Origin of the sequence: Roseateles flavus (assembly GCF_039872765.1) — a bacterium.
Lineage (GTDB): Bacteria > Pseudomonadota > Gammaproteobacteria > Burkholderiales > Burkholderiaceae_C > Roseateles_B > Roseateles_B flavus.
Window position 1 is genome coordinate 1 of sequence record NZ_JBDPZC010000001.1, and the last position, 53,317, is coordinate 53,317.

Below are 53,317 nucleotides of genomic sequence, written 5' to 3' on the forward strand. Positions count from 1 at the left end.
ACGGACGCCATCCACCCGGGCCGCGCCAGCAGGCCCTCAGGCACGACGGCCGAGGATCCGGCTTTGCCGGTCCAGCCCCCGCTGCATGCGTCCGGGCCGCGCCACCCGCCAACGGACGCCATCCACCCGGGCCGCGCCAGCAGGCCCTCAGGCACGACGGCCGAGGATCCGGCTTTGCCGGTCCAGCCCCCGCTGCATGCGTCCGGGCCGCGCCACCCGCCAACGGACGCCATCCACCCGGGCCGCGCCAGCAGGCCCTCAGGCACGACGGCCGAGGATCCGGCTTTGCCGGTCCAGCCCCCGCTGCATGCGTCCGGGCCGCGCCACCCGCCAACGGACGCCATCCACCCGGGCCGCGCCAGCAGGCCCTCAGGCACGACGGCCGAGGATCCGGCTTTGCCGGTCCAGCCCCCGCTGCATGCGTCCGGGCCGCGCCACCCGCCAACGGACGCCATCTGAGCGGGCCGCGCCAGCAGGCCCTCAGGCACGACGGCCGAGGATCCGGCTTTGCCGGTCCTACGGCCGTGCCCCCTCGAGGGGGCCGGCGAAGCCGGTAGGGGGGGAGCCATTCATCCTCCGATGTAGTGCATCTCGATCCGCCGCTGCCCGCTCCCCGGCTCGGCCGCCAGCTCGGAGCGCAGCTCGGAATAGCGGTCCGCCCGCCGGTTCCACAGGGCGGCCAGGGTGGCGGCCAGGGTATCGTCGTCCAGGGCGGCATGGCCGCGCTCGCCGCGCAGCAGGGCGCGCAGGTCGTGGCCGCCGCTGGCGAAGAGGCAGGTGTAGAGCTGGCCCTCGGTGGACAGGCGCGCCCGGTTGCAGTCTCCGCAGAAGGCCTGAGTGACGCTGGAGATCAGGCCGATCTCGCCCGAGCCATCGGCATAGCCCCAGCGCTCGGCGGTCTCGCCCGGCGCACTGGCCGAGAGCGGCCGCATCTCCCAATGCTCGCGCAGCCGCGCCAGCACCTGGGCCGAGGGCAGGACCTCGTCCATGCGCCAGCCATTGCTGGCGCCCACGTCCATGTACTCGATGAAGCGCAGGACCACGCCCGTGCCCTTGAAGTGCCGGGCCAGCGGGATGATCTGGTCCTCGTTGGTGCCGCGCTTGACCACCATGTTCACCTTGATGGGCCCGAGGCCCACCGCCTGCGCGGCCTCGATGCCCGCCAGCACCTCGCCGACCGGGAAGCCGACATCGTTCATGCGCTGGAAGATGGTGTCATCCAGTGCATCCAGGCTCACCGTGACGCGCTGCAGGCCGGCGTCCTTCAGCGCCCGGGCCTTGCGGGCCAGCAGGGAGCCGTTGGTCGTCAGCGTCAGGTCCAGGGGCCGGCCCTGCGGCGTGCGCAGCGGCGCCAGCAGCTCGACCAGGCGCTCCACATGCTTGCGCAGCAGGGGCTCGCCCCCGGTCAGCCGCAGCTTCTGCACCCCCAGCTTCACGAAGACGCCGGCCAGCCGGGTGATCTCCTCGAAGCTCAGCAACTCCCCGTGCGAGAGGAAGGGGTGGTAGTGGTCGAAGACCTCCTTGGGCATGCAGTAGCTGCAGCGGAAGTTGCAGCGGTCCGTCACCGAGATGCGCAGGTCGCGCAAGGGGCGCCCGCGGGCGTCCAGCAGGGCCGTCCCTGGCTCGGGCAGGGCGATCCCGGCCGGCCGGGGCGGCACCGGGGAGCGCTGGCGCTGGTCCAGCAGGGGGATCACGCGTTCGGACATGGCGCCCATTGTGCCGCGCGCTGCCGGCGGTCGCCGCCGCAAGGGCATCGGGCTTGAGCAAGGTCAAGACCCGGTCCGGCAAGAGTCCGTGAAGCCGCCGCCGGGCGACAGTGGCGACGGTGACAAATCACGGAATGCCCGGGCTTGGCCCGGCCCGTCAGCTTTGCGTGGGCCAGGGCCCGATCATGGGGCCATGAGCGCGCATGACCCGTCATCGTCCCGCCGCCAGTGCCTCCAGGCCCTGCTGGCAGCGGGCACACTGGCGGCGCCGGCCTGGGCCGCGACCTCACCCCTGGGCCTGGACCAGCTGCAGGGCTACGCGAACCCGCTGCCGCCCTTGAGCTTCGAGGAGGGCGGACGGGTCCAGGGCCTCTTCGCCGATCTTTTCCGGGAGATGGCCGCCCAGCTGGGCCTGCCGGCCTCGGTCGAGATCCAGCCCTTCTTGCGCCTGCAGCAGTCGGCCATGCTGGGGCCGGGCATGGTGGCCTTCCCCCTGGTGCGCCTGCCCGAGCGCGAGGAGATGTACCTGTGGATCGGCCCCGTGCTGCGGCGCCGGGTGATGCTCTACCGCCTGGCCCAGCGCAGCGAGCTGGAGTTCCAGGGCTGGTCCCGCCTGGGCAAGGCCCAGGTGGTGGTCAACAAGGGCACGGCCACGCACCGCAAGCTGCTGGAGGACTTCCATGTGCCGCCGGCCCAGTTGCAGGTGTCGGCCAATTACACGACGGCCCTGCGCATGCTGGTGGCCGGGCGCGCCGAGTACCTGGCCATGAATGAGCTGGCCGCGGCCTGGGCCGCCCGCCAGCTGGGCCTGCCCAGCGACCTCCTGCGGCCCGTCCAGGAGCTGGACGGCGAGGGCGCCTACTGGTTCGGCGTGGTGCCCGCCGCCCGGGCGCTGGCCCAGCAGCTGCAGGAGGCCCTGGAGCAGCTGCGCCGTCAGGGGCGGGTGGACGCGCTGCGGCGGCAGTACGGCGTCTGAGGCGCGGCGGGCTCAGGGCGTCCGGCGGGCGTCCGCCAGCGCGCGGTCCAGGGCCTGGGCCAGCCAGTCCATGAACACCCGCACCCGCCGGGGCGTGTGCCGGCGCGCGCTGCGCAGCAGGGTGATGGGCAGGGGCGGCGCCTCGCAGCCGGGCAGCAGGCGTTCCAGCCGGCCCTGGGCCAGGGCCTCGCGCACGCCGGTGAAGGGCAGCTGCACGATGCCGGCGCCGGCCAGGGCCGCGGCCTCGAAGGCATCGGTGTTGTTCACGGACACCCGCCAGGGCAGCGGCAGGCGCCGCGGCGCGCCGGCCGCGTCCAGCCATTCGAAGACGGCCTCGCGCTCGGCAAACGTCTGGCTGTAGTGCACCAGCACATGCCCCTGCTGCTGCAGCTCCTCGGGCGAGCGCGGCCGGCCGTGGCGGTCCAGGTAGGCCGGGCTGGCCACATTGACCATGGGCAGCTGGCCCAGCGGCCGCGCCACCAGGCTGGTGTCGTGCACGGGACCGACGCGCAGCACGGCGTCCACCCCTTCCTCGATCAGGTCGACCCGGCGGTCCGTGCAGCTGAGCTCCAGCTGCAGGCCGGGGTGGGCGTCCAGGAAGGCGGGCAGGGCGGGGAAGACCGCCTGCAGGGCCAGGCGCACCGGCAGGTCCACGCGCAGGCGGCCGCCGAGCTCGCCCTCCTGCTGGAAGAGCGTGCCGATGTCAGCCGCCTCGTCCAGCAGGGCGCGGGCGCGCTCCAGCAGCAGGCTGCCGTCCGGCGTGAGGCTGACCCGGCGCGTGGTGCGCTGCAGCAGCCGCGTGCCCAGGCGTGCCTCCAGCTCGCCGACCACCTGGCTCACCCGCGCCTTGGGCAGGCCCAGACCTTCCGCGGCGCGGCTGAAATGCGCCAGCTCGGCCACACGCACGAAGACGCGCAGCGAGGCCAGGTCCAAATCCCCTTCTTTGTTCATGATTATCAGAACAGTCCGTTCAATTGGCTCGACTTTATGTGCAATCAAGCGATCAATAAAGTGAACGCATCCCTCAACCGATGCAGGACGCTGTCATGAACCAACCCTCCCACCCCACCCCGATCACCCTGATCACCGGCGGCAGCCGCGGCCTGGGCGCCGCCATGGCCCTGGCGCTGGCCCGCAGCGGGCACGACGTGCTGATCACCTACCGCGACGCGGCCGAGGCGGCGCAGGGGGTGGTCGCCCGGATCGAGGCCCTGGGGCGCCGCGCCGCGGCCCTGCCGCTGGAGATGGCCCAGGTCGACGGCTTTCCGGCCTTTGTGCAGGCGCTGCAATCGCAGCTGGCCGCCTGGGGTCGCGAGCAGCTGGACGGCCTGGTCAACAACGCCGGCGCCGGCCTGCACGCCAGCGTGGCGGAGACCACGCCGGCCCAGCTGGAGCAGATGTGGCGCCTGCACCTGCAGGGTCCCTTCTTCCTGACCCAGGCCCTGCTGCCCCTGCTGGCCGACGGCGCCCGGCTGCTCAACATCTCCAGTGGCCTGACCCGTTTCACCGTGCCCGGCTATGCGGGCTATGCCGCCATGAAGGGCGCGGTGGAGGTGATGAGCCGCTACCAGGCCCGGGAGCTGGCGGCGCGGGGGATCCGGGTCAACACCCTGGCGCCGGGGGCCATCGCCACCGACTTCGGCGGCGGTGCGGTGCGCGACAACGCCCAGCTCAATGCCTTCCTGGCCTCCGTCACCGCCCTGGGTCGGGTGGGCGAGGCCGAGGACATCGGCGGCGCCGTGGCGGCCCTGATGCAGCCCGGCGCGGCCTGGATCACCGGCCAGCGCATCGAGGCCTCGGGCGGCATGTTCCTCTGAGCGGGCTCAGCGGGGCGGGGCGCCTGCGGTCTGGGGCTCCGGCACGCCGTCCTTCATCCAGTAGCCGCTGGCCAGCAGGCGTTCGCGCACCTGGGCCCGGCCCCGGTGCAGGCGGCTCTTCACCGCCTCCAGGCTCAGGCCCAGCTCGGCGGCCACCTCCGGGCCGCTGAGCTCGTGCACATCGCGCAGCAGCAGCACCTCGCGGTAGGGCGGGCTCAGGGCCTGCAGGGCGCGGACCAGGTCCTGGCGCAGGTCCAGGGGCAGGGCGGGCGCCTCGGGATGGTCCTGGGCGGCCAGTTCGTCCAGGGGCACATGGCGGGGCTGGCCGCGCAGCAGGCGCCAGCACTCGCGCTCGACGATGCGGAACAGCCAGGTCGTGAAGGTCGCCACCGTGCGCAGGGTGCCGATGCGGCGGTGCAGCTGCCACAGGGCCAGCTGCACGGCGTCCTCGGCGTCCTCGCTGCTGGCGCAGCTGCGCCGGGCGAAGCGGCGCAGGTCCGGCTGACAGCGGCGCAGCAGCTCGTGCAGGGCCTGGGTGTCGCCCGCGCGGGCGGCCTCGACCAGGGGGGTGTGGGCAGGGTTCATGGCTGACGGTCCAGGGGGCGGCGGCCCATCATCGCGCAGGCCGGGCAGAAGCCGAGCAGGGCGGTGAGCGCCAGGCCCAGGCCGGAGCCGCCCAGCAGCCAGGCCCAGGCCGGTTCCAGGCCGCCCAGGACCGCGGCCAGGACCATCAGGGTGGCGCCCGCCAGACGTGCGATGCGTTCGGCCGCGGGCACATTGCGTTTCAGGTAGAACATGGACAGCCTCCTCGGGCTGGAAGTGGATCACCCAGCACAGGAGGCGCGGCCGGCGCGAAAGGATTCAGCCACCGGCAAAAAAAGTGACGGGAACGCGCCGGGCGTGGCAGCAGGGCCGTCGCGGCCCCCGGCAGGCCCTCAGCGGGCCAGCGGCAGGAACTCCATGGTCCAGTTCTCCTCCCAGGTCTGGCCGCCGTCGGGCGAGAAGGCCTGGCTCCAGCGCGGCGGCTGGCCGGGCTCGGCCAGCCAGATGAAGCGCACGCGGATAGGGCGGCCGTCCAGCTGGTCCTCGGCCAGAAACTCGCCGCGGTGCCCCTGGAAGCGGCCCACCACGGGCGTGTCCAGCTGGCCGGGCAGGCGGCCGTCCAGCCACCAGATCGACCATTGCCGGCGGGCCGCGTCATAGGAGCGCAGCGCCACGGCCCGCACCTCGCCCTCGGGCAGCTGGAGCAGGTTGTCCTCCAGGTTGCCGAAGCCGCCCAGCACCGGGCGCGTGGACGACAGCCCCTCGAAGCTCACCCAGTCCTGGCAGCCCTGCAGCCGCTTCAGCAGGCGGCGGTGGCGCACGCGCCAGTGGCCGTGGATGAAGTCGAAGTCATGCGGGGCGTCGTCGCGCAGCGGGAGTGTCATGGTCCGTCCTGGAGACAGGGGTGGTCAGGGCGCAGAGCGTACGGCCTGCCACTGCCACGGCTTGTCAGCAGACCGCGGCGGCGCGGCGCGGCCGGCACAATGCGCGGCATGGACATCGACCTGCGCCCGGCGCTGCCGGAAGACATCGCCGCCTGCGTGGACCTGCGCGGCCGCACCCGCGAGAACGCCATCCCGCCCGAGCGCCTGGCCGCGCTGGGCATCACCGTGGCGTCCTGGTCCGGCCAGGTGAGCCGGGGCGAGCTGATCGGCCATGTGGCCTGGGCGGGCGAGGTGATGGCCGGCTATGCCTTCGGTGACGTCGGCAGCGGCGAGGTCGTGGTGCTGGCCCTGCTGCCGGCCTTCGAGGGCCGGGGCCTGGGCCGGCGGCTGTTGCTGCGCCTCGTGGCGGATCTGCGGGCTCGCGGCCACCGCCGGCTCTTCCTGGGTTGCGGCAGCGACCCGGCGCTGCGCTCGCATGGCTTTTACCGCCGCCTGGGCTGGCGGCCCACCGGCCGCACGGACCGCTTCGGTGACGAGGAGCTGGAGTTGCTGCCGGACGCCACCGCCCCCTGAGCGTCCCCTGAGCGCCCCGCCCGCCTGCTCAGTGCGCGGGGGCGGCGTTCATGCGCTGGAGCCGCTGCTCGCTCCGGGCCAGGGTGGGCACGCCCATGGCTTCGCGTTCGGCGTCGGTCCTGGCCTCGCGGTCAAAGGGCTCCTGCGTCCAGCGCTCCTGCCCCTTGGGCTTGCGGTACTGGGTGCCCCACACCTGGGGCTTGTCCAGGGCGTGCAGGTACCTGTCCTCGGCGGCGGCGCTGAGCCAGCGGGCGCTGTGCTGCAGCGGGTCGAGCGTCCAGGCCTGCCGCGCCCACTGCATGGCCCGGGCATAGTCCTCCGGCGTGCGGCCGTGCTGCATCACCAGGGCGGCGTGGTAGTAGTCGTCGGCGGCCTTGAGCTGCCCCTGCGCGGCCAGGGCCAGCACCCGGGCGCGGCGCTCGTCGTCGCGCGGCCCCACCACGGCCCAGTCGATGCTGGGGGCGCGCCGGTCCGCCTGGTCGGCATCGTGCAGGGCCTTGAGCTCGGCATTGATGGTCTTCAGATAGGCCTGCTCGGCCTAAGCCAGGCGCTGCAGCAGGGCGGGCCAGCGCGGGTCGGGGCGCAGGGGCAGGTAGTCTTCGTCGTCGGCGACCTGGCGGTAGTCGTGCAGCCCCTTGGCCAGGGCTTTCTCGAGGAAGGAGAAGGCTTGCTCCACCTGGCCTTCGCGGGCCGCGCAGAAAGCCATCTCGTTCTCTGCGGTCGCCGACGGTGTGCCCTGCGTGTAGCGCCGGCGGACCTGCTGGCACTGCTCGTCCTGCGCCCATGCGTGCTGCAACGGGGCCAGCAGTCCCAGGCCCAGGCATGCCAGCGCTGTCCGACTCATCATGTGTGCCTCCTCGTCGTGTCGATGGCCGCGCAGCATAGCGCCGCTACTGCGCGTCCATCATCCCGGAGTTCCCTGTCCGGATCCGGTGCGCCGTGGCGGCTCCAGGCCGCGCCCCTGCAGCACGGGCAGGGTGCGCAGCCGCTCGGCGGCGAACTGCACGAACTGGCGCACCTTGGCCGTGGCCAGCCGCCCCGCCGGATAGACCAGGTGCACCGGCACGGGCGGCGGCTCGCAGTCGCGCATCAGCACGCGCAGGCGGCCGTCGCGGACCTCGTCCGTGACCTGGTAGGCCAGGGCGCGGGTGATGCCCTGGCCGGCCACCGCCGCCGCCACCTTGGTGCCGTTGGCATTCACGATCAGGCGCTCCGCGGGCGGCCGCATGCTCTTGTGCCCGGGGAACTGCCAGTCGACCCGCCCCTGGCCCTCGATGCTGAACCCGATGATGCGATGCCGGGCCAGGTCGGCCGGCGTGCGGGGGCGGCCGGCCCGGGCCAGGTAGGCCGGTGCCGCCACCATCGCCACGCGCAGGCTGCCCACCGGCACGGCGGTGAGCCCGGAGTCCGGCAACTGGCCGATGCGCAGGGCCACGTCAAAGCCCTCGTCGATCAGGTGGACCAGGCGATTGCTGAAGAAGGCGCGGGCCTCCAGCTGCGGGTGCTGGTCCAGGAACTCGAACAGCAGAGGCGCGATATGGCGCTGACCGAAGAGCTCGGGCGCCGTCACCGCGAGCCGCCCCTGGACCAGCTGGCGCTGGCCCGTCACGGCGGCCTCGGCGGCGTCCAGCTCGGCCAGCACGCGCCGCGCATCGCCGAGGTACTGCTCGCCGGTCTCGGTCAGCTGCAGGCTGCGCGTCGTGCGGACCAGCAGCGGCGCGCCCAGGCGGCGCTCCAGCAGGGCGATGGCCCGGGTGACGGTGGGCGCCGAGACCTCCTGCTGGCGGGCCGCGGCGGCCAGGCTGCCGGCCTCCGCCACGGCGACAAAGGTCCGGATGCACTGCAGGTGATCCATGGCAATCCTTTCAGAATCTGCAATTCTGAAATGTAGACGCAGGCTATTCATCAAGTTCCAGGCAATGGATAGGCTGAGGCCCATTCATCACTCCGGGAGCGCCCGCCATGTCTTCGCCGTCCACCGCCGCCACGAACTCCACGCCCGCCCGCCTGCATGGCTTTGCCCTGTCCGGCCATGTGCACCGGGTGCGTCTGCTGCTGTCCCTGCTGGGCCTGCCCTGGGAGGAACGAGAGCTGGACCTGCGCCAGGGTGAGCAGCGCCGGCCCGAATTCCTGGCGCTCAATCCCCTGGGCCAGGTGCCGGTGCTGGAGATCGACGGCCAGGTGCTGTCGGACAGCAATGCCATCCTGGTCTACCTGGCGTTGCGCCACGATCCCCGCCGCCAGTGGCTGCCGGAGTCCCCGGTGCAGCAGGCCGCCGTGCAGCGCTGGCTGAGCCTGGCCGCCGGCCCGCTGGCCCACGGGCCGGCAGCGGCTCGCGCGGCCGCGCTGTTCGGCCGTCCGCCGGTGCCCCAGGCCCCGGCCCTGGCCGAACGCCTGTTCGGTGCCATGGAGCAGCAGCTGGCCCGTCAACCCTGGCTGGCCGCGCCGCACCCGACGCTGGCCGACCTGGCGCTGTACGCCTACACGGCCCGCGCGCCGGAAGGCGGACTGTCGCTGGCGCCGTATGGGCACATCCGCCGCTGGCTGGCCGCGGTCGAGGCCTTGCCGGGATTCGTGCCCATGCCCGTCGCGCCAGGCCTGGAGGCGTTGTCATGAGTGCACGCTTCCACGCGGGTGAGCAGCAGATGCACGAACGACTGGGCCTGCGCGAGGCCCTGTCCGAGCTGGGCGGGCGGATGATCCGGGACGCCATGCCTGACCAGCATCGCGACTTCTTTGCGCAGCTGCCGACGATGTGGCTGGGCACCCTCGACGCTCAGGGCCAGCCCTGGGCCACCCTGCTCAGCGGCGCGCCGGGCTTCGCCCGCAGCCCGGACGCGCATCAGCTGCGGCTGGATGCTCGCCCGACGGCCGAGGATCCGGCCGCCCAGGGCCTGCACCCCGGCGCAGCCGTGGCGCTGCTGGGACTGGAGCCGCACACCCGCCGCCGCAACCGCATGAATGGCACGGTCCAGGCGCTGGACGCGGCCGGCTTCTCGGTTCGCGTGGGTCAGAGTTTCGGCAACTGCCCCAAGTACATCCAGGGCCGGCGGGCCGAGCACGTCCGGCGCGAGCCGGGGCCGGTCCAGACCCTGGGCCCTTCGCTCGGTGCCGAGGCGCTGGCCCTGGTGCAGGAGGCCGACACGCTCTTCATCGCCAGCAGCAGCAGCGCCCGGCCGGCGGGCACCGGCCCTCAGGGAGCGGGCGTCGACATCTCGCACCGCGGGGGCCGCCCCGGCTTTGTGCGCGTGCGGCGGGAGGCCGGGGGCGACCAGCTCATCGTGCCGGACTATGCCGGCAACCGCTTCTTCAACACCCTGGGCAATCTGCTGGCCTGGCCGCGCGCGGGCCTGCTCTTCGTCGACTGGCAGCACGGCCATCTGCTGCAGCTGGCGGCGCAGGCCGAGATCCAGCATGAAGGCCCGGAGCTGGCGGACTTTCCGGGAGCCCAGCGCCTGCTGAAGCTGCGGCTGCTGCAGGGGCGCTGGCGCCCCGCGGCCCTGCCCCTGCGCTGGAGTGCGCCGGACCTGGCGCCGCAGTTCCTGCCGGCATGACGCGGCAGGCGGCTCAGCGGCCGCGGGCGGCGTCCATCCACGCGTTGGTGCGGGCGTAGTCCAGGGCGCGGGCCCAGCCGTCGAACTCGCCCTGCTCATGCAGGCGGGACATGTCCGTCAGCAGGGCGCCGTAGCAGGACTTGAACAGCGAGGCGCCCGCGCTGAGGCGGCGCACGCCGGCCGCGCGCAGGGCGTCGGCGCCAGCCAGGCCGGGCCAGCTCATCAGGTTCAGCGGCAGCGGTGTCGACGCGGCCAGGCGGTGGGCCACGTCCAGATCGGCCAGCCCGGGCAGGAAGAGGCCGTCGGCGCCGGCGGCCGCATAGCGTGCCATGCGCGTGCGGGCCTCGTCTTCCAGCGCCTCGGGGGGCAGCGAGCGCTGCAGGTAGGTGTCGATGCGGGCATTGATGAACAGGCCCGGGCGCGGCAGGGCCTCGCGCAGCGCGCGCAGCTTGGCCTCCATCAGTGCGGGGGGCTGCGAGCCGTCTTCCAGATTGATGCCGACGACGCCCCGGGCGAGCAGCTCGCGCACCAGGGCGAGCACGGCGCCCGGCTCGTCGCTGTAGCCGTTCTCGATGTCCACCGTCAGAGGCAGGGGGTTGACGCGCTGGATGCGGGCGACGGCGTCCAGCAGCTCCTGGCGGGGCAGCAGGTCGCCATCGGCATGGCCCAGGGACCACGCCAGCGCGGCGCTGCTGGTGGCCAGGGCGCGGGCGCCGGCCTGCCGGGCGAGCACGGCGCTGCCGGCGTCCCAGACATTGGCCAGGATCAGCAGCTGGCCGGGGGCGTGGAGGGCATGGAAGTCTTGAATTGGCGTGCTCATGACAGTGCAGGCAGTGGATGGAATGCCTGCACTCTAGACGCCAGGACCGCTCGGGGCTGGACGGAATCGGACCTGTGCCTCACGGTTCGCGCGCACAGCGGACGTGGCGGGCCGGGCGGCCAGCGCACGCCGCTCAGGCCGCTCAGGCCGGCTTCACTTCGCCTTCTTCTGCTGCTGCGCTGGCGCTTGCGCTGGCTGCTGTGACGGCTGCTGCGATTGCAGGCGCTCGGTCTCGGCCTTGATCATGTCCTCCAGCTCGCCCAGGTGGGCCTGCACGCGCCGCTGGCCCATCTGCATGCCCTGCCCCATGAGCGCGGGCAGGCGCTCGATGGCCTTGCGGCCCACGGGGGTCTGGTAGAACTCGCGCAGAGTGGCCAGCTCCTCGCCGGTGAACTCCTTGGCATAGATGTCGACCAGCTCGTCCTTGAGCCCCTCATAGCTCATGTACTTGGCCATGAACTTCAGCATCACCTCCCGGTAGGGCACGAGCTTGGGCTGGCGCTGGATCTGGGCGTCCAGCGAGGTCTCGATGGATTCCTGCAGCACGCGCTGCAGGTTCAGGGTGTCGAGCAGGCGGGCGGCCTCGACGGGCGCCGTGTCGGCGGCAAAGCCCAGGCTGCTGAAACCCAGGGTGGCGATGGCGAGGGTGGTCTTGAAAAGGTGCTTCATGGGTGTTCCCGGTTCTTGATCACTGGCGGCCCGGTCCGCGAGGAGGCCAGGGGGCAGGCAGGACGCACTTGTACCCCGGATTCGGGTCCGGCCTCAGCCTGGGCTCAGATCACGCCGCGCCGGACCTTGTCGCCCAGCACGGTGATGCCGCGCTGGCCATTGGCCAGGGGGGCGGTCACCAGGCCCAGGTCCTGCAGGCGCTGCTGGAGGTGCTCCGGCACGACGCGACCGCCGGGCTGCTGGGGCATGTACCAGAGGTGGTCGCGTTCCTCGGGGGTCAGCTGGATGGGGGGGACTGCTTGGCTCATGGGCGGCATTGTGCCGTGGGCGGCGAGCCGGCGCGCCTTCAGCGGCTGGCGGCCGGTGCGGGACCCAGATATTGCGGGCGGGGCTCCGTCGGGTGCGCGTCATGCCAGCGCGTCAGCCAGGCTCGGGGTTCCAGCCCGCTGGCCTTCATGAGGTCCAGGCCCTGCTGCCATTCGCTGGTGCTCAGGCGGCGGAACTCCCAGTTGCGCAGCCTGGGCAGGCTCGGGCAGAGCGCTTTCGCCGGGATCGACCCCAGGGCCTCCAACTCCTGCGCCTCGTGCTCTCGATGGGCGCGGCTCACGGCCGCGTGCAGCAGGTGGCGCGATATCCACTGCTCATTGCCGCGATCCAGGATCTGGCCAATGGCCACCGCCAGCCACCGCTTGTAGGCGTCCTCTTGCTGCCAGAGGCGATCCGCAATGTGCAGACAGTGCTGCCGCGTGGCGGGCAGAGCGTCGGCATCGCGGCAGGCCAGGGCCAGGCTCAGCAGGTCGGGACCTCCTGCGGCGTTGAACTCATGCAGCAGCATGGCTTCGGCGTGGTACGCCAAGCCGGGCTCGTGCTCGACCGGCAGGGTGAGCAGCATCGTCACGATCTCGCCATCATGCGACTCCCCGTGCGTGGCCTGAGCGGCGATCTGGGCGATCAGTTCGGCCTGGCGCTGGCGGCTCATCGCCAATGTGTCCAGCTGGGCCACCCAGGCCAGGATGTTGTCCGGCTCCAGTCGGGACCACTGCGTCGCCTCGATGTTCGTGCATTCGTCCGGCGCGCAAGGGCGCCGCAGGGCCAATGCCGTGAGCAGTGGATCGGTCGAACGCCGGGCGAGGTCCTGCAGCCGGGCGCGGCTGCCGGCATCCTCCCTGGGCAGGGCGAAGAAGGCCTCGTCCAGGAAGTCCGCCAGGGCTACCGAGCGCAGGTCGCCCCGCTTCCTCAGCTGCCGCACCCAGCGTGCACGCGCCTCGCGCTGCGCCGCGCGGAGGACCCTCATGCCGTCCGTCTGCTCCAGCTGCTCGCGGCTGCTCTCTGGGTGTTGCTGCTCGTCCTTTTCGGACTCCGCGGCCCCGTAGCCGCACCAGTCCGCGCGCATGCGCAGGGCGCGGGGAGAGAGGCTGGCGGTGCCGTTGGCAGAGGCTGCGGAGGCGGCCTGAGCGACGCTCACGCGGGCGGCCTTCGGGGTCATCGGGGCAGAGCCCGGCTCCGCCGGCGAGGTCAGCGGGGCCGGCCATGATGCCGCCGGCCCTGCGACGCGCGGCAAGGCACTCGCCTCGCGCCCGCCCAATTGCCACCATCCGGCCAAAGCCAGGCCCAGCAGGGCGCCAGCGGCGATCCAGAGTCTCACTCTCATGCTCCCTCCTCGGCCGAGGAGTGTAGAACCTCCATTAGCAGGCGGCCGGCGCAGCGGAGGAGGGCCGGCGCGGTGACCCGGCGGCAGGGCTGTGCGCATAGCGAAGCGCGCCGGCCTGCTCAGACCTGGCGGAATGTGGGTGCGCACTCCATGGATTGCTGCTGGTGCGCCTGGAGGCGGGCATACCGTCACAGGGGCGCAGGCGGGACACTGTCAGAACTGACAGGTGTCGATCCACCGCTGCCTGGCATTAGCCTCCGCGGCGGCTGCGGGCGGCCTCATGCGCCGTCCGCTGACCCCCACGGCGCGAGCCCTGCGACAGGGCCGCGTCATCGAACGGCAAGACCCATCCACTACGAGGGAGAGAACCCATGAAAGCGATCCAAGCGATCGGATGCACCCTGGCCATCCTGCTGTCCGCCAGCAGCGCCCAGGCCCGCAGCGGCAACACCTACCAGTCCTCCTTGAGCGGCAGCAGCTATGCGGCCTCCGCCACCTGGCAGGGCAGCAGCACGCCTCTGGCCGGCGGCGATCTGGCGCAGTCGGCGCAGATGAACAATCTGATCAACACGGCGCAGGGCTACTACCTGGGCATCCAGTGGGCCCTGAACGATGCGGTGCGGGCCGCGGCGGCGCAGTCCAGTGACGTCACGGTGCAGATGAAGTACCCCTCCGGCGTGCTGCGGGGCACCTTGAACGCCTCGCTGTCGGGCCTGCAGGGCGGGAACCTCCGCTTCAGGATGGACGGTCTGCGCTATGACGTCGTGCTCCAGGCCAACGGGCGTTCGGGGCCGGTGAGCTTCGAGTGCACGGTCTCCCTGAGCATCGGATCCATTGCCGCCACCCTGGACTACAACCCCTTCACCGGCGCCGTCAGCGGCGCCAACGTCACGTTCGAGCCCAGCCAGAGCACGGCCTGTGACAACTCCCTGGGTTGGGTGCCCTGGCTGGGGGACTACATCAACGGCAAGCTCGCCGGCGCGGCCGGGCAGATCGCGCTGGCCACGGGCACGTTCTCCGGCAGGATCCTCGACGTCGCTCCGCAGCAGGCCCTGTTCGGCTTCGTCAATGCCATCCAGCCCAACACCTACCTCTACGGTGGCATCGACGTGGGCATGTACCTGAAGAACAACATCCAGACCCTGTACGTGAACAAGCAGGTGCGGGTCACGGTGGCCGAGCCCGCCTCGTTCTACGTTCCCACGCAGAACCACCTGCCCAGCCCGGGCTCCCGCACCGGCAAGGCCGTGGGCATCGAGTTCCTGGACAACGGGGTCTCCCAGGTGGGCTTCCAGGTCAACCTGACGCGCGCCTTCAACTGGGTGCTGATCTCCGGGGACGAGTAAGCCCCGGCGCGGGCCGCCGCCGCTTCACTCCAGCGCGGCCCGCCGTCTCTGCACCGCCTCCCGCACGATGGGCAGCAGGGCCTCGGTGTCGGCATGCCCCGCCTCCAGGGCGCCGAGGAATTCGCGGCGCATGCGCGGCTCCCAGAATTTCTGCAGGTGCAGGGCGATGCCCTCCAGGGCTTCGGCATGGTCGGGCATGGCCTGGAAGAAGGTGCCGATCTGGTTGGCCATGCGGACGAGTTTGGCGATGTCCATGGTGTGTCGCGATGCGTGTTCAGTGAGGCGCGGCGCTGGCGCCCTGGGAGCCCAGGTCCAGGCGTTCGGGGTGGCAGTAGACCACCAGATCCTGGCCGCGCGCGAAGCCGACCAGGGTCATGCCGGCCTGCGTGGCGGTGGCCACGGCGAAGCTGGTGGGAGCGGAGACCGCCGCCAGCAGCGGCACGCCGGCCATGGCGGTCTTCTGCACCATCTCGAAGCTGGCGCGGCTGGTCACGGCGATGAAGCCTTCGCTGGCCTCCACGCCCATGCGGGCCAGGGCGCCGATGAGCTTGTCCAGCGCGTTGTGCCGGCCCACGTCCTCGCGCAGCCAGCGCAGCTCGCCGTCGGCCGAGCACCAGGCCGCGGCATGCACGGCGCCGGTGGCCTGCTGCAGGGTCTGCTGCTCGCAGAACTGGCTCATCGCGTGAGCGATGGCCTCCCGACGCAAGACCTGACCCCCTGTGGCCGGCAGCGCGGGCAGGTCGCGCGCCACATGGGCCAGGCTCTCGGTGCCGCACAGGCCGCAGCCGGTGCGGCCGGCCAGGGTGCGGCGCCGTTCCTTCAGCCGGGCGAAGGCGCCGCTGGCGATCTCCAGCTTCAGCGTGATGCCCTGCGGGCCGGGCTGCTCCTCCACGCCGTAGAGCTCGTCCGGGCCCTGCAGGATGCCCTCGCTGAGCGAGAAGCCCAGCGCGAAGTCCTCCAGGTCCAGGGGCGTGGCCAGCATTACCGCATGGCTGACGCCGTTGTACTCCAGCGCCACGGGGACCTCATCGGCCACCCAGTCCAGCAGCTCCGCGCTGTGGCCGCCGCGCACGCGGCGCACCGGCAGCGCGCGGGCGCCCTCGCAGAAGTCCAGCGAGGGGGTGGCGGTGGCGCGCGGGCGTTTCATCGGGGCCTCATTTGCCGCCATGCACGGCCTCCGCGGGCTGCTGCGCGGCGTGCAGCAGCTCCTGCTGCAGGGCATCGAAGCGGTTGAACTCCTTCTGCCACGGCGAGAGGGCTTGAGCCTGCATCACCTTCATCACCTGCACGGCGGTCACCTTGTACTCGGGGCAGTTGGTGGCCCAGTCGGAGTTGTCGGTCGTGATGACGTTGGCGCCGGACTCGGGGAAATGGAAGGTGGTGTAGACCACGCCCGGCTGCACCCGCTCGGTCAACGTGGCGCGCAGCACGGTCTCGCCGGCGCGGCTGTGGATGCCCACCCAGTCGCCCTCGGCGATGCCGCGCTCCTCGGCGTCATGCGGGTGGATCTCCAGCACGTCCTCGCTGTGCCACTGGCTGTTCTCGGTGCGGCGCGTCTGGGCGCCCACGTTGTACTGGCTCAGGATGCGGCCGGTGGTCAGAAGCAGGGGGAACTTGCGGGTGACCTTCTCGTCCGTCGGCACGTACTGGGTGATGATGAAGCGACCCTGGCCGCGCACGAACTTGCCCACGTGCATGATGGCCGTGCCGGCTTCGTCCGTGCTGTCGTTGCAGGGCCATTGCACGCTGCCCAGGCGCTCGATCTTCTCGTAGCTGACGCCGGCGAAGGTCGGGGTCAGCGCGGCGATCTCCTGCATGATCTCCTCGGGATTGCGGTAGTGCATCGGATAGCCCAGGGCCTCGGCCAGCTTGACCGTCACCTCCCAGTCGGCATAGCCGCCCAGCGGGGGCATGACCTTGCGCACGCGGCTGATGCGGCGCTCGGCGTTGGTGAAGGTGCCATCCTTCTCCAGGAAGCTGGAGCCCGGCAGGAAGACGTGCGCGTACTTGGCGGTCTCGTTGAGGAAGATGTCCTGCACCACCACGCATTCCATGGCCATCATCGCGGCGGCCACGTGCTGGGTGTTGGGGTCGGACTGCACGATGTCCTCGCCCTCGCAGTACAGGCCCTTGAAGCTGCCGGAGAGGGCCGCGTCGAGCATGTTGGGAATGCGCAGGCCCGGCTCGGGGTTCAGCGTCACGCCCCAGGCGGCCTCGAACTGGCCGCGCACGGTGCTGTCGCTGATGTGGCGGTAGCCGGGCAGCTCGTGCGGGAAGCTGCCCATGTCGCAGCTGCCCTGCACATTGTTCTGGCCGCGCAGCGGGTTCACGCCCACGCCCTCGCGGCCCACGTTGCCGGTGGCCATGGCGAGGTTGGCGATGCCCATCACCATGGTCGAGCCCTGGCTGTGCTCGGTGACGCCCAGGCCGTAGTAGATGGCCGCATTGCCGCCGGTGGCATAGAGCCGCGCCGCGGCGCGCACCTCGGCCGCCGGCACGCCGCTGGCGGCCTCCAGCGCCTCGGGCGAGTTCTCGGGGCGCGAGACAAACTCGCTCCACTGCGCGTAGCTCTTGGGGTCGCAGCGCTCGGCCACATAGGCCTCGTTGACCAGACCCTCGGTGACGACGACATGCGCCATCGCGCTGATCACCGCCACATTGGTGCCGGGCTTGAGCTGCAGGTGGTGGGCCGCCTGGATGTGCGGGCTCTTGACGAGGTCGATGCGGCGCGGGTCCACCACGATCAGCTTCGCGCCCTCGCGCAGCCGCTTCTTCAGCCGCGAGCCGAAGACCGGGTGGGCCTCGCTCGGGTTGGCACCGATGACCATCACCACATCGGCCTTCTCGACGGACTTGAAGGTCTGCGTGCCTGCCGAGGTGCCCAGCGTCTGGCCCAGGCCGTAGCCGGTGGGCGAGTGGCAGACGCGGGCGCAGGTGTCGACGTTGTTGTTGCCGAAGGCCGCGCGCACCAGCTTTTGCACGAGGTAGGTCTCCTCGTTGGTGCAGCGGGACGAGGTGATGCCGCCGATGGAATCACGGCCATGCTTGGCCTGGATGCGGCGGAACTCGCTGGCCGCGTGGTTCAGCGCCACCTCCCAGCTGACCTCCTGCCAGGGGTCCTGGATGCTGGCGCGGATCATGGGCTTGGTGATGCGGTCCGGGTGCGTGGCATAGCCCCAGGCGAAACGGCCCTTGATGCAGCTGTGGCCCTCGTTGGCCTTGCCGTCCTTCCAGGGCACCATGTTGACGACCTGGCTGCCCTTCATTTCCGCCTTGAAGGCGCAGCCCACGCCGCAGTAGGCGCAGGTGGTGATGACGCTGTGCTCGGGCTGGCCGATCTGGATGACGGTCTTCTCCTGCAGCGTGGCCGTGGGGCAGGCCTGCACGCAGGCGCCGCAGGACACGCAGTCCGACTCCATGAAGGGCTGGTCCTGGCCCGGCGAGACGCGGGACTCGAAGCCGCGGCCCGAGATCGTCAGCGCGAAGGTGCCCTGCGTCTCCTCGCAGGCGCGCACGCAGCGGTTGCAGACGATGCACTTGCTGGAGTCGAAGGTGAAGTAGGGGTTGGACTCGTCCTTGGGCAGGTCGCAGTGGTGCGCGCCGGCCTTCTCACCGACACCGTAGCGCACCTCGCGCAGGCCCACGACGCCGGCCTGCGTCTGCAGCTCGCAGTTGCCGTTGGCGCTGCAGGTGAGGCAGTCCAGCGGGTGGTCGGAGATGTAGAGCTCCATCACGCCCTTGCGCAGCTGCTGCAGCTTCGGGCTTTGCGTCTTCACCTTCATGCCGGCCTCGACCGGCGTGGTGCAGGAGGCCGGAAAGCCCTTGCGCCCATCGATCTCCACGAGGCACAGGCGGCAGGAGCCGAAGGGCTCCAGGCTGTCGGTCGCGCAGAGCTTGGGCACCATCACGCCCGCCTCGGCGGCCGCGCGCATCAGCGAGGTGCCGGCGGGCACGGTGACGGGCTGGCCGTCGATTTCCAGCGTGACTTCGCGCTCGGATTCGCGGCGGGGCGTGCCGTAGTCGATCTCGGTGGTGTTCATGGTCATGCCTCCTGCGCGGCCGCCTGCGTGCGGGTCAGGCCGAAGTCTTGCGGGTAATGGTTGAGGGCGGACAGCACCGGGTAGGGCGTCATGCCGCCCATGGCGCACAGCGAGCCGTGCAGCATGGTGTCGCAGAGGTCGCGCAGCAGCACGACCTGCTGCTCGCGGTTCTGGTCGGCGCGCAGACGGTCGATCACCTCGACGCCCCGCGTCGAGCCGATGCGGCAGGGCGTGCACTTGCCGCAGGACTCGATCGCGCAGAACTCCATGGCGTAGCGCGCCAGCTGTGAGAGGTCCGCTGTGTCGTCATGCACGACGATGCCGCCGTGGCCCAGCACCGCGCCCATCGCGGCATAGGCCTCGTAGTCCAGCGGCACGTCCCATTGCGACTCGGGCACGTAGGCGCCCAGCGGGCCGCCCACCTGCACGGCCTTGATGGGCCGGCCCGTGGCCGTGCCGCCGCCGAAGCCGTAGAGCAGCTCGCGCAGCGTCAGGCCGAAGGCCTTCTCGACGAGGCCGCCGTGCTTGATGTTGCCGGCCAGCTGGAAGGGCAGGGTGCCGTGCGAGCGGCCCACGCCGTGGTCGCGGTAGAACTGTGCGCCGCGCGCCAGGATCAGCGGCGCGGCAGCGAAGGTCAGCACATTGTTGATGACCGTGGGCTGGCCGAAGAGGCCTTGCACCGCCGGCAGCGGCGGCTTGGCGCGCACCACGCCGCGCTTGCCTTCGAGGCTTTCCAGCAGGGCCGTTTCCTCGCCGCAGACATAGGAGCCGGCGCCCTTGCGCACCTCCAGGTGGAAGGCGCGGCCGGAGCCCAGCAGGTTCGCGCCGAGGAAGCCGGCGGCCATGGCGCGCTCGATGGCCTCGTTCAGCACGGCGATCGAGTGCGGGTACTCCGAGCGGACGTAGACGTAGCCCCGGTCCGCGCCCACCGCCAGGCCGGCGATGGCCATGCCCTCGATCAGCATGTAGGGGTCGCCCTCCATCACCATGCGGTCGGCGAAGGTGCCGGAGTCGCCCTCGTCCGCGTTGCAGACGATGTACTTCTGCTCGGCCTCGGTCTGCAGCACCGTGCGCCATTTGATGCCGGCCGGGAAAGCCGCCCCCCCGCGGCCGCGCAGGCCCGAATGGGTGATCTCGGCGACGATGCCGGCGCCGTCGAGCGCCAGCGCCTTTCGCAGGCCGGCCCAGCCCTCGTGGGCCTCGTAGTCGGCCAGGGACAGCGGGTCCGTCACGCCGATGCGTCGGAAGCTCAGGCGCTCCTGCAGCGCGAGGTAGGGGATCTGCTCGGTGAGGCCGTGGCACAGCGGGTGCGCGCCGCCGCTCAGCAGGCCGGCGTCGAGCAGGGCGGGGACATCGGCCGCCTCGACCGGCCCGTAGGCCACGCGGCCTTGCGGGGCCTCGACCTCGACCAGCGTCTCCAGCCACAGCAGGCCGCGCGAGCCGTTGCGGATCAGCTCGATGCTCAAGCCGCGGCACTGGCATTCGGCAATCAGTGCAGCGGCGACCTCATCGGCGCCCACGGCGAGCGCGGCGGAGTCCCGGGGGACGAAGACCTTCACGGCGGACATCAGAGGCCCTCCTTCTCAAGCAGGGCGTCCAGCTTCGCTGCGCTCATGCGCGCATGCAGGCGCTCGTTGAGCATCAGGGCCGGCGAGGACGCGCACAGGCCCAGGCAGTAGACGGGTTCCAGCGTCACGGCGCCATCGGCCCGCGTGCTGTGCGAGGTGCAGCCCAGGCGCGCTTCGGCATGGGCCAGCAGGGCCTCGGCCCCGCGCGACTGGCAGGCCTCGGCGCGGCAGACCTGCAGCACCGCGCGGCCCGGCGGCTGCTGGCGGAAGAAGTGGTAGTAGCTGATCACGCCATGGACCTCGGCGCGCGAGAGGTTCAGGTGCTCGGCGATGGCGGGCACGGCCTCGGGCGGCACATGGCCCAGGCTGTCCTGCAGCGCATGCAGCAGGGGCAGCAGGGCGCCGGGGGCCGGGGGGTGGGCCGCCAGCACGGCGGCGAGGGAGTCGTTGGTCTGTTGGTCCATGGCGGAACTCGGGAAGGGAGCTGCTCGTGCAGCCTTGCTGCGCATTGTCCCCGTTGGGAGCGACCCTGGCCACGGCCGGCCCCACGGGTCGGAGGGCGGCCGGGCCGGGATCAGGCGAAGAACTTCATGACGCTCAGCACCGTCTTGTAGACGCCCCAGGCCAGGGGAACGCCCACGGCGGCCCAGGCCAGGGCCACCCACAGCGGCGAGGTGCCGCGGAAGGTCATGGTGCCCGGACCCAGCTCGGCCGCGGCGGCACGCTCGTGCGCCAGGCGTTTTTCCTCGGCCAGCTCGGCGTCGCTCATGAAGTGCTTGTCGGCCACCGGGCGCACCAGCAGGTTGCAGACGAGGCCGATCACCAGCATGCCCACCAGGATGAACATGGTCTGGTTGTAGACCTGCTCGCGCGGGATGCCCAGCCCCAGCTGGTAGTCGCGCATGTAGTTCACCACCACCGGGCCCAGGATGCCGGCCGTGGCCCAGGCCGTCAGCAGCCGGCCGTGGATGGCGCCCACCATCTGGGTGCCGAAGAGGTCGGCCAGGTAGGCCGGCACCGTGGCGAAGCCGCCGCCGTACATCGACAGGATCACGCAGAAGGCCGCCACGAAGAGCAGCTTGGAGCCCGCCGCGGCGCTGCCCGGCACGCTGGCGTAGAGCAGGCCGCCCAGCACGAAGAACACCACGTAGGTGAGCTTGCGGCCGAGCTTGTCGGAGAGGCTGGCCCAGAAGAAGCGGCCGCCGATGTTGAAGAGCGAGAGCAGCGCCGTGAAGCCCGCGGCCACGCCGGCGATGGCGGCGAGCTGGGCCTTGTCCAGCTCGCCGAACTTCTGCGGAATGCCGATCAGCGCGCCGCCGAAGACCTCCTGCAGCATGGGGCTGGCCATGCCGATCACGCCGATGCCGGCGGAGACGTTCATGCACAGCACCATCCACACCAGCCAGAACTGCGGAATGCCCCAGACCTTCTTCACGTGCACATGGCGCTGGGTGATCATCGCGTTGCTCGTCTGTGCGGCCGGCGGGGTCCAGCCCTCGGGCTTCCAGCCGGAGGCCGGCACGCGGTAGGACAGCGCGCCGCCCATCATGAAGACGAAATAGACCGCGGCCATCACGACGAAGGTCGAGGCCACGCCCACGTCCGTCGGGGTGGCGAAGGCCTTCATCAGCTCGGCGGCCAGGGGCGAGCCGATCATGGCGCCGCCGCCGAAGCCCATGATGGCCATGCCCGTGGCCATGCCGCGGCGGTCGGGGAACCACTTGATCAGGGTCGAGACCGGCGAGATGTAGCCCAGGCCCAGCCCGATGCCGCCGATCACGCCCGAGCCCAGCAGCATCAGCCAGAACTGGTGCAGGTGCACCCCGAGGGCGGAGATCAGCATGCCGCCGCACCAGCAGACGGCGCTCACCACGCCGGCCTTGCGCGGGCCGGCGCGCTCCAGCCAGCCGCCCCAGATGGCGGCCGAGCTGCCCAGCAGCACGAAGAAGAGGGTGTACATCCAGCCCAGGGTCGAGACCTTCCAGTCGCAGCTGGTGACGAAGAGCTCCTGCCAGAAGCCGATCTCAGGCCCGCACTTGATCGCCTCCTTGATGCCCAGCGCCTTGGAGAGCGGCAGCCAGAACACCGAGAAGCCGTAGGCCATGCCGATGCACAGGTGGATGGCCAGGGCCGCAGGCGGCACCAGCCAGCGGTTGAAGCCCGGCGGGGCGATGATGCGTTCCTTGTCGAGGAAGCCGGGTGAGGCATCGCCCAGCGGGCGGGCGCCTCCGGTGAGGACCGTGGACATGCGTGTCTCCTGCGTGTTGTGCGCACTCGTGCGGTGCGGGGCCGAGTGTTGCCACGCCGGGGAGCAGCGTCCAATTCTTTTACGTGATGAGACGATCAGTGTGCGAAATCAGGGTGGCCCCGCCACCCCCCCGAGCATCCGTCCGCCACATCGCTTGCGCGCAAGGGGATCGGGTGCGGCCGATCCCGGGCGCCCTCAGTCCCTCAGCTCGCCGGCATGCCGGGCGGCCTGCGCCAGCCACTCGGGCTCCTGGGCCAGCTGCAGGGCGGCCTCCAGCGCCCGCGAGGGGCGGCTGGCGCTGTGCAGCATGAAGGCGATGGGGATGCGCACCTCGGGGTGGCTCAGCGGTCGAGCCTCCAGCCCGCCGTGCTCCAGGACCGTGCCCAGCAGGGCGCCGGGCAGCACGCTGCAAACACCGCCCGCCAGCACCGCTGTCACCAGGGTGACGGTGGAGTTGGACTCGATGGCCGGCCGCACCTCGGCCTGCGCCTCGGCGAAGGCGCGGTCGATGATGCGGCGGTTGTGCATTTCCGGGCTCAGCAGGCACAGGGGCAGGCGGGCCGCCTCGGCCCAGGGCAGGGGCGGGCCCATCTGCAGGCCGCCGGTGGACGGCAGCTCGGCACGGCGCACGAGGAAGTAGGCCTCGGTGTACTGCGGCAGCAGGCGCAGGGGCACGCGGGTCTCGGCCATGCGCTCGGTGTAGCCCAGGCCCAGGTCCAGGGCGAGCTGGTCCAGGCCGGTCTCCAGCTCGATGGAGCTCATCGAGCGCAGCGTGGGCAGCAGGCCGGGATGGCGGCGCTGCAGCAGGGCCACGAAGCGTGCGGCGATGGGCATGGCCGTGGGCACGGCGCCCACCAGCAGGTGGCCCTGGGGCGCGTCGGCGCGGCTCTTGAGGTCCTGGTCCAGCAGCTCCTGCTCGCGCAGCATGCGCCGGGCGCTGTGCAGCACGCGCTCGCCCTCGGCACTGAAGCCCTCGAAGCTGCGCCCGCGCTTGACGATGGCGCAGCCGTAGTGCTCCTCCAGGGCGCGCAGCGCATTGGACAGCGCGGGCTGCGTGACATGGCAGGCCAGCGCGGCGCGGCCGAAATGCTTGTGATCGTCCAGGGCGACGAGGTAGCGCAGGGCGACGAAGAGGTTCATGAGAAGGGGTTGGCGGGGTCGGCCCAGAGCTCGGGTCGCTGCAGCGGGGTCTCGGAGGAGAGCAGGGGATTGTCCAGCCTCAGCACCAGGCGTCGCGGGACCTCCAGGCGCTGCAGCAGCGAGCGGAAATGCTGGGTGAAGAGAGCCTGGAAGCTGCGTTCGGCAATGGCCTTCTCAAGGCCCAGGCGCAGGTCCTCGGCCAGCTGCGCAAAGCGCGGGCTGACGAAGAAGTAGTTGGCCGTGGGGTAGCGCAGCATCAGGCGTGGCGCGATGGCGAGGTCCAGGGTGCGGCCGTAGCGCAGCAGCTCGTCCTCGATCTCCATCACGGAGCGCGGGAAGTAGTCGATGCGGCTGCGGGCCAGCATCTGGAAGAGCTTCTCGTACATGCTGGCCGTGCCGACCGGCAGACCGTTGTGGCGCAGGATCTCCGTGTCCGGCCAGTCGTGCATCTGGCCGGCCTGCAGCTTGCGAAGCGCGTCCAGGCTGCGGATGCGGGTGAAGCGTTCCAGGTCGGCCGCGCGCACCAGCAGCAGGCGCCAGCCCAGGATGCCGCGGTCCAGGGGAATGCGGACCGCCAGCAGCGACTTCTCGCGCTCGCGGCTGGTCATGCTCCACAGCAGGTTGATGTCGCCTCGCCCGAACTCCAGCTCGCGCAGGCCCCGGCCCTGGGTCATGGCCGTGCCGCTGGCATGGACCTCGTAGGCATTGGGGCCCTGGGACAGGGCCAGGCGCAGCACGTCCAGCATGTAGTTCAGCTGGGGGTCATGGAAGGCTTCGTGCTCGGGGTACACCACCCGGGTCACGGGCTGGGCCCGGACCACGCCCGGCGCCAGCAGGCTCAGCAGCAGGCCGCGGCGGGACAGCAGGGGGGGCGGGTAGGGCATGCGGTTCACGCAGGGGCGTCCGGGCCTCAGGAGAACTGCGCCGGATCAGCCCACAGCTCCGCCCGCTGCAGCGGCGTTGCGCTCGGCAGCAGGGGATTCCTGAGGTTCAGTTCGCGCCGCTCGGCCAGGCGCAAGGGCTTGAGCCGTGCGCGGAAGTGGCTCATGAAGAGGCCGTGCAGCGTGCCCTCGTCCAGCAGGCGATCCAGGCCGCGCTGCAGGTCGGCCGCGAGGGCCTGGTTCTGGCGATTGACGAAGAAGTAGTTGGCCGTCGGGTAGCGCAGCATCAGCCCGGGGGCGATCATCAGCTCGTGGGCCGAGCCGAACTGCTGCATCTCGTCCTGGATCTCCAGCACCGAGCGCGGGAAGTAGTCCACCCGCCCCCGGCTGAGCATGGTGAAGAGGCTGCCGTAGACGCTGGTCGTGCCCACCGCCATGCCGTTGGCGCGCAGGATGGCGGTGTCCGGCCAGTCGTGCAGCTGGCCTGCGGTCAGGTCCCGGAGGGTCTCCAGGTTGCGGATGGCGGCGAAGCGCTCGGCGTCGCTGCGCCGGATCAGCAGCAGGCGCCAGCCCATCAGGCCGCGGTCGATGGGGATGCGCACCGGCAGCAGCAGCTGCTCGCGCTCCTCGCTGGTCATGCTCCAGAGCAGGTCCAGGTCGGAGCCGCCGCCGGCCAGTTCGCGGATCGCCCGTCCCTGGCCCACCGGCTTGCGCACCGGCTGCAGGCGGTAATGGCCGCCGCTGCGCTCCAGGGCCAGGCGCAGCACGGCCAGGTGGAACTGGTGGATGGGGTCCTGCGCATCGGAGTCTGCATAGCTCGGGTAACCGATCACGGCGTCCGCCGCTCGGGCGACATGGGCGCCGGCGAGCAGGCTCAGGAGCAGGCAACGTCGATCCATCGTGAGGGACAGCGGGATTGGCATCGATTGTGGAATCGCTGTGCGCGCCTGTCATCGTTCTCCCGCCACAGAGGGCTTGCGGAGTGTGAAAGACGGCGCTGCAATGCACAGTATGAGCCCAGTCCTCCATGCCGACCTGCCCCGTTTCGTCGCTTTCGGCGAAGCCTTGACGGACCTCATCTGCACCGGCCTGGACAGCTGGATCAGCCGCTGCGGCGGCGCGCCCTGGAACGTGGCGCGGGCCCTGTCCACCCTGGGCGAGCTCTCGGCTTTCGGCGGGGCCGTGAGCTGCGACGTCTTCGGCCAGGCCCTGTGGCAGGAGAGCCTGGACGCCAGCCTGGACCCGCGCTTCCTGCAGCAGGTCGAGCGCTCGCCGCTGCTGGCGGTGGTCCATGAAACCCACCCGCCGCGCTACTTCTTCGTCGGCGACGACAGCGCCGACCTGCACTTCCACCCCAGCGGCCTGCCCCAGGGCTGGCGGCAGTTTGTGCGTTGGGCGCATTTTGGCGGCATCAGCCTCAACCGCGAGCCCCTGGCCGGCCGCCTGGTGGAGCTGGCGGAGTCGCTCAAGGCCCAGGGCGTGACCATCAGCTACGACCCCAACTACCGCCAGGGCATGGACAACCGCTACGACGACACCCTGGAGCGCATGAGCCGCCTGGCCGACGTGATCAAGGTGTCCGACGAAGACCTCTGCGGCCTCTTCCGCAGCCCCACGGCCCACCTGGGCCTGGGCCAGCTGGCCGCCTGGAACCCGCAGGCCCGGCTGCTCTACACCCGCGGTGCCGAGGGCGCGACGCTCTACAAGGGCACGCAGGAATGGTCGGCCAGCGCTCTGGCCGTCGAGGTGGTCGACACCGTGGGCGCAGGCGATGCCGCCATGGCCGGTTTCATCTACGCCTGCCTGCACGAGGACGGCGAGGAAGCCCAGCTGCGCTTCGCCATGGCCGCCGGCGCGGCCGCCTGCCTGCAGGCCGGTGCGCGCGCGCCCAGCCTGGCCGAGGTGCGCGCGCTGGCTGCGCAGGTTCAGCTGCTGGCCTGAGCGTCGGGGCGCTGCGGCCAGGGCCGCTGGCGGTCCGCCAGCAGGTCTTCGAGCTGGCGGCTCAGGCGCAGCACGCCGAGGTCATCGAAGCGCCGCCCCACCACCTGCACGCCGATGGGCAGGTCCGCGCCCGTGAAGCCCGCATTGAGCGTGGACGCCGGCTGCTCGCTCATGTTGAAGGGCAGGGTGAAGGCGATGTGCTCGAAGGGGCGCTGCGGGTCGTGGATGGGGCTGGCCCATTCCGCCGGGAAGCTGGGCACGGGGCAGGTCGGCGAGATCACGAAGTCGAAGGGCTGGCAGGTCGCCAGCGCCGCGTCGCGCAGGGCGGCCATCTGGCTGTAGCCGTGGAAGAGCTCGCTGGCCGTCAGCTGGGCGCCGCGGTCCACCCAGGCGCGGATGTAGGGCAGCACGCGGGCGCGGCGCTCCTCGGGCAGGGCCGAGATGTCCAGCCAGGAGCGCATGCGCCAGAAGGCGTCCAGGCCGTCGATCATGGCGCGGGTGGAGCAGGGGCCCATGGGCAAGACCTGGCACCCGGCCGCCGCCAGGCGCCGCGCCACCTCGTCCACGGCGGCGGCGACCTCGCTGTCCACCGTCAGGCCCCAGCCGGCGTCAAGCATCAGGCCGATGCGCAGGCCGCGCAGGTCCAGGTTGAGGTCCAGCCAGGGCAGCTCTTGCGGCGGCAGGCTCATGCCGTCGCGCCAGTCGGGGCGGGCCAGGGCGGCCATCAGCAGGGCGGCGTCCTCGACGCGCCGGGTCATCGGGCCGGCCACGCGCCCCGCAAAGGGCGGCTTGATGGGGATGCGCCCCAGGCTGGGCTTGAGCCCGAAGAGCCCGCACCAGCCTGCGGGCAGGCGGATGGATCCGCCGATGTCCGTGCCCACGTGCAGCGGCCCGTAGCCCGCGGCGGCCGCGGCCGCGGCCCCGGCGCTGGAGCCGCCCGGGTTCTTGCGCAGGTCCCAGGGATTGCGGGTGAGCGGGTGGAAGCTGGAGAGTCCGGAGCTGAGCATGCCGTAGTCCGGCATGGTGGTCTTGGCGAAGAGCACGGCGCCCAGCTCGCGGGCCCGGGCGGCGGGGGGCGCGTCCTCGGCGGCGGGCTGCAGCTCGGTGGCGGCCGTGCCCAGGGGGACGGGCGTGCCGCGGCTGGCGATGTTCTCCTTGAGCGTCAGCGGCAGGCCGTCCAGGGTGATGCGCTGGCCGGCCACGGGCACGGCCAGCGGCTCGCCGCGTGCCCAGCGGGCCTCGGAGGCGCGTGCGGCCTCGCGTGCGGCGTCGAAGTCGGGGGCATACAGCGCCTGCAGCTGCGGCTCCCAGCGCTGCGCATGGGCGGCCAGGCTGTCCAGCACCTCGACGGGGCTGAGCTCGCGCGACTCATAGGCCCGCAGCAGGCGCAGGGCCGGCCATTCGTGGACGGGCGCGGCGGAGTCGGACGCCGCGGCAGGGGTCAGGTCTTGCATCCGTTCCTCATTCCCAGCGCAGCGCCGCCAGGTCGTTGACGAAGATGGGCATGCCGGTCCACAGGCCCTTGAGCCGGGCCTGCGCCACGGTGATCCACTGCGGCTGGTAGAGCCAGGCGGCCACGGCGTCCTCGGCGATGCGGCGCTGCATCTCGCCCAGCAGCTTGAGGCGCTCGGCCTCGCGCGTGCTGGCCAGGTAGCGCTGCCACAGATCATTGAAGGCCTTGCTCTCGTAGCCCCAGTAGTAGCCGGGCTTGGCGAAGTTGCCCAGGTCGAAGGGCTCCACGTGCGAGATCAGGGTGAGGTCGTAGTTGTGGGCGCCGTAGACACCGGACAGCCACTGCGCCCACTCGATGTTCTCCAGCTTCACCTGCACGCCCACCTGCGCCAGCTGCGCCGCCACCAGCTCGCCGCCCTGGCGGGCATAGGGGGCGGGGGGCAGCTTGAGCGTCAGCGCCAGGTCCCTGACGCCGGCCTCCTTCAGCAGGGTGCGGGCCCGGGCGGGGTCGTGGGGGTTGAGGCCGGTGAGGTCCACGTAGCCTGGGGCGTCGGGCACGTAGTGGCTGCCGATGGGCAGGCCGAAGCCATCCGCGGCGACGGTGATCAGGGCCTTGCGGTCCAGGGCCATGGACAGGGCGCGGCGCACGCGCACGTCGTCCAGCGGCTTGCGCCGGTGGTTCATGGCCAGCAGGGTCTTGGCCCGCGAGCCGGCGATGATCAGCTGGAAGCGCTGGGGCTGACGCTTGAACTGCTCCAGGCTGCGCGCCGCGGCCACGCGGGGGAAGGCGTCGACGTCGCCCGACAGCAGGGCCGCCATCTGCGCGGCCGGGTCGCTGATGAAGCGGAAGGTGGCGCGGCGGATGGGCGGCAGGGGCTGGCCCCGCTGGGCATAGCCCTCGAAGGTCTTGAGCTGCAGGCTGGCGCCACGCACCCATCCGGCCATCTGGTAGGGCCCGGTGCCCACCGGCTGCTGGGCGTTGGTGGCCGCGCTTCTGGGCTCGACGATGGCGGCGGTGGCCTGGCCGATCAGGAAGAGAAAGTCCGGCTCGGCCTGCTTCAGCACGAGGACCAGCACCTCGGGCTCTGGATTGCCGATCACCGCGATATTGGCGAAGACGCGCTTGTCCTTGTTGGTGCTGGCCTCGCCGCCGGCCCGCTCGAAGCTGAACTTCACGGCGGCGGCGGTGAAGGGCTCACCGTTGTGGAAGCGCACGCCGCGGCGCAGGCGGAAGGTGTAGGTCCGCAGGTCCGGCGAGACCTCCCAGGAGCGTGCGAGGCCCGGCCCCACCTGGCCGTCCGGGCCGATGCGGGTGAGGGTCTCGAAGACGTTGTAGTGCACCACCTCGGCGATGGCGGAGGCCGCGCCCACGGTGGGGTCCAGGCCCGGGGGCTCCAGGGTCATGCCGATCACGACGGCGTCGCGCCCGCGGGGCTGGGCCAGCGCGGGCAGGGCCAGGCTGGCGCCGAGGACGCCCAGAGCGGGCAGGGCATGCAGGAGGTGGCGGCGGTCCATGGCCGCCATCATGGCATGGGCGGCGGGCTCAGCCGCGCGGGTCCAGCCAGTCCCGCAGGCCGTCGGCCAGCAGCTGCAGGCCCAGCACGGACAGCATCAGGCACAGGCCCGGCAGCAGCGCCAGCTGCGGGGCCTCGAACAGCCAGGTCTGGGCTTCGGCCAGCATGCGGCCCCAGCTGGGCGCGGGCGCCTGCGTACCCAGGCCCAGATAGGCGAGGGCGGCCTCGGCCAGCAGGGCCAGGGCGAACTGGTTGCTGGCCAGCACCAGGAGGGGCGAGGCGATGTTCGGCAGCACATGGACGCGGGCGATCTGCCAGCCCGGGCGGCCGAAGGCGCGAGCCGCCCGCACATAGTCGCGCTGCCACTGCACCCGCGCCGCCGCGCGCACCAGGCGCAGGCAGGCCGGCACGCCGTGCAGGCCGATGGCGAGCATCGCCACACCCATGCCCGGCCCGAGGCTGGCGGCCATCAGGATGGCCAGCAGCAGGGCGGGGAAAGCCTGGCCGAGGTCGCCGAGGCGGCTGATCAGCCGGTCCACCCACCCGCCCTGCGAGGCCGCCAGCAGGCCCAGCGGCAGGCCCAGGCCCAGGGACAGGCCCGTGGCGATCAGGCCCACGCCCAGGGCATTGCGCGCGCCGCCCAGCAGCAGCGAGAGCAGGTCGCGGCCCAGGGCGTCAGTGCCCAGCCAGTGGCCGGGGCCAGGCCCCTGGAGGCGCCGGGCCAGGTCCACCGGCAGCTGGCCGGCCTCGGGCAGCAGCAGGCTGGCCGCCGCCGCCGCCATCAGCAGGCCCCACAGCGTCAGGCCGGCCAGCAGCCTGGGATGGCCGCGCAGCCGCTGCAGGAGGGATGACGGCAAGACCTGACCCTCAGTCATGCGCTGCCTCCGGCCGGCGCAGGCGCGGGTCCAGCCAGGCATTGAGCAGGTCCACGGCCCAGTTGAGCAGCAGCACCAGGGCCACCAGCAGCATCACCGCATTGCGCACCACGACCAGGTCGCGGTTGGCGATGGCCTGGGCGATCAGCTGGCCCAGCCCCGGCAGCTGGAACAGGGTCTCGATCAGTACGGCGCCCGCCAACAGGCCGGCGAACTGGGTGCCCAGCTGGGTCAGCACCGGGACCAGGGCATTGCGCAGCACATGGCGCAGCAGCACGCGGCCCTCGGGCAGGCCGCGGGCGCGGGCCGCGCGGACATAGTCCTCCTGCAGCACGTCCAGCAGGCTGGCGCGCAGCAGCCGGGCCAGCAGGGCGGTCTGGGTCAGGGCCAGGGCGAGGGCGGGCAGCAGCAGTGCCTGCAGCGCCGGGCCCCAGCCACCGCCCAGCTCGGCCTCCCAGCCGGGGAAGCCGCCTGCGGGCAGCCACTGCAGGCGCACCGCGAACAGCCACATCAGGCCCATGCCGAACCAGAAGGCCGGCAGGGCCAGGCCCAGCTGGCTGAGGGCCAGCAGGAGGTGGTCCACCCAGCGGCCGCGGCGAGCGGCGGCCAGCAGGCCCAGGCCCAGGGAGGCCAGCACGGTGAGCGCCAACGCCAGGCCGCTGAGAGGCAGGCTCAGGCGCAGGCGCTCGACCAGCATGGGCGCCACGGGCGTGCGGTAGGCGTAGGACAGGCCCATCTCGCCGCGCACCAGGCCGGCGATCCACTGCCCGTAGCGCTGCCAGGCCGGCTGGTCCAGGCCCAGCTCGTGGCTCAGGGCCTGCACGGCATCGGGGGCGGCATCGGGCCCCAGCATCAGCGCGGCGGCATGGCCCGGCAGCAGCTCCAGGCTGGCGAAGACCAGCACCGAGGCCAGGGCCAGGGTGAGGACCAGGTGCAGGCTGGGACGGAGCAGGGCGGGCATGCCGGCATTCTGCATGGCCGGGCCGCATCCCCCACCGGGGGGATCATCCCCCCATCGCCTGTTCGATGAGCGCATCGGCAGTCCCGGCATCCTGGAACCGCATCCTTCAGAACGTTAGACTTTTGCGCATTGCACCGGACCTGCGTCCGGCCCTCACCTGCCAAGGATACGGACCATGCTGCCTTCTTCTCTCACGCCACGCCTGAGCGCCACCGCCCTGGCCTCGATGCTGCTGATCGGCCTGTCGGCCTGCGGCGGCGGCGGCCTCGGCAATGACATCGGCAATGGCGTCCAGTGCGGCCTGGCCAACTGCAAGTCCTCGACCGAGGTGGCGCCCCAGGACCTGCGCCTGGGCGGCAAGCTGCGGCGCGAGGACGGCCGCGTGACGGCGGATCTGGGCTTCAGCTACCGGGCCAACCTGCTCACCGTGGTCCGGCTGGATGCGCCTGACGCGCTCTGGCTGATGCCGGGCAATGTGCGCCTGGCGCCCACTTCGGACCTCGGCGACACGCTGGCAGCCCAGGTCCAGAGCAGCCAGGACGCCTGGACGATCCGGCTGCAGCACAAGGGGCAGACCCTCGACAGCACGGTCACCCTGCCCTCGGCGGTGCAGATCCGCGTGGCGGCGCCCGCTTCGCTGCAGCGCTCCCAGGGGCAGTTCGGCACCAGCCTCTCGGGCCCGGCCGGGCTGAATCCGCAGCTGAGTCTGGCGGACGGCGAGTGCCAGCTCGCCGACGGCCGCACCGTGCGCTGGACGGGCTACCGGGGCGGTCCGCAGGCGCGCCTGCAGACCAGCACCGCCGACCAGTCCCAGTATGCCGTCGGCCTGGAGGACCTGCAGGCCAGCCTGGACCAGGCCGCCGCCGGGGCCACGGGCACGCCCAGCACCCCCGTCACGGTGAGGCAGTGCCGTCTCGGTCTGGTGTGGGAATACAGCGTCAAGGGCACGGTGGCGACGGGGCTCTCCACCTACAGCCTGCTCACCGGCATCAGCCAGGCCCGCCAGGTGCTCAGCTACGCCAACGACCGCTGATCAGGCGCTCGCGCCCGCGCGGCGCAGGCGGCGGTGCGCGGCGCGCGCATGGGGCACCCAGTCGTGGCGTGCCCAGCGGCGCCACATCAGCAGGCCGCGCAGCCATTCGTCGGCGGCGTAGGCGATCCACACCCCCACCAGGCCCAGGCCCAGCTGGTGGCCCAGCAGCCAGCTGCCGCCGGCCAGCACCAGCACCATGGAGCCGCTGCCCACCATCACCGGATAGCGGGCGTCGCCGGCCGCGCGCAGGGCGTTGATCACCACCAGGTTGAAGGTGCGGCCGGGCTCCAGCAGCACGGTCAGCCACAGCAGGGTGCTGCCCAGTTCGATGATGGCCGGATCCCGGGTGAACAGGCCCAGCAGCCAGGGGCCGGCCAGGGCGAAGCTGCCCGCCACGCCCACCGAGACCATCAGGCCGCGCGCCATGGCCCGCCGCACCAGGCGGTGGGCGGCGTGCAGCTGGCCGGCGCCGATCAGGTGGCCCACCACGATCTCCGCGGCGAAACCGGTGGCCAGGCCGAAGAGCAGGATGAAGTACATCAGCTGCGAGACATAGGCATGCGTGGCCAGGGCCTGCGCACCCATGTGCCCCACCACCGACACGCTGACCATGAAGGCCAGCCGGTAGGCGATGTTCTCGCCCGCCCCGGGCAGGCCGATGTGCAGGATGGCGCCCAGCTCCTGGCGCGGCAGCCGCCACCAGTCCGCCGCCTGCAGGCGAAGGCCCAGCCGGGCGCGCCACAGCCACAGGTGCAGGCCCAGACCCAGCAGGCGGCTGGCGATCAGGGCCAGGGCGAAGCCGATGAGGCCCAGCTGCTGCATCAGCGGCACGGCCAGGGCCAGCTGCAAGGCCTGCATGGCCACCAGCACGGCCAGGGTGTCGCGGGCCCGCAGGTGGGCGCGCATCACGCTGGCCATCGCGGCATTCCAGGCGTCCAGCAGCATGGCCGGGCCCAGCAGCACCAGGAAGGGCGTGGCCAGGGGCAGGACCTCGGTCGGCGCCCCCAGCAGGCTCAGCAGGGGCTGCGCGGCCAGCATGGCCCCCAGGCCGGTCAGCAGGCCGATCCAGCTGCTGGCGCCCACGGCCGCGCGGGCGGTGGCGTCGGCGATGTCCCGGCGGCCGCTGCCCAGGGCCTGGGTCAGCACCACGCTGATGCCGGCGCCGATGATGCGGAACAGGATGAACAGCGTGCCCGAAACGTGGTTCGCCAGCGCAAAGCCCGCGCCGGCGCTGTCGGACACGCGGGCGGCCAGCAGGGTGCCCAGCAGGCTGATGGCGATGCCCAGGCCCATCTCCAGGAACAGCGGCCAGGCCAGGGTGAAGAGTCGTGGCGCGCCTGGTTCCCCCTCTTTAGGGGGTGTCGATGAATTTTTCACTTGAAATCTGGAAAAGAGCTGAAACAGCTGGGGTCGGCCGATAGCCTCGATGCAATCGAGGTTGGCACGGATATTGCATTTTTAGATCGGATTTCGTTACATCAGAGCATCAAGCTCAACAATATTGAGGGGTTTTCGCATGTCTTTCCGCAAACTGGCCGTCGCCGCCGCGACCCTGGTGACTTGTTCCGCGGCCTTCGCCACCCCGGTGGTGAGCCAGTCCTCGAATGCAGTGGCCCTGGCCACGGCCATCGCCGGTTCCGGCATCAGCATCAGCAACGCCGTCTTCAGCACCGATGCGCCGGCCGGTTCGGCTGGCACCTTCGCCGGTGGCGCCGCGAGCGTCGGCTTTGACAAGGGCATCGTGCTGACCACGGGCACCACCAGCTGCGTGGCTGGCCCGAACAACGGCGGCAACTGCACCGGTGCAGGCACCTATTCGTCGCTGAAGTTCGACTTCACCTCGGCCACCGGCGCCGTGTTCTTCCGCTACGTCTTCGGCTCGGAGGAATACAACGAGTACGTGGGCTCGCGCTTCAACGATCGCTTCGAGCTCCTGCTCAACGGCGTGAACATCGCCAAGCTGCCCGGCAGCGGCACCGAGGTGTCGATCAACAACGTCAACTGCGGCATCAACGGCAGCTACTACCGCAACAACAGCGCCATCTCCGGCTGCCCCAGCAACAATCTGGACATCCAGTACGACGGTCTGACGACGGTCCTGACCGCCTCGGCCTCGCTGCTGGCCGGTTCGGTCAACACCTTCGAATTCCGCGTGCTGGACGTGGGTGATGCCAACTACGACTCCGGCGTGTTCATCGAGGCAGGCTCCTTCTCGGGCAGCAGCGGTGTGCCGGAACCCGGTTCGCTGGCTCTGGCTGGCCTGGCCCTGGCTGGCCTGGGCATGGCCCGTCGCCGTCGCGCCTGATCGGCTGACCGCTCCCGAAGAACCCCGCCCCGGCGGGGTTTTTTCATGCCCGGCGCAGCCGGCACATGGAAGGAGAGGGCAGGAGAGGGCAGGGGCGGCGCCGGCTTCAGTCGCCGCCGCCGCAGGAGCTGCCACAGGAACTGCCGCAGCTGCTGCCGCCGTCACAGGCGCTGCTGCTGGTGTCGGTCCCGCAGCTGCTGCCACAGCTGCTGCCGGACCCGCCCGATTCGCCGCGGGCCCGCGCATCGGCCTGGCGGCCCAGGCGATCCAGCTGCTGTTGCCAGGAGGCCTGCTCGGAGGCGGTCAGAAGGCCCAGGCCCAGCAGGCTGGCGCCATGCACGGCGTGCAGCTGGGTGCGGCCGCGCGGATCGCCATCGACATCCAGCACCTGGTGGCTCAGGCATCGCAGGCCCTTGTGCCAGGCGTAGTGCCAGCCGCCCGGCATGCGCAGGAGGCGGTCGAGCTCGAAGACCAGGGGCAGGCGACCGTCCAGGGGATTGAGCTGCTCGGCGCGGCAGCAGGCGGCATAGCAGCGGCTCAGCGCATGGTCCAGCGGGCCCGGCAGCTGGGCCTCCTTCAGATGGGGCACCTCGCGGCCCAGGCGCTCGCGCTGGAAGGCGGCCAGGCCGGTGGCATCCCAGCGCAGCCAGGCGTGCCAGACGGCGTCCGCCGCCCGGCTCGGCAGGGCGCAGGGGCCGTCGGTCCGCGCGGCGGCCAGGAAGAACTGCATCAGGCCGGTGGAGGCCAGCAGCCAGTCGGCCTCCTGGCTGGGCAGGCCGGGGAATTCATCGGTGGCATGTTCCAGCCAGGCCGCATGCAGGCGCGAGGGCAGGCGCTGCTGAAGGGCCAAGGCCTGGGGGCAGCGACGCTGCAGCTGCTGGCGGGCCCGGACCGCGCTGCGGCGTTCGCGCCAGGCCGTCCAGCGCTGGAGAAGAGTGGGGGTGGCGGCAGGGACCGTCATGAAAAGGGAAGAGCTGACCGTTCGGCTGCGCGCATCATGACGCGTCAGGCCCACAGTCCGCCCGGTGTTTTCCCTGGGAAGGGCCGGGCTGCCGACCATGGCTTCCGGCCTGGTGCAGGGCGGCTCCCACAATGGCCGCACCTCACGGACACGCCGAGACCCACCATGCGACTGCCCAAGCCCTCCTGCCGCCCCACCCACCTGGCCCTCGTGACCAGCCTGCTGCTGAGCCCGTTGCTGGCCCAGGCCGCCGAAGGCATGTGGACCCTGGACAACCCGCCCACCGCCCTCATGCGCCAGCAGCTGGGCTTCGCGCCCGACGCGGCCTGGCTGGGCAAGGCCATGCGCGGCTCGGCCCGCCTGGCCGGCGGCTGCTCCGGCAGCTTCGTATCCCCGCAGGGCCTGGTGCTGACCAACCACCACTGCGTGGCCGAATGCGTGGAGCAGCTCTCCAGCGCGGACAAGGACTTCATGAAGAACGGCTTCCTGGCCCGGACCCGGGACGAGGAGAAGGCCTGCCCCGCCATGGAGGTCAACCGCCTGGAGGCCATCACCGACGTCACCGATCAGGTGAAGGCCGCCACGCGTGGTCGCGAGGGCGAGGCCTTCACCAAGGCCTTCAACGCCATCCGGGCGCAGCTGACCGCCAGCTGCGTGGGCGCTGACAGCAAGACCCAGCGCTGCGACCTCGTCGACCTCTACCACGGCGGCCAGTACAAGCTCTACCGCTACCACCGCTTCCAGGACGTGCGCCTGGCCTTCGCGCCGGAGCAGTCCATCGCCTTCTTCGGCGGCGACCCGGACAACTTCAACTTCCCGCGCTATGACCTGGACATGGGCCTGCTGCGCGTCTACGAGAACGGCCAGCCCGCCGCGGTGAAGGACTTCTTCCCGGTCAACACCCAGGGTCCGGCCGCGGGCGAGGCCGTCTTCGTGACCGGCCATCCTGGCTCCACGCAGCGCACGCTGACCGTGGCGCAGCTCGAGCAGCTGCGCGCCCAGCGCCTGCCTGAGACTCTGGTGGACATGTCCGAGTACCGCGGCCGCCTGGCCCAGTACCGCACCCAGGGCGAGGAGCAGGCCCGCATGGCCAATGCCGAGCTGTTCTACGTGGAGAACGGCATCAAGGTGCTGAGGGGCCAGCTGGCCGCACTCAACGAAGCCTCCCTGATGTCCGCCAAGCGGGCTGACGAGGCCCGGCTGCGCGCCTTCGTGGCCCGGCAGCCAGCGCTGAAGCCGTCCGCCGGCGCCTGGGACGCCATCGCCCAGGCCCTGCAGAACTACCGCAGCTACCGCACGCTGAACAACCAGCTGGAAGGCGGCCGCGCCTTCAACAGCCAGCTCTTCGGCATTGCCCGCACCCTGGTGCGCGGCGCCGCCGAGCGCAGCAAGCCCGACGCCGATCGCCTGCCCGAGTTCGCCGAGGCCGGCCTGCCCGCCGTCGAGGCCCAGCTCTTCTCGCCGGCGCCGGTCTACCCGGCCTTCGAGAAGTTCAAGCTGAGCTACTCGCTGGAGAAGATGCGCGAGCACCTGGGCGCCGACGCGCCGGTGGTCAAGCAGGTGCTGGGCAAGGACTCGCCCGAGCAGCTGGCCGCCCGCCTCGTCGACGGCAGCCAGCTGGCCGACATCGCCCAGCGCAAGGCCCTCTGGGAAGGCGGCATGGCCGCGGTGCGCCAGAGCCAGGACCCCTTCATCCGCCTGGCCCTGGCACTGGACGAGCAGTCGCGGGCCCTGCGCCAGCGTTATGAGCGCGAGGTGGAGTCGGTGATCCAGAAGAACTCGGAGCGGGTCGCCCAGGCGCGCTTCGCGATGACCGGTCCCAAGGTCTACCCCGACGCCACCTTCACCCTGCGCCTGTCCTACGGCAAGGTGGAGGGCTGGAAGGAAGGTGACGCTCAGGTGCCGCCCTTCACCACGCTGGGCGGCACCTACGAGCGTGCCACCGGCGCCGAGCCCTTCGCGCTGCCGGCCTCCTGGCTGGCCGCCCGGGACAAGCTCGACCAGACCAAGCCCTTCAACCTCGTCAGCACCAATGACATCATCGGGGGCAACAGCGGCAGCCCCATGCTCAATGCGCGGGGCGAACTGGTGGGCCTGGTCTTCGACGGCAACATCCATTCCATCGGCGGCGCCTACTGGTTCGAGACGGCTCGCAACCGCACCGTGGCCGTGAACGCCGCGGCCATTGCCGAGGCCATGGACAAGATCTACGGCGCCGGCACCCTGCTGAAGGAAATGCAGGGCCGTTGAGCCGGGATCAAGCCCACGTCTGATTTGGGCGGCGGTCGCGCCGCTGCTGGGCTATGCTCAGGTACCACCGCCTGGATCGCCCGCATGACCTCGCGCCGCCACGCCGTCCTGGCCCTCAGTTGCTGCTGCGTTCCCCTGGCCTTCGCCGGGGAGCCTCCCCTTCGGATCTCCACCCTGCTGGAGCAGGACCCGGCCACCCAGGTGGCCGAACGCGTGCTGCGCGAGGCCTACCGCCAGCTGGGCCGGGAGCTCCAGGTGCTGGGCATGCCCGGCGAGCGCTCCCTCATCAGCGCCAACACCGGCGAGACTGACGGCGAGCTTTACCGCCGCGCCGGCATCGAGCAGCTCTACCCCAATCTGCTGCGGGTGCCCGTGGCGCTGGTGCAGTACGAGATCGTGGTCTTCTCCCGCCGCTGGAACTTCAAGGTGCAGGGCTGGGAGAGCCTGCGGCCCTATCGCCTGGGCTTCGTCAAGGGCATCAAGATCATCGAGGAGAACACGAAGGGCATGCAGCTGGAGCCTGTGGCCACGCTGCAGCAGGCCTTCGTGAAGATGGAGCTGGACCGCTCGGACCTGGTCCTGTCCAACCGCCTCTCCGGCCTGGCCAGCCTGCGCCAGCACGGCATCCAGGGCGTGGTCCAGCTGCAGCCGCCGCTGGCCAGCTTCCCGGTCTTTCACTACCTGCACCGCCGCCACGAGGCCCTGCTGGCGCCCCTCACGCAGGCCCTGCGCGAGCTGGAGCGCAGCGGCTTCATCCGTCGCGCCAGCGAGGAGGTGGCGGCGCAGTACAAGGACGTTTCCGTCCCGTCGCCAGTGCCGCCAGTGCCGCAGTAGCCCGCTACAGCACCTCAGCAGGGCCTCCCGGCTCCCCGCGCCAGCCCCCCAAGGGTGTGAGGCCCTGTGACCACGAAGTGTCGCCGGGTGTCCGGACAATGCGCGGGCGGCGGAATGTCCCGCCAGTCCTTTGAGGAGTACTCCATGAACAAGACCCTGACCCTGGCCCTGCTGGGCTCCGTGCTGGCCGCCCCCGCCTTCGCCGCCGCCAAGCCTTGCGAGGAGCTGAAGGCCGAGATCGCCGCCAAGCTCGACGAGAAGGGCGTCAAGAACTACACCCTGACCGTGGTCGAGAATGACAAGGTCGGCGAGGCCAAGGTCATCGGCAGCTGCGAGGGCGGCAGCAAGAAGATCACCTACGAGAAGAAGTGATCGCGGCCTGTGCCAGGGGTGTTGATACGCTGATCAGCCTGTTGACACAGGGTCAGAAGAAGGGCCCGACGAGGCGTGGCCGCGGCGCAACCGCGACAATAGAGGCGCCTCCCGACTTGCCGAGTGACGCTCCATGACCCTTCGCAGACGTGACCTCCTGCTTTCCCTGCTGGCCGCCGGCGGCCTGGGCACGGCCCGGGCCCAGCGCATTGCCCTGCCCGTGTGGGGCGCAGCGGTGGTCAAGGCCTACCCGCATGACCCCGGTGCCTTCACCCAGGGGCTGGAATGGCACGGCGGGCATCTCTACGAGAGCACGGGGCTGGAGGGGCAGAGCACGATCCGCCGAGTCAACCTGGTGGACGGCCGCGTGCTGCAGAAGGTCGACGTGCCGGCCGAGCATTTCGGCGAGGGCATGACCATCGCCGGAGACGAGATCTACAGCCTCACCTGGAAGTCCCAGATCGGCTTCGTGTGGGACCTCAAGACGCTCAAGCGCAAGCGTGAGTTCCGCTATGCCGGCGAGGGCTGGGGCCTGACGCACAACGGCGAGCAGCTCATCCTGAGCGACGGCACGGCGCAGCTGCGCTTCCTGGATCCGGCCACGATGAAGGAGGTGCGGCGCGTCTCCGTGAGCGCCCTGGGCCGCCCGCTGGACCAGCTCAACGAGCTGGAGTGGGTGGACGGCCAGGTCTGGGCCAACGTGTGGCAGCAGGACGTCATCGCCCGCATCGACCCGGTGAGCGGCCAGGTGCGCGGCTGGATCGACCTGCGCGGCCTGCTTCCGCAGGCGCAGGCGCGCCAGGCCGATGTGCTCAACGGCATCGCCTACGACGCTGCCGGCAAGCGAATCTTTGTGACCGGCAAGCTCTGGCCGCAGCTCTTCGAGATCCGGCTGGTGCCGAGGGCCTGAGCCCCCGGCGCCTGGCGTGATCAGCCGTTCTTCTTGGCCACCAGGGTCAGGATGTCATAGCTCGCGACCAGCTCGCCGCGCTGGTTCATCACCTGCACGTCCCAGGCCACCACGCCCTGCGGCGGCTGGTCGGGGCGGTTGCCGCGGTCGATGCGGCGCTTGCAGGTGAGGCGGGCCTGGATGGTGTCGCCGATGGCCACGGGGTTCACGAAGCGCAGCGTGTCCAGGCCGTAATTGGCCAGCACGGGGCCCGGCGCGGGCGAGACGAACAGCCCGGCGGCAGCCGACAGCACGAAGTAGCCGTGCGCGATGCGCTGGCCGAATTGCGTGTCCTTGGCGGCGACCTCGTCGAAGTGCATGTAGAAGTAGTCGCCCGAGACACCGCCGAAGTTGACGATGTCCGCTTCGCTGACGGTGCGGCGGTGCGTGAGCAGCGAGTCGCCGACCTGGATCTCCTCGAAATACTTGCGGAAGGGATGGACCACGTCTTCCTGCACCTTGCCGCCGCGCTGGTACTCGCCGGTGATGGCGGTCAGCATGGTGGGCGAGCCCTGCACGGCCACGCGCTGCAGGTAGTGCTTGACGGCGCGGATGCCGCCCAGCTCCTCGCCGCCGCCGGCGCGGCCCGGGCCGCCGTGCTTGAGCATGGGCAGGGGCGAGCCGTGGCCGGTGGATTCCTTGGCGGCGTCGCGGTCCAGCACGTGGATGCGGCCATGGAAGGCGCCGGCATGCATCACCGCTTGCGCGGCCAGGGCCGGCGTCTTGGTGATGACCGAGCCCACCAGGCTGCCGCGGCCCTTGGCGGCCAGGTGCAGGGCCTCGTCGAAGTCCTCGTAGGGCATCAGCGTGGACACGGGCCCGAAGGCCTCGACGCTGTGCACCGTCTCGTTGGCCAGGGGGTTGCGGCACAGCAGCAGCGTCGGCGCGAAGAACGCACCCTCGGCCACGCCCTCGCCCACAGGCGTGAAGCCGTCGCGGGCGCTCAGCAGCACCTCATTGCCTTGCGAAAGAAGGGCCACGCGCTCGGTGACGTCGTCCTGCTGCTCGCGCGAGGCCAGCGCGCCCATGCGCACGCCCTCGACGGCGGGGTCGCCCACCTTGATCTTGGAGAGCCGCTCACGCAGCTTCTCGCCCACGGCATCGACCAGGTGGCGCGGCACGATGGCGCGGCGGATGGCCGTGCACTTCTGGCCGGCCTTGGCGCTCATCTCCTTGGCCACTTCCTTGACGAAGAGCTCGAACTCGGGGTCGTCCGTCGTGACGTCCGGCGCGAGGATGGCGCAGTTGAGGCTGTCGGCCTCGGCGTTGAAGGGGATGGAGCGCGCGATCAGGTTCTTGTTGACGCGCAGCATGGCGGCGGTGTCGGCCGAGCCGGTGAAAGTGACGACGTCGGTCTCCTCCAGACGGTCCAGCAGGTCGCCCGAGCTGCCGATGATGAGCTGCAGCGCGCCCTCGGGCAGCAGGCCCGACTCCTGGATCAGGCGCACGCAGGCCTCGGCCACATAGCTCGTGGCGGTGGCCGGCTTGACGATGCTGGGCATGCCCGCCAGGAAGGTGGGGGCGAACTTCTCCAGCATGCCCCACATGGGGAAGTTGAAGGCGTTGATGTGCACGGCCACGCCGCGCTTGGGCACCAGCACGTGGCTGCCCCAGAAATGGCCTTCCTTGCCCAGCTGCTGGGCCGGGCCCTCGTGGACCACGTTGCTGGAGGGCAGCTCGCGGCGGCCCATGGAGGCGTAGGCGTAGAGGGTGCCGATGCCGCCCTCGATGTCGATCCAGTTGTCCGGCCGCGTGCCGCCGGTGTGCACGGAGATGGCGTAGAGCTGTTCCTTGCGCTCCATCAGGTAGGCGGCCAGGGCCTTGAGCGTGGCGGCGCGCTGCTGGAAGGTCGACTTCAGCAGGGTAGGCAAGGCCTGACCCCGGGCGTAGGCCAGGCTTTCGCCGAAGTCCAGGCTCTCGGCATGCGTCTGGGCGATCAGCCGGCCATTGAGCGCGCTGTGCAGGCCACGCGCGGCCTGGCTGCCGACCCAGCGGCCGGCGATCAGGCTTTGAAGAACAGGGACGTTGGCGCTCATGGCGGCTCCTCCGGAATCAACTGGGAATGGGTGAAAGAAAGGCCCCGCGGCTGCGGGGCGTTTCGAGGGGCGGCGCCCCCGGGGAGCGCTGCCTTCAGAAGAGGGATCAGGGCTGGTACTTCCAGGTCCCGTTCTCGATCTTGACCATCACGCGGGCACGCTGGTCCAGGCCGAGGTGGTCCTTGTCGGACATGCTGAACACGCCGTGCGCGCCGGGCATCTCCTTGACGGCCTCCAGGGCGTCGCGCAGGGCGGCGCGGAAGGCGGGCGTGCCGGGCTGGGCCTTCTTGACCGCGGCGGGGATGGCCGCCTGCAGCAGCTGGCCGGCGTCCCAGGCATGGCCGCCGAAGGTGGAGACCGAGCCCTTGCCGAAGGCGGCCTCGTACTTGGCCGCGTAGTCCAGGGCGCTCTTCTTGACCGGGTGATCGGCGGGCAGCTGCGTGGCCACCAGCACCGGGCCCGAGGGCAGGAAGGTGCCTTCCACGTCCTTGCCGCCCACGCGCAGGAAGTCGTTGTTGGCCACGCCGTGGGTCTGGTAGAACTTGCCGGTGTAGCCGCGCTCCTTCAGCGTCTTCTGGGGCAGGGCGGCGGGCGTGCCGCTGCCGGCCACCAGCACGGCGTCGGGCTTGGCGGCGAGGATCTTGAGCACCTGGCCGGTCACCGAGGTGTCGGTGCGGTTGTAGCGCTCGTTGGCCACGATGGTCAGGCCCTTGGTCGAGGCGACCTTGTTGAACTCGTTGTACCAGCCCTCGCCGTAGGCATCGGCGAAGCCCACGAAGCCCACCGTCTTCACGCCCTGGCTGGCCATGTGCGAGGCGATGGCCAGGGCCATCATGATGTCGTTCTGCGGCGTCTTGAAGACCCAGCGCTTCTTGGCGTCGATGGGCTCGACGATGCGGGCCGAGGCGGCCATGGAGATCATGGGCGTCTGGCTCTCGGCCACGGCGTCGATCATGGCCAGGCTGTTGGGCGTCACGGTGGAGCCCACGACCACGTCCACCTTGTGCTCGGTGATCAGCTTGCGGGTGTTGGCCACGGCCGTCGTGGTGTCCGAGGCGTCGTCCAGCACGATGTAGTTGACCTTCTGCCCGGCGATGGTGGTGGGCAGAAGGGTGAAGGTGTTCTTTTCGGGGATGCCCAGGGAGGCGGCCGGGCCGGTGGCCGAGACGGTCACGCCCACGTTGATGTCGGCCAGGGCCTGGCCCATGAGTGCGGCGGTGCCGGCCAGCGCCAGCAGGGTCTTCTTCATCAGCTTCACGGTGTCTCCTTGTGTTGGTCTTGCCAGTGTGTGCAGGATGCGGATCCTCGCGCGGTGATCGTCGGTGCGAAAGCCTTCACGAGACTTTCGCCGTGCCCACGGCCCCGAGGCCGCCGAAGAAGAGGTCGGCCACCATGGGCGCGACCGAGTCGTAGCTGAGCTCGCCGTCGGGCTTCAGCCAGGTGAAGGTCCAGTTGATCATGCCGAACAGCAGCATGGTCAGCGGCTTGTGCAGCTTGGCGGCCTGCAGCTCCGGGCGGACGGCGGCCACCGCCTCGGCGAAGGCGTTGACCACCTGGCGCTCGACGGCCAGCAGGCGCTCCTGGTCGGCGCCCTCGAGGAACTTGACGTCCTCCGTCAGCACCCGGTGCTCGTTCTGCGCCTCGCCATAGGCCTGCATGAAGCGGGCGATGAGGGTGCGCAGATGCGGCTCGGGGGCCAGGTCTTGCCCCTTCACCTCGGCCACGAGGGCCGCCAGGCCCTGGACGTGGGTCTCGCAGATCTGCACCAGCAGCTCGTGCTTGTCCCGCACGTAGTGGTAGAGCGTGGGCTTGCTCACCGCGCAGGCCTCGGCCACCTGGTTCATGGAGGTGCCGGCATAGCCTTGCGCGGCGAACAGCCGCGCCGCCTGCGCCAGGATCTGGTCGCGGCTGGCATCGAATCCGGGGGCTCTGCCTCTGGCCATCTTTCTGTTCAACTTTCTGTCGTGGCTGCCGCTCGTGTCCTCATCGAGAGGAGCCCGAGGATCCGGCTTTGCCGGTCCTGCGGGCTGCCCTGCGGGCCGCGTCGGGCGGGAATGCCCGACTCTTCGCCAGGCAGAGTAGGTCCACCGGACCTACTCTGTCCAGGCTCAGCCCCCTCGAGGGGGCACGCGCAGCGTGTAGGGGGGGAGCCATTCTCATCTCTCGTCGAAGGAAATGACCACGCGCGGGGTCAGCGCATGCGCCTGACAGCTCAGGATGAAGCCGGCCGCGACCTCGTGCTTCTCCAGCGCGAAGTTCTTGTCCATCCGCACCTCGCCCTCGATCAGCTTGCAGCGGCAGGTGGAGCACACGCCGCTCTTGCAGGAGAAGGGCACGTCCATGCCGGCGCGGGCGGCGGCGTCCAGGATGCTGGGGTCGCTCTTGCTGACGCTGATCTCGCGCGAGAGGCCGTCGCGGATCACCAGCACCGTGGCCAGCTCGGCGTCGCCCTCGCGCACCTCGTGCGGCGCGGGCTGGCCGGCCTGCATCTCGGGCGTGCCGAAGCGCTCGATGTGGATGGCTTCGGGCTTCACACCGGCCGCCAGCAGCGCGGCCTCGGCCTCGTCGTTCATCTGGTAGGGGCCGCAGATGAAGGCGTGGTCGATGCTGGCGGGCTCGACGAGCGCGCCCAGGAACTCGGCGATCTTGTCGCGGTTCATGATGCCGGCCATCAGCGGCGAGTCCACCACCTCGTCACTGAACACATGGTGCAGGGAGACGCGGGTGAGGTACTGGTTCTTGAGGTCCTCGATCTCCTCCTTGAACATGGTGGAGGCCTGGCGGCGGTTGCCGTAGATCAGGGTGAAGCGGCTGCCCGGCTCCTTCGCCAGCACCGTCTTCATGATGGACAGGATGGGCGTGATGCCCGAGCCGCCCGCGATGCCGACGTAATGGCGCTGGCTCTGCGGCTCCACCGGCACGAAGAAGCGACCCTGCGGCGGGAAGACCTGGATCACGTCACCCGCCTTGAGCTCGCGGTTGACCCAGTTGGAGAAGCGGCCGCCCAGCACCTTGCGCACACCGACCCGCAGCTCGCCGTCGTCCACGCCGGCGCAGATCGAGTAGGAGCGGCGCAGGTCCTCGCCGCCCACGTCGGCGCGCAGGGTCAGGTATTGCCCTTGCGTGAACTTGAACAGCTCGCGGGACTCGTCCGGCACGTCAAAGCTGACGATCACGGCTTCTTCGGTGTCCGGGCGGACTTCGCGGACGCGCAGGGGGTGGAAGTTGAGGCTCATATCAGTGATCCATCGTTGAATGCGGCAGATCCGCCGCAGGAACGGCATGCATTCCCGAGCGAGGTCCGGGGATCCGGCTTTGCCGGGCCCTCGGAGCTACCCCCTCGAAGGGGGCTGGCGAAGCCAGCAGGGGGTGGGCCGTCATATAGGTTTGAAGTGTTCGAAGGGCTCGCGGCAACTGAGGCAGCGATACAGGGCCTTGCAGGCCGTGGAGCCAAAGGCGGACAGCCGCTCCGTCTGCTCCGACCCGCAACGCGGGCACGCGAGCTTCGTCAGCGAGGCGCGGTGCACCAGCCGGATCGGCTGCTCGGCGCCGGGATGGGCCGGGCCCGGCGGTGCGATGCCGTAGGCCTTGAGCTTGGCCCGGCCTTCCTCGGTGATCCAGTCGGTGGTCCAGGCGGGCGAGCGCTGCATCGTGATCGTGACCTCGCCGAAGCGGGCCAGGGCCTCGCGCACGTTGTCCTGGATGAGCTCGGTGGCGGGGCAGCCGGAGTAGGTGGGCGTGAGCACCACCTCCAGGCCGCCAGCCGTCTCCTTGAGATCGCGCACGATGCCCAGCTCGCACAGGCTCACCGCCGGGACCTCGGGGTCCGGGATCTGGCGCAGCACTTCCCAGGCGGCACCCAAGCGGCCACAGGCTTGGTCGGACCCACCCAGCGGAGCCCGAGGATCCGGCTCCGCCGGGCCTGCGGGCTCGCCCCCTCGAGGGGGCACGCGAAGCGTGTAGGGGGTGGTCATTCCGTTCACCAGACGCCGCCGGGGAAGGCGCGTTGCAGGTACTGCATTTCGCTGAGCATGTGCCCCATGTGCTCGCTGTGGATGCCCACGCGGCCGCTGGGGACGTAGCGGCTGTCGGCCGGTGCCTGCAGCGTGGCCTCGGCCAGCACCTCGTCCATGGCGGCACGCCAGTCGGCGCGCAGCGAGTCCCAGGCCGGGCCGAGGCCCGTGGCGGCGGCGTGCGCGTCGATGTCGTCGCTGGCGAAGAGCTCGTTGGTGTAGGGCCAGAGCGTCTTCAGCGCTTCTTCCATGCGGCGGCGCGATTCCTCGGTGCCGTCACCCAGACGCTCGGTCCAGTCGGCCGCGTGCTGCTGGTGGTAGCTGGCTTCCTTGAAGGCCTTGGCGGCGATGGCGGCGACCTCGGCGTCGCTGGAGTCCTGCAGGCGCGCCCACAGCAGGCGCAGCCAGGTGGCGGCGGCCAGGTTGCGGGCCGTGGTGAAGGCGAAGTCGCCCGGCTTTCCAGGCCCGTTCGGCAGTTCCATCAGCACCGGGTTGAAGTACTGGCGCTCGTCGCGCAGGAAGGCCAGTTGGTCTTCGTCGAAGCCCTGGCCGTCGAGTTCGCCGGCGCGGGTCAGCAGCCCGCGGGCCTGGCCGATGAGGTCCAGCGCCATGTTCGTCAGCGCCAGGTCCTCCTCCAGGATGGGGCCGTGGCCGCACCATTCGGACAGACGCTGCGAGAGCACCAGGCAGCTGTCGGCGATGCGCAGCAGGTAGCGCACCTCGGGCTTGTCACCCACCTTGATCGATTGTTGTGTCATCTCTAGATCTCCAGCCCTTGCGGGAACTTCACCCAGCGGAGGCCGGGGATCCGGCTTGGCCGGGCCCTTGGCCTCGCCCCCTCGAGGGGGCGCGCGAAGCGCGTAGGGGGTGGGTCAGTCCTTACATGTGGTTCACAGAGTCGGGCAATTCGTAGAAGGTCGGATGGCGATAGACCTTGTCCTCCATCGGATCGAAGTACATGCCCTTCTCACCCGGGTCCGAGGCCACGATCTGGCTGGACAGCACCACCCAGATGCTCACGCCTTCCTGGCGGCGGGTGTAGACCTCGCGGGCCATCTGCAGGGCCAGCTTGGCGTCCGGCGCATGCAGGCTGCCGCAGTGCTTGTGATCGAGGCCGGCCTTGCTGCGCACAAAGACTTCCCACAGGGGCCATTCGTTCTTGGGGGCTTGCTGATTGCTCATGATGAGGGTCCTCGTGTTCAGGCTGCTGCTGCTTTGGTTGCTTGCTTGCGGGCATGGGCCAGAGCGGCCTCGCGCACCCAGGCGCCGTCGTCCCAGGCCTTGACGCGGGTGGCCAGGCGTTCGCGGTTGCAGGGGCCGTCGCCGCCCACCACGCGCCAGAACTCGTCCCAGTCGATGGCGCCGAAGTCGTAGTGCTCGCGCTCGGCATTCCACTTGAGATCGGGGTCCGGCACGGTCACGCCCAGCACCTCGGCCTGCGGGATCGTGGCGTCCACGAACTTCTGGCGCAGGTCGTCATTGGAGATGCGCTTGATGCCCCAGCGCATGGACTGCTCGGAGTTGGGCGAGTCCTTGTCATGCGGGCCGAACATCATGAGGGACGGCCACCACCAGCGGTTGACGGCGTCCTGCACCAGGGCCTTCTGCTCGGGCGTGCCCTTTTGCATCATCACCAGCAGGCTCTCGTAGCCCTGGCGCTGGTGGAAGCTCTCTTCGCGGCAGATGCGGATCATGGCCCGCGCATAGGGCGCATAGGAGCAGCGGCACAGCGGCACCTGGTTCATGATGGCCGCGCCGTCCACCAGCCAGCCGATCACGCCGATGTCCGCCCAGTTCAGCGTGGGGTAGTTGAAGATGGAGCTGTACTTGGCCTTGCCCGAGTGCAGCGCCTCCAGCATCTGGTCGCGGCTGGTGCCCAGGGTCTCAGCGGCGGAGTAGAGGTAGAGGCCGTGGCCGCCCTCGTCCTGGATCTTGGCCATCAGGATGGCCTTGCGCTTGAGCGTGGGCGCGCGCGTGACCCAGTTGCCCTCGGGCAGCATGCCGACGATCTCGGAGTGCGCGTGCTGGCTGATCTGGCGCACCAGGGTCTTGCGGTAGTGATCGGGCATCCAGTCCTTGGCCTCGACGAACTCGCCCTCGCCGACGCGGGCCTCGAAGGCCGCGAGGCGCTGGGCTTCCTCCGCGCTCTGCACCTTGGCCGCCTGCTCCTGCGGCCCGACGCTCATCGCTTGTGTGTACATCAGACACTCCTGTCTGTTTGAGGTTGGTATTCCCGGGTGAGTGCCGCCGATCCGGCTTGGCCGGGCGGTCGGCGCTGCCCCCTGGAGGGGGCGCGCGAAGCGCGTAGGGGGTGTTTCATTTCGGTCGGCGGTCGATCACGCGCCGAGCTTTGCCAACGAGCGTGCGCTCGATGCTGTCCGGCGCACCGATGTCGATCTTGGTGGAGACGCCGATCAGCGTCTTGATGCGGTGCTGCAGATGCCGGGCGATGCCGTCCCTCTGCGCCATGTCGGCGCCGGGCTGCATCTCGCAGCGCACCAGCACCTCGTCCAGCGGGCCTTCGCGGCTGACGACGATCTGGTACTGGCCGGAGAGCTGGGGCTCCTGCAGCACCAGCTCCTCGATCTGCGTGGGGAACATGTTGACGCCGCGGATGATCAGCATGTCATCCGAGCGGCCGACGATCTTGCCCATGCGGCGCATGCTGCGCGAGGTGGGCGGCAGCAGCCGGGTGAGATCGCGCGTGCGGTAGCGGATCACCGGCAGGGCCTGCTTGCTGAGCGAGGTGAACACGAGCTCGCCCTCGGCGCCGTCGGGCAGCACCTCGCCGGTCTCGGGGTCGATGATCTCGGGGTAGAAGTGGTCTTCCCAGATCACCGGGCCGTCCTTGGACTCGATGCACTCGCTGGCAACACCTGGCCCCATCACTTCGGAGAGGCCGTAGATGTCCACGGCGTCGATGCCGGCCTTGGTCTCGATCTCGCGGCGCATGGCCTCGGTCCAGGGCTCGGCGCCGAAGATGCCCACCTTCAGCGAGCTCTCGCGCGGGTCCAGACCCTGGCGCACGAACTCCTCGATGATCACCTGCATGTAGCTGGGCGTGACCATGATGGCGTCCGGCCGGAAGTCCTGGATCAGCTGGACCTGCTTCTCGGTCTGCCCGCCGGACATGGGGATGACGGTGCAGCCCAGCTTCTCGGCGCCGTAGTGCGCGCCCAGGCCGCCGGTGAACAGGCCGTAGCCGTAGGCGATGTGCACGATGTCCCCGCGGCGCACGCCGGCGGCACGCAGGGAGCGGGCCACGAGGCCGGCCCAGGTGTCGATGTCCGCCTGCGTGTAGCCCACCACGGTGGGCTTGCCGGTGGTGCCGGAGGACGCATGCAGGCGCACGATCTGCTCGCGCGGCACGGCGAACAGCCCGAAGGGGTAGTGCTCGCGCAGGTCCTTCTTGGTCATGAAGGGGAACTTGGCGAGGTCGGCAAGCGTCTTCAGGTCGGAAGGATGCACGCCCTTCTCGCCGAACGCGGCCTTGTAGTGGGGCACATGGTCGTAGGCGTGCTGCAGCGTCCACTGCAGGCGCTGCAGTTGCAGGGCCTGCAGCTCGTCGCGGCTGGCGGTCTCGATGGCTTCCAGGTCGCCGGGGGCGGGGTGCTTCACGGTCATGGGTTCACTCCTGCGCTGCACCAGCGGTCAGGCCGGGGACCACGGGCTTGCCCTTGATGCGATAGGACTTGCCGCGGAACACGGCCACCAGCTCATCCCGCTGGTTGCGCACATTCACGTCATAGACGCCGGTCCGGCCGGCGAGCGAAACCTCGTGGGCGACGGCGGTCAGCACGTCGCCCTGCCGTGCGGGCGCCACGATGTCGATCGTGATGCCCGAGGCCACCGTCAACTCGTTGTACGCGTTGCAGGCGAAGGCAAAGGCCGAATCGGCCAGGGTGGTGATGAGGCCGCCATGGCAGATGGCGAAGCCGTTGAGCATGTCCTGGCGCACCGTCATGCGGATCGTCGCGCTGCCCGGCCCGACGGCCAGGATGTCCATGCCGAGGCCCTTGGAGGCATGGTCCTCTCGGAACATGGCGTCGCGCACGGCTTCGGCGACGGCTTGCGGGCTCAGGGGCGTGGACATGCAGGAGACTCCTTGAACAACAGGAACGGCGCAGGGCAGGGCGGGGCAGCGGGCTCAGCGGTCCTTGAAGACCGGCGTGCGTTTCTCCAGGAAGGCGGCGGCGCCCTCCAGGTAGTCGTGCGCGAAGCCCAGCTGGCTCTGCATCACGGCTTCCAGCTTGAGGGCGTCCTCGAAGTTGAGGCTCAGGGCTTCGTCGAAGGCCTGGCGGGTTTCGACCAGGGCGCGGGTGGGCATGCCGGCCAGGCGGGTGGCCAGGGCCTGGGCGGTGGCGGCCAGGTCCTCATTGGGCACGACGCGGGCGATCAGGCCCAGGCGGGCGGCTTCCGGCGCGGGCAGCTTGTCGCCCAGCAGGGCCAGCTCCATGGCCTTGGCGCGGCCCACCAGGCGGGTCAGCAGCCAGGTGCCACCGCAGTCGGGCACCAGGCCGATCTTGGAGAAAGCCTGGATGAAGCTGGCGGACTCGGCCGCAATCACCAGGTCGCAACCCAGGGCCAGGTTGGCGCCGGCACCGGCGGCCACACCGTTGACGGCGGCAATCACCGGCACGGGCATGGAGCGCACGCGCAGGGCCAGGGGGATGTAGTAGTTGTCCAGCAGGTGGCCGATGTCCTTGGGGCGGGCGTCGGCGCCGAATTCGGGCTTGATCAGCGGGTCTGACAGATCCTGGCCCGCACAGAAGGCGCGGCCCGTGCCGGTGATCACCACGGCGCGCACGCTGGCGTCCTCGGCGGCCTCGTCCAGCGCGGCGCGGGTCTGGGCCAGCAACTGGGCGGTGAAGGCATTCAGCGCCGCGGGGCGGTTGAAGCTGAGGGTGCGCACGGCACCTTCCTGGCTGATCAGCAGGGCGGCGTCGGCCGAGGAGGGCTGGGAAGGCGTCAGGGGCATGAGCGGGCCTCGTGTGGCTATGCGTCAGGTCAAAGTTTTTGAACTCTTGACCGACCGGTCGGTAGATCGTAAGGTGCTGCTTGATCTGGCACAAGCGCTGGTGGATTGGCGTAAACCCTAGGTTTGCCCGGCCCCGCACGCGCCGCGGCCTGCCAAAGGAGTCCTCATGCCTTGTTACGCCATCGACGGGGTGATCCCCGTGGTCCATCCCAGCGCCCATGTGCACCCGACGGCGGTGCTGATCGGTGACGTCCACATCGGGCCGGGCTGCTATGTCGGCCCCAATGCCAGCCTGCGCGGGGACTTCGGCCGCATCGTCCTGCACGAGGGCGCCAATGTGCAGGACTGCTGCGTGGTCCACGGTTTTCCGGGCTCCGAGACGGTGGTCGAGCGCAACGGCCATGTCGGCCACGGGGCCGTGCTGCACGGCTGCGTGATCCGGCATGACGCGCTGGTCGGCATGAAGGCGGTGGTGATGGACGGCGCCGTGCTGGGCGCCTACAGCATCCTGGCGGCCTGCGCCTTCGTGAAGGCGGGGCAGGACCTGCCGGAGAAGTCGCTGATCGCCGGCTTGCCCGCCAAGGTGCTGCGCCTGCTCAGCGAGGACGAGATCCGCTGGAAGCTGGACGGCACACGCACCTACCAGCAACTGAGCCAGCGCTGCCTGGCCAGCCTCTCTGAGGTGCAGCCCCTCGCAGCCGCCGAGGCGGACCGGCCGGCACTTCCGGCCAGCCTGCATCAGCCCCTGCACGCGAGCCGGCAGGACTGAAAAGCGGGCCAAGCCCCAAGTTCTGCACATCGATCCTGGCTTTGGGCGGCCCTCGCCCGAGGGTCTGATGCCCGGTGGCCTTAGGCTGCGCGGGAGGCTGGCGCCTGCTTGTGTTGCGCCGGCCGGGATGGTTTGCATGAAGTCTTTGCTGAAAGCCCAACCCAGCGCCTGCGAGCAGTGCCTGGAGCGCGCCCGCCAGGCCCTCGGGGAGCAGCGCATGCGCGACACCCTGGCCCTGCTGGACGCCGCCTGCGCCAGCTGCCAGCTGGAGGCCCTCACGCCGGCGCTGCGCTGCGAGATCGGCCAGATGCAGGCCCGCGCCGGCTGGGCGCTCTATGACCTGCGCCGGGCCTATGCCGGCGCAAGCCTGGCTCTCAGCGAGCTGCAGGCCGAGGCGCGGCTCGAGCGCGTGGAGATGCTGGACATCGCCAGCCTGTGCCTCAGCGGTGCCGGCCTGATGGACGAGGCCCTGGCGGTGGCCCGCGAGGCCGTCGAGCTGGCCACCCGGCCGCCCCAGCTCCACCCGGTGCTGCCACGGGCCCTGGGTGCCCTGGCCCATGTCTACGCCCAGCTGGGTCAGTACGACGAGGCCGAGATGCTGCACATGCAGGCGCTGTCCCGCGCGCGTGAGAGCCAGGAACCCCATGCCATGACGCGGGCCTACACCAATGCCCTGCTGGCCGGCGCCCTGGCCATCGACGAACTCCGCCGCCGCGGCGAGGATCTGCAGGCCGACGCCATGGGCCAGCGCCAGCTGCGCCTGGCCTTCCAGGCGCGCTCGCTGATGGAGGCGCCGGAGATGCACCTGCGCCAGCGCGCCTCGCTGCTGCTGAACATCGGCATCGGCATGATGCATGGCGGGCGCCTGGCCGAGGCGCAGGCCATGTTCGAGCAGGGGCAGGCCCTGATCAGCGAGCAGGAGCTGCCCCACGCCTGGGCGTCCCTGCAGCATGCCCAGGGCGAATGCGCTTTGCTGTCCGGCGAGCTGGACCGCGCGCGGGCCCTGCTCGAGCCCCTGCTGCTGCCGGCGGCGCTGCAGGCCTATCCCTTCATGCGCGCCCCGCTGCTGCGCAATGCCCTGCGCCTGTACGAGGCCTGTGGCGACGCGCCGCGCGCCGCGCAGTTCACCCTGCGCCTGCGGGAGCTGGAAGAGGACCAGGCGCGCCAGCGACAGCAGGTCGGCGACACCTTGCGAGCCTTGCGCCGCCAGACGCCGCAATGGCTGTCGGGTCAGCACGACCTCCTGCGTTAGGCTCCAGGCTTTCGCGCTTCACGAGGAGGGCCCATGGGCCTCCAGGACTTTCTTGCCGGCACGGACCTGCTCGTCCAGCCCCTGGGCGAGGCCGACGCGCCCCGCCTGCAATCGCTGTTCGAGGCCTGCCCGGACTACTTCGAGCGCTGCGGCCTGCCCCTGGCCGCGGACGAGGCGCTGCAGGAACTGCGCAGCGCGCCGCCGCCCGACTTCGCCTGGGCCGCGCAATGGCATCTGGGGCTGGTGCAGCCGGGCCACGAGCGCCTGGTCGCCGTCCTGCAGGTCTGCAGCGAGGCCCCGGCGCCCGGGGTCTGGCATCTGGGACTGCTGATGGTCCATCCGGCGCACCGCGGCCAGGGTCTGGCCCGGCGGCTGGTGGCCGCCCTGGAGGCCTGGGCGGTGCAGT

The 53,317-nt window shown here is 70.9% G+C and carries 54 protein-coding genes (1 of these 54 cut by a window edge); 16 read left to right on the forward strand and 38 right to left on the reverse strand.

The window, feature by feature from the left end:
• Nucleotides 1-569: 569 nt before the first annotated feature.
• Complete coding sequence (moaA, locus tag ABDJ40_RS00005) at nucleotides 570-1,706, reverse strand: GTP 3',8-cyclase MoaA (RefSeq protein WP_347604373.1); 1,137 nt, start codon at nucleotides 1,704-1,706, stop codon at nucleotides 570-572.
• 193 nt (nucleotides 1,707-1,899) lie between these two features.
• Between moaA and ABDJ40_RS00010 the strand changes: the two genes are divergently transcribed.
• The gene (locus tag ABDJ40_RS00010; RefSeq protein ID WP_347604376.1) at nucleotides 1,900-2,682 is read left to right on the forward strand and encodes a substrate-binding periplasmic protein; all 783 of its coding nucleotides are present in this window, start codon (nucleotides 1,900-1,902) and stop codon (nucleotides 2,680-2,682) included.
• A 12-nt stretch (nucleotides 2,683-2,694) separates the two neighbouring features.
• Here the strand turns inward: ABDJ40_RS00010 and ABDJ40_RS00015 are convergent, their stop codons facing one another.
• On the reverse strand, nucleotides 2,695-3,633 hold the full coding sequence (locus ABDJ40_RS00015) for a LysR family transcriptional regulator (RefSeq protein ID WP_347604379.1): 939 nt from the start codon (nucleotides 3,631-3,633) through the stop codon (nucleotides 2,695-2,697).
• 95 nt (nucleotides 3,634-3,728) lie between these two features.
• Between ABDJ40_RS00015 and ABDJ40_RS00020 the strand changes: the two genes are divergently transcribed.
• Nucleotides 3,729-4,499, forward strand: coding sequence for an SDR family NAD(P)-dependent oxidoreductase (locus ABDJ40_RS00020; RefSeq protein WP_347604382.1), 771 nt, complete (start codon nucleotides 3,729-3,731; stop codon nucleotides 4,497-4,499).
• 6 nt (nucleotides 4,500-4,505) lie between these two features.
• Here ABDJ40_RS00020 and ABDJ40_RS00025 read toward each other — a convergent pair whose 3' ends face one another.
• From ABDJ40_RS00025 to ABDJ40_RS00035, 3 genes are all read right to left on the reverse strand, one after another.
• Nucleotides 4,506-5,084 (reverse strand): RNA polymerase sigma factor, encoded by a 579-nt coding sequence (locus ABDJ40_RS00025; RefSeq protein ID WP_347604385.1) that lies wholly within the window; start codon nucleotides 5,082-5,084, stop codon nucleotides 4,506-4,508.
• Nucleotides 5,081-5,296, reverse strand: a complete 216-nt coding sequence (locus tag ABDJ40_RS00030; RefSeq protein ID WP_347604388.1) for a YgaP-like transmembrane domain — start codon at nucleotides 5,294-5,296, stop codon at nucleotides 5,081-5,083. Before ABDJ40_RS00030 ends, ABDJ40_RS00025 begins: the two co-directional genes overlap by 4 nt.
• A 138-nt stretch (nucleotides 5,297-5,434) precedes the next feature.
• The gene (locus ABDJ40_RS00035; protein WP_269632434.1) at nucleotides 5,435-5,926 is read right to left on the reverse strand and encodes a DUF1579 domain-containing protein; all 492 of its coding nucleotides are present in this window, start codon (nucleotides 5,924-5,926) and stop codon (nucleotides 5,435-5,437) included.
• Between the two features lie 108 nt (nucleotides 5,927-6,034).
• On the opposite strand from ABDJ40_RS00035, the gene ABDJ40_RS00040 reads away from it, so the two are divergent.
• Nucleotides 6,035-6,499: a GNAT family N-acetyltransferase gene (locus ABDJ40_RS00040; protein ID WP_347604393.1), complete on the forward strand. Its 465-nt coding sequence runs from the start codon at nucleotides 6,035-6,037 to the stop codon at nucleotides 6,497-6,499.
• Between the two features lie 28 nt (nucleotides 6,500-6,527).
• Here ABDJ40_RS00040 and ABDJ40_RS00045 read toward each other — a convergent pair whose 3' ends face one another.
• The 3 genes from ABDJ40_RS00045 to ABDJ40_RS00055 form a co-directional block, all read right to left on the reverse strand.
• A complete protein-coding gene (locus ABDJ40_RS00045) occupies nucleotides 6,528-6,941 on the reverse strand; it encodes a hypothetical protein (RefSeq protein WP_347604396.1) in 414 nt (137 codons plus the stop codon).
• A gap of 96 nt (nucleotides 6,942-7,037) precedes the next feature.
• Nucleotides 7,038-7,346, reverse strand: a complete 309-nt coding sequence (locus tag ABDJ40_RS00050) for a TPR end-of-group domain-containing protein (protein ID WP_347604399.1) — start codon at nucleotides 7,344-7,346, stop codon at nucleotides 7,038-7,040.
• Between the two features lie 57 nt (nucleotides 7,347-7,403).
• Nucleotides 7,404-8,354 carry a LysR substrate-binding domain-containing protein gene (locus ABDJ40_RS00055; RefSeq protein WP_347604402.1) on the reverse strand — a complete coding sequence of 317 codons (951 nt, stop codon included), beginning with the start codon at nucleotides 8,352-8,354 and terminating at the stop codon, nucleotides 7,404-7,406.
• Between the two features lie 107 nt (nucleotides 8,355-8,461).
• Between ABDJ40_RS00055 and ABDJ40_RS00060 the strand changes: the two genes are divergently transcribed.
• Both ABDJ40_RS00060 and ABDJ40_RS00065 read left to right on the forward strand, forming a co-directional pair.
• Entirely contained in the window at nucleotides 8,462-9,115 is a 654-nt protein-coding gene (locus ABDJ40_RS00060) for a glutathione S-transferase family protein (RefSeq protein WP_347604405.1), read from the forward strand.
• Complete coding sequence (locus ABDJ40_RS00065; RefSeq protein ID WP_347604408.1) at nucleotides 9,112-10,053, forward strand: pyridoxamine 5'-phosphate oxidase family protein; 942 nt, start codon at nucleotides 9,112-9,114, stop codon at nucleotides 10,051-10,053. Before ABDJ40_RS00060 ends, ABDJ40_RS00065 begins: the two co-directional genes overlap by 4 nt.
• A 13-nt stretch (nucleotides 10,054-10,066) precedes the next feature.
• On the opposite strand, the gene ABDJ40_RS00070 is transcribed toward ABDJ40_RS00065, so the two are convergent.
• The 4 genes from ABDJ40_RS00070 to ABDJ40_RS00085 all read right to left on the reverse strand — a co-directional run bounded on the left by ABDJ40_RS00070 (nucleotide 10,067) and on the right by ABDJ40_RS00085 (nucleotide 13,193).
• A complete protein-coding gene (locus ABDJ40_RS00070) occupies nucleotides 10,067-10,873 on the reverse strand; it encodes an isocitrate lyase/PEP mutase family protein (RefSeq protein WP_347604411.1) in 807 nt (268 codons plus the stop codon).
• 153 nt (nucleotides 10,874-11,026) lie between these two features.
• Complete coding sequence (locus ABDJ40_RS00075) at nucleotides 11,027-11,542, reverse strand: DUF2059 domain-containing protein (RefSeq protein WP_347604414.1); 516 nt, start codon at nucleotides 11,540-11,542, stop codon at nucleotides 11,027-11,029.
• A 104-nt stretch (nucleotides 11,543-11,646) separates the two neighbouring features.
• A complete protein-coding gene (locus tag ABDJ40_RS00080; RefSeq protein WP_347604417.1) occupies nucleotides 11,647-11,850 on the reverse strand; it encodes a hypothetical protein in 204 nt (67 codons plus the stop codon).
• A 38-nt stretch (nucleotides 11,851-11,888) separates the two neighbouring features.
• Nucleotides 11,889-13,193, reverse strand: coding sequence for a hypothetical protein (locus ABDJ40_RS00085; protein WP_347604420.1), 1,305 nt, complete (start codon nucleotides 13,191-13,193; stop codon nucleotides 11,889-11,891).
• Between the two features lie 371 nt (nucleotides 13,194-13,564).
• Between ABDJ40_RS00085 and ABDJ40_RS00090 the strand changes: the two genes are divergently transcribed.
• Complete coding sequence (locus ABDJ40_RS00090) at nucleotides 13,565-14,539, forward strand: hypothetical protein (RefSeq protein ID WP_347604423.1); 975 nt, start codon at nucleotides 13,565-13,567, stop codon at nucleotides 14,537-14,539.
• Nucleotides 14,540-14,563: 24 nt separating this feature from the next.
• Here ABDJ40_RS00090 and ABDJ40_RS00095 read toward each other — a convergent pair whose 3' ends face one another.
• From ABDJ40_RS00095 to ABDJ40_RS00135, 9 genes are all read right to left on the reverse strand, one after another.
• Nucleotides 14,564-14,794: a formate dehydrogenase subunit delta gene (locus tag ABDJ40_RS00095; protein WP_347604426.1), complete on the reverse strand. Its 231-nt coding sequence runs from the start codon at nucleotides 14,792-14,794 to the stop codon at nucleotides 14,564-14,566.
• Nucleotides 14,795-14,813: 19 nt separating this feature from the next.
• Nucleotides 14,814-15,686 (reverse strand): formate dehydrogenase accessory sulfurtransferase FdhD, encoded by an 873-nt coding sequence (fdhD, locus tag ABDJ40_RS00100; RefSeq protein WP_430765577.1) that lies wholly within the window; start codon nucleotides 15,684-15,686, stop codon nucleotides 14,814-14,816.
• Between the two features lie 7 nt (nucleotides 15,687-15,693).
• On the reverse strand, nucleotides 15,694-18,585 hold the full coding sequence (fdhF, locus tag ABDJ40_RS00105) for a formate dehydrogenase subunit alpha (RefSeq protein WP_347604432.1): 2,892 nt from the start codon (nucleotides 18,583-18,585) through the stop codon (nucleotides 15,694-15,696).
• Nucleotides 18,582-20,147, reverse strand: coding sequence for a formate dehydrogenase beta subunit (locus ABDJ40_RS00110; protein ID WP_347604435.1), 1,566 nt, complete (start codon nucleotides 20,145-20,147; stop codon nucleotides 18,582-18,584). Before ABDJ40_RS00110 ends, fdhF begins: the two co-directional genes overlap by 4 nt.
• A complete protein-coding gene (locus ABDJ40_RS00115) occupies nucleotides 20,147-20,611 on the reverse strand; it encodes a formate dehydrogenase subunit gamma (protein ID WP_347604438.1) in 465 nt (154 codons plus the stop codon). The genes ABDJ40_RS00110 and ABDJ40_RS00115 overlap by 1 nt, the downstream gene beginning before the upstream one ends.
• 110 nt (nucleotides 20,612-20,721) lie before the next feature.
• A complete protein-coding gene (locus tag ABDJ40_RS00120) occupies nucleotides 20,722-22,395 on the reverse strand; it encodes an OFA family MFS transporter (protein WP_347604441.1) in 1,674 nt (557 codons plus the stop codon).
• Nucleotides 22,396-22,590: 195 nt separating this feature from the next.
• Nucleotides 22,591-23,535 (reverse strand): LysR family transcriptional regulator, encoded by a 945-nt coding sequence (locus tag ABDJ40_RS00125; protein WP_269632416.1) that lies wholly within the window; start codon nucleotides 23,533-23,535, stop codon nucleotides 22,591-22,593.
• Nucleotides 23,532-24,419, reverse strand: a complete 888-nt coding sequence (locus ABDJ40_RS00130; RefSeq protein WP_347604445.1) for a hypothetical protein — start codon at nucleotides 24,417-24,419, stop codon at nucleotides 23,532-23,534. Before ABDJ40_RS00130 ends, ABDJ40_RS00125 begins: the two co-directional genes overlap by 4 nt.
• Nucleotides 24,420-24,445: 26 nt before the next feature.
• Nucleotides 24,446-25,315 (reverse strand): substrate-binding periplasmic protein, encoded by an 870-nt coding sequence (locus tag ABDJ40_RS00135; RefSeq protein ID WP_347604447.1) that lies wholly within the window; start codon nucleotides 25,313-25,315, stop codon nucleotides 24,446-24,448.
• A gap of 112 nt (nucleotides 25,316-25,427) precedes the next feature.
• On the opposite strand from ABDJ40_RS00135, the gene ABDJ40_RS00140 reads away from it, so the two are divergent.
• Nucleotides 25,428-26,357: a carbohydrate kinase family protein gene (locus ABDJ40_RS00140; protein WP_347604449.1), complete on the forward strand. Its 930-nt coding sequence runs from the start codon at nucleotides 25,428-25,430 to the stop codon at nucleotides 26,355-26,357.
• On the opposite strand, the gene ABDJ40_RS00145 is transcribed toward ABDJ40_RS00140, so the two are convergent.
• The 4 genes from ABDJ40_RS00145 to ABDJ40_RS00160 are packed head-to-tail and all read right to left on the reverse strand — an operon-like array spanning nucleotide 26,342 to nucleotide 31,159.
• Nucleotides 26,342-27,811: an amidase gene (locus ABDJ40_RS00145; RefSeq protein WP_347604452.1), complete on the reverse strand. Its 1,470-nt coding sequence runs from the start codon at nucleotides 27,809-27,811 to the stop codon at nucleotides 26,342-26,344. The genes ABDJ40_RS00140 and ABDJ40_RS00145 overlap by 16 nt on opposite strands.
• A gap of 7 nt (nucleotides 27,812-27,818) precedes the next feature.
• On the reverse strand, nucleotides 27,819-29,324 hold the full coding sequence (locus ABDJ40_RS00150; protein WP_347604455.1) for an ABC transporter substrate-binding protein: 1,506 nt from the start codon (nucleotides 29,322-29,324) through the stop codon (nucleotides 27,819-27,821).
• Nucleotides 29,325-29,352: 28 nt separating this feature from the next.
• Complete coding sequence (locus ABDJ40_RS00155) at nucleotides 29,353-30,198, reverse strand: ABC transporter permease (RefSeq protein WP_347604458.1); 846 nt, start codon at nucleotides 30,196-30,198, stop codon at nucleotides 29,353-29,355.
• The gene (locus tag ABDJ40_RS00160; protein WP_347604461.1) at nucleotides 30,191-31,159 is read right to left on the reverse strand and encodes an ABC transporter permease; all 969 of its coding nucleotides are present in this window, start codon (nucleotides 31,157-31,159) and stop codon (nucleotides 30,191-30,193) included. Before ABDJ40_RS00160 ends, ABDJ40_RS00155 begins: the two co-directional genes overlap by 8 nt.
• A gap of 175 nt (nucleotides 31,160-31,334) precedes the next feature.
• Between ABDJ40_RS00160 and ABDJ40_RS00165 the strand changes: the two genes are divergently transcribed.
• Entirely contained in the window at nucleotides 31,335-32,192 is an 858-nt protein-coding gene (locus ABDJ40_RS00165; RefSeq protein WP_347604463.1) for a hypothetical protein, read from the forward strand.
• Here the strand turns inward: ABDJ40_RS00165 and ABDJ40_RS00170 are convergent, their stop codons facing one another.
• Nucleotides 32,193-33,569: an MATE family efflux transporter gene (locus ABDJ40_RS00170; protein WP_347604466.1), complete on the reverse strand. Its 1,377-nt coding sequence runs from the start codon at nucleotides 33,567-33,569 to the stop codon at nucleotides 32,193-32,195.
• A gap of 139 nt (nucleotides 33,570-33,708) precedes the next feature.
• Here ABDJ40_RS00170 and ABDJ40_RS00175 point away from each other — a divergent pair, with 139 nt between their 5' ends.
• A complete protein-coding gene (locus ABDJ40_RS00175; RefSeq protein ID WP_347604469.1) occupies nucleotides 33,709-34,497 on the forward strand; it encodes a choice-of-anchor L family PEP-CTERM protein in 789 nt (262 codons plus the stop codon).
• A 106-nt stretch (nucleotides 34,498-34,603) separates the two neighbouring features.
• Here the strand turns inward: ABDJ40_RS00175 and ABDJ40_RS00180 are convergent, their stop codons facing one another.
• On the reverse strand, nucleotides 34,604-35,458 hold the full coding sequence (locus tag ABDJ40_RS00180; protein WP_347604472.1) for a hypothetical protein: 855 nt from the start codon (nucleotides 35,456-35,458) through the stop codon (nucleotides 34,604-34,606).
• Nucleotides 35,459-35,623: 165 nt separating this feature from the next.
• Here ABDJ40_RS00180 and ABDJ40_RS00185 point away from each other — a divergent pair, with 165 nt between their 5' ends.
• From ABDJ40_RS00185 to ABDJ40_RS00200, 4 genes are all read left to right on the forward strand, one after another.
• The gene (locus ABDJ40_RS00185) at nucleotides 35,624-37,708 is read left to right on the forward strand and encodes a S46 family peptidase (protein WP_347604475.1); all 2,085 of its coding nucleotides are present in this window, start codon (nucleotides 35,624-35,626) and stop codon (nucleotides 37,706-37,708) included.
• Nucleotides 37,709-37,792: 84 nt separating this feature from the next.
• The gene (locus ABDJ40_RS00190; RefSeq protein WP_347604478.1) at nucleotides 37,793-38,542 is read left to right on the forward strand and encodes a substrate-binding periplasmic protein; all 750 of its coding nucleotides are present in this window, start codon (nucleotides 37,793-37,795) and stop codon (nucleotides 38,540-38,542) included.
• 144 nt (nucleotides 38,543-38,686) lie between these two features.
• Nucleotides 38,687-38,914: a DUF1161 domain-containing protein gene (locus tag ABDJ40_RS00195; RefSeq protein WP_347604480.1), complete on the forward strand. Its 228-nt coding sequence runs from the start codon at nucleotides 38,687-38,689 to the stop codon at nucleotides 38,912-38,914.
• A 133-nt stretch (nucleotides 38,915-39,047) separates the two neighbouring features.
• Nucleotides 39,048-39,824, forward strand: a complete 777-nt coding sequence (locus ABDJ40_RS00200) for a glutaminyl-peptide cyclotransferase (protein ID WP_347604483.1) — start codon at nucleotides 39,048-39,050, stop codon at nucleotides 39,822-39,824.
• Between the two features lie 20 nt (nucleotides 39,825-39,844).
• On the opposite strand, the gene paaZ is transcribed toward ABDJ40_RS00200, so the two are convergent.
• The 11 genes from paaZ to ABDJ40_RS00255 form a co-directional block, all read right to left on the reverse strand.
• Nucleotides 39,845-41,899 carry a phenylacetic acid degradation bifunctional protein PaaZ gene (gene paaZ, locus ABDJ40_RS00205; protein WP_347604486.1) on the reverse strand — a complete coding sequence of 685 codons (2,055 nt, stop codon included), beginning with the start codon at nucleotides 41,897-41,899 and terminating at the stop codon, nucleotides 39,845-39,847.
• A 106-nt stretch (nucleotides 41,900-42,005) separates the two neighbouring features.
• Nucleotides 42,006-43,148, reverse strand: coding sequence for an ABC transporter substrate-binding protein (locus tag ABDJ40_RS00210; RefSeq protein ID WP_269632543.1), 1,143 nt, complete (start codon nucleotides 43,146-43,148; stop codon nucleotides 42,006-42,008).
• A gap of 85 nt (nucleotides 43,149-43,233) precedes the next feature.
• Nucleotides 43,234-43,842: a TetR/AcrR family transcriptional regulator gene (locus ABDJ40_RS00215; protein ID WP_269632399.1), complete on the reverse strand. Its 609-nt coding sequence runs from the start codon at nucleotides 43,840-43,842 to the stop codon at nucleotides 43,234-43,236.
• Between the two features lie 213 nt (nucleotides 43,843-44,055).
• On the reverse strand, nucleotides 44,056-45,135 hold the full coding sequence (paaE, locus tag ABDJ40_RS00220) for a 1,2-phenylacetyl-CoA epoxidase subunit PaaE (RefSeq protein ID WP_347604490.1): 1,080 nt from the start codon (nucleotides 45,133-45,135) through the stop codon (nucleotides 44,056-44,058).
• Nucleotides 45,136-45,276: 141 nt separating this feature from the next.
• Complete coding sequence (paaD, locus tag ABDJ40_RS00225) at nucleotides 45,277-45,873, reverse strand: 1,2-phenylacetyl-CoA epoxidase subunit PaaD (protein WP_430765578.1); 597 nt, start codon at nucleotides 45,871-45,873, stop codon at nucleotides 45,277-45,279.
• 5 nt (nucleotides 45,874-45,878) lie between these two features.
• Nucleotides 45,879-46,670 carry a 1,2-phenylacetyl-CoA epoxidase subunit PaaC gene (gene paaC / locus ABDJ40_RS00230; RefSeq protein WP_347604496.1) on the reverse strand — a complete coding sequence of 264 codons (792 nt, stop codon included), beginning with the start codon at nucleotides 46,668-46,670 and terminating at the stop codon, nucleotides 45,879-45,881.
• A 121-nt stretch (nucleotides 46,671-46,791) separates the two neighbouring features.
• Nucleotides 46,792-47,094, reverse strand: coding sequence for a 1,2-phenylacetyl-CoA epoxidase subunit PaaB (gene paaB, locus ABDJ40_RS00235; RefSeq protein ID WP_269632395.1), 303 nt, complete (start codon nucleotides 47,092-47,094; stop codon nucleotides 46,792-46,794).
• Between the two features lie 17 nt (nucleotides 47,095-47,111).
• The gene (paaA, locus tag ABDJ40_RS00240) at nucleotides 47,112-48,113 is read right to left on the reverse strand and encodes a 1,2-phenylacetyl-CoA epoxidase subunit PaaA (RefSeq protein ID WP_347604501.1); all 1,002 of its coding nucleotides are present in this window, start codon (nucleotides 48,111-48,113) and stop codon (nucleotides 47,112-47,114) included.
• 115 nt (nucleotides 48,114-48,228) lie between these two features.
• Nucleotides 48,229-49,536 (reverse strand): phenylacetate--CoA ligase PaaK, encoded by a 1,308-nt coding sequence (gene paaK, locus ABDJ40_RS00245; RefSeq protein ID WP_347604504.1) that lies wholly within the window; start codon nucleotides 49,534-49,536, stop codon nucleotides 48,229-48,231.
• A gap of 4 nt (nucleotides 49,537-49,540) precedes the next feature.
• Nucleotides 49,541-50,005 (reverse strand): hydroxyphenylacetyl-CoA thioesterase PaaI, encoded by a 465-nt coding sequence (gene paaI / locus ABDJ40_RS00250; RefSeq protein WP_347604507.1) that lies wholly within the window; start codon nucleotides 50,003-50,005, stop codon nucleotides 49,541-49,543.
• A gap of 54 nt (nucleotides 50,006-50,059) precedes the next feature.
• The gene (locus tag ABDJ40_RS00255; protein WP_347604510.1) at nucleotides 50,060-50,890 is read right to left on the reverse strand and encodes an enoyl-CoA hydratase-related protein; all 831 of its coding nucleotides are present in this window, start codon (nucleotides 50,888-50,890) and stop codon (nucleotides 50,060-50,062) included.
• Between the two features lie 166 nt (nucleotides 50,891-51,056).
• Between ABDJ40_RS00255 and ABDJ40_RS00260 the strand changes: the two genes are divergently transcribed.
• The 3 genes from ABDJ40_RS00260 to ABDJ40_RS00270 all read left to right on the forward strand — a co-directional run.
• Nucleotides 51,057-51,659 carry a phenylacetic acid degradation protein PaaY gene (locus ABDJ40_RS00260; RefSeq protein WP_347604513.1) on the forward strand — a complete coding sequence of 201 codons (603 nt, stop codon included), beginning with the start codon at nucleotides 51,057-51,059 and terminating at the stop codon, nucleotides 51,657-51,659.
• Nucleotides 51,660-51,795: 136 nt separating this feature from the next.
• A complete protein-coding gene (locus ABDJ40_RS00265; RefSeq protein WP_347604516.1) occupies nucleotides 51,796-52,911 on the forward strand; it encodes a tetratricopeptide repeat protein in 1,116 nt (371 codons plus the stop codon).
• Nucleotides 52,912-52,944: 33 nt separating this feature from the next.
• Nucleotides 52,945-53,317 carry the start of a GNAT family N-acetyltransferase gene (locus tag ABDJ40_RS00270; RefSeq protein ID WP_347604518.1) on the forward strand. The gene runs 812 nt beyond the window's last position, so 373 of the gene's 1,185 nt are visible here — the first part of the coding sequence; it begins with the start codon at nucleotides 52,945-52,947; its stop codon lies off the right edge, out of view.

Coding starts and splice junctions, on each gene's coding strand:
- paaI (WP_347604507.1), bottom strand. CDS start 50,005: ATGTCCACGCCCCTGAGCCCGCAAGCCGTCGCCGAAGCCGTGCGCGAC.
- fdhD (WP_430765577.1), bottom strand. CDS start 15,686: ATGAAACGCCCGCGCGCCACCGCCACCCCCTCGCTGGACTTCTGCGAG.
- ABDJ40_RS00015 (WP_347604379.1), bottom strand. CDS start 3,633: ATGAACAAAGAAGGGGATTTGGACCTGGCCTCGCTGCGCGTCTTCGTG.
- ABDJ40_RS00030 (WP_347604388.1), bottom strand. CDS start 5,296: ATGTTCTACCTGAAACGCAATGTGCCCGCGGCCGAACGCATCGCACGT.
- ABDJ40_RS00080 (WP_347604417.1), bottom strand. CDS start 11,850: ATGAGCCAAGCAGTCCCCCCCATCCAGCTGACCCCCGAGGAACGCGAC.
- ABDJ40_RS00160 (WP_347604461.1), bottom strand. CDS start 31,159: ATGCCCGCCCTGCTCCGTCCCAGCCTGCACCTGGTCCTCACCCTGGCC.
- ABDJ40_RS00040 (WP_347604393.1), top strand. CDS start 6,035: ATGGACATCGACCTGCGCCCGGCGCTGCCGGAAGACATCGCCGCCTGC.
- fdhF (WP_347604432.1), bottom strand. CDS start 18,585: ATGACCATGAACACCACCGAGATCGACTACGGCACGCCCCGCCGCGAA.
- moaA (WP_347604373.1), bottom strand. CDS start 1,706: ATGTCCGAACGCGTGATCCCCCTGCTGGACCAGCGCCAGCGCTCCCCG.
- ABDJ40_RS00255 (WP_347604510.1), bottom strand. CDS start 50,890: ATGCCCCTGACGCCTTCCCAGCCCTCCTCGGCCGACGCCGCCCTGCTG.
- paaE (WP_347604490.1), bottom strand. CDS start 45,135: ATGAGCCTCAACTTCCACCCCCTGCGCGTCCGCGAAGTCCGCCCGGAC.
- ABDJ40_RS00190 (WP_347604478.1), top strand. CDS start 37,793: ATGACCTCGCGCCGCCACGCCGTCCTGGCCCTCAGTTGCTGCTGCGTT.
- ABDJ40_RS00140 (WP_347604449.1), top strand. CDS start 25,428: ATGAGCCCAGTCCTCCATGCCGACCTGCCCCGTTTCGTCGCTTTCGGC.
- paaK (WP_347604504.1), bottom strand. CDS start 49,536: ATGACCGTGAAGCACCCCGCCCCCGGCGACCTGGAAGCCATCGAGACC.
- ABDJ40_RS00180 (WP_347604472.1), bottom strand. CDS start 35,458: ATGACGGTCCCTGCCGCCACCCCCACTCTTCTCCAGCGCTGGACGGCC.
- ABDJ40_RS00260 (WP_347604513.1), top strand. CDS start 51,057: ATGCCTTGTTACGCCATCGACGGGGTGATCCCCGTGGTCCATCCCAGC.
- ABDJ40_RS00075 (WP_347604414.1), bottom strand. CDS start 11,542: ATGAAGCACCTTTTCAAGACCACCCTCGCCATCGCCACCCTGGGTTTC.
- ABDJ40_RS00130 (WP_347604445.1), bottom strand. CDS start 24,419: ATGCCCTACCCGCCCCCCCTGCTGTCCCGCCGCGGCCTGCTGCTGAGC.
- ABDJ40_RS00025 (WP_347604385.1), bottom strand. CDS start 5,084: ATGAACCCTGCCCACACCCCCCTGGTCGAGGCCGCCCGCGCGGGCGAC.
- ABDJ40_RS00115 (WP_347604438.1), bottom strand. CDS start 20,611: ATGGACCAACAGACCAACGACTCCCTCGCCGCCGTGCTGGCGGCCCAC.
- ABDJ40_RS00020 (WP_347604382.1), top strand. CDS start 3,729: ATGAACCAACCCTCCCACCCCACCCCGATCACCCTGATCACCGGCGGC.
- ABDJ40_RS00165 (WP_347604463.1), top strand. CDS start 31,335: ATGCTGCCTTCTTCTCTCACGCCACGCCTGAGCGCCACCGCCCTGGCC.
- ABDJ40_RS00050 (WP_347604399.1), bottom strand. CDS start 7,346: ATGATGAGTCGGACAGCGCTGGCATGCCTGGGCCTGGGACTGCTGGCC.
- ABDJ40_RS00185 (WP_347604475.1), top strand. CDS start 35,624: ATGCGACTGCCCAAGCCCTCCTGCCGCCCCACCCACCTGGCCCTCGTG.
- paaZ (WP_347604486.1), bottom strand. CDS start 41,899: ATGAGCGCCAACGTCCCTGTTCTTCAAAGCCTGATCGCCGGCCGCTGG.
- paaB (WP_269632395.1), bottom strand. CDS start 47,094: ATGAGCAATCAGCAAGCCCCCAAGAACGAATGGCCCCTGTGGGAAGTC.
- ABDJ40_RS00095 (WP_347604426.1), bottom strand. CDS start 14,794: ATGGACATCGCCAAACTCGTCCGCATGGCCAACCAGATCGGCACCTTC.
- ABDJ40_RS00265 (WP_347604516.1), top strand. CDS start 51,796: ATGAAGTCTTTGCTGAAAGCCCAACCCAGCGCCTGCGAGCAGTGCCTG.
- ABDJ40_RS00090 (WP_347604423.1), top strand. CDS start 13,565: ATGAAAGCGATCCAAGCGATCGGATGCACCCTGGCCATCCTGCTGTCC.
- ABDJ40_RS00150 (WP_347604455.1), bottom strand. CDS start 29,324: ATGGACCGCCGCCACCTCCTGCATGCCCTGCCCGCTCTGGGCGTCCTC.
- ABDJ40_RS00065 (WP_347604408.1), top strand. CDS start 9,112: ATGAGTGCACGCTTCCACGCGGGTGAGCAGCAGATGCACGAACGACTG.
- ABDJ40_RS00155 (WP_347604458.1), bottom strand. CDS start 30,198: ATGACTGAGGGTCAGGTCTTGCCGTCATCCCTCCTGCAGCGGCTGCGC.
- ABDJ40_RS00010 (WP_347604376.1), top strand. CDS start 1,900: ATGAGCGCGCATGACCCGTCATCGTCCCGCCGCCAGTGCCTCCAGGCC.
- ABDJ40_RS00145 (WP_347604452.1), bottom strand. CDS start 27,811: ATGCAAGACCTGACCCCTGCCGCGGCGTCCGACTCCGCCGCGCCCGTC.
- ABDJ40_RS00175 (WP_347604469.1), top strand. CDS start 33,709: ATGTCTTTCCGCAAACTGGCCGTCGCCGCCGCGACCCTGGTGACTTGT.
- ABDJ40_RS00110 (WP_347604435.1), bottom strand. CDS start 20,147: ATGTCCGCCGTGAAGGTCTTCGTCCCCCGGGACTCCGCCGCGCTCGCC.
- ABDJ40_RS00125 (WP_269632416.1), bottom strand. CDS start 23,535: ATGAACCTCTTCGTCGCCCTGCGCTACCTCGTCGCCCTGGACGATCAC.
- ABDJ40_RS00135 (WP_347604447.1), bottom strand. CDS start 25,315: ATGGATCGACGTTGCCTGCTCCTGAGCCTGCTCGCCGGCGCCCATGTC.
- ABDJ40_RS00195 (WP_347604480.1), top strand. CDS start 38,687: ATGAACAAGACCCTGACCCTGGCCCTGCTGGGCTCCGTGCTGGCCGCC.
- paaA (WP_347604501.1), bottom strand. CDS start 48,113: ATGTACACACAAGCGATGAGCGTCGGGCCGCAGGAGCAGGCGGCCAAG.
- ABDJ40_RS00060 (WP_347604405.1), top strand. CDS start 8,462: ATGTCTTCGCCGTCCACCGCCGCCACGAACTCCACGCCCGCCCGCCTG.
- ABDJ40_RS00120 (WP_347604441.1), bottom strand. CDS start 22,395: ATGTCCACGGTCCTCACCGGAGGCGCCCGCCCGCTGGGCGATGCCTCA.
- ABDJ40_RS00035 (WP_269632434.1), bottom strand. CDS start 5,926: ATGACACTCCCGCTGCGCGACGACGCCCCGCATGACTTCGACTTCATC.
- paaC (WP_347604496.1), bottom strand. CDS start 46,670: ATGACACAACAATCGATCAAGGTGGGTGACAAGCCCGAGGTGCGCTAC.
- ABDJ40_RS00085 (WP_347604420.1), bottom strand. CDS start 13,193: ATGAGAGTGAGACTCTGGATCGCCGCTGGCGCCCTGCTGGGCCTGGCT.
- ABDJ40_RS00210 (WP_269632543.1), bottom strand. CDS start 43,148: ATGAAGAAGACCCTGCTGGCGCTGGCCGGCACCGCCGCACTCATGGGC.
- paaD (WP_430765578.1), bottom strand. CDS start 45,873: ATGACCACCCCCTACACGCTTCGCGTGCCCCCTCGAGGGGGCGAGCCC.
- ABDJ40_RS00200 (WP_347604483.1), top strand. CDS start 39,048: ATGACCCTTCGCAGACGTGACCTCCTGCTTTCCCTGCTGGCCGCCGGC.
- ABDJ40_RS00215 (WP_269632399.1), bottom strand. CDS start 43,842: ATGGCCAGAGGCAGAGCCCCCGGATTCGATGCCAGCCGCGACCAGATC.
- ABDJ40_RS00055 (WP_347604402.1), bottom strand. CDS start 8,354: ATGGATCACCTGCAGTGCATCCGGACCTTTGTCGCCGTGGCGGAGGCC.
- ABDJ40_RS00070 (WP_347604411.1), bottom strand. CDS start 10,873: ATGAGCACGCCAATTCAAGACTTCCATGCCCTCCACGCCCCCGGCCAG.